This window comes from Lentzea sp. NPDC054927 (assembly GCF_053610285.1).
The window spans coordinates 1-49,482 of sequence record NZ_JBSGXZ010000055.1 but is presented as its reverse complement, the minus strand read 5'-3'; the positions used below and the strand labels follow the sequence as shown (position 1 = coordinate 49,482).

Annotated in this window: 45 protein-coding genes; 31 read left to right on the top strand and 14 right to left on the bottom strand. The window is 68.0% G+C overall.

From position 1 onward, the window contains the following. Positions 1-149: 149 nt before the first annotated feature. Positions 150-1,724: a penicillin-binding transpeptidase domain-containing protein gene (locus ACWGE0_RS41330; protein ID WP_452266338.1), complete on the bottom strand. Its 1,575-nt coding sequence runs from the start codon at positions 1,722-1,724 to the stop codon at positions 150-152. 77 nt (positions 1,725-1,801) lie between these two features. Continuing rightward, positions 1,802-2,542 carry an SIS domain-containing protein gene (locus ACWGE0_RS41325; protein ID WP_452266337.1) on the bottom strand — a complete coding sequence of 247 codons (741 nt, stop codon included), beginning with the start codon at positions 2,540-2,542 and terminating at the stop codon, positions 1,802-1,804. Between the two features lie 112 nt (positions 2,543-2,654). Between ACWGE0_RS41325 and ACWGE0_RS41320 the strand changes: the two genes are divergently transcribed. Continuing rightward, a complete protein-coding gene (locus tag ACWGE0_RS41320; RefSeq protein WP_452266336.1) occupies positions 2,655-2,837 on the top strand; it encodes a hypothetical protein in 183 nt (60 codons plus the stop codon). A 227-nt stretch (positions 2,838-3,064) separates the two neighbouring features. On the opposite strand, the gene ACWGE0_RS41315 is transcribed toward ACWGE0_RS41320, so the two are convergent. Next, entirely contained in the window at positions 3,065-4,015 is a 951-nt protein-coding gene (locus tag ACWGE0_RS41315; protein ID WP_452266335.1) for a MarR family transcriptional regulator, read from the bottom strand. Between the two features lie 224 nt (positions 4,016-4,239). Between ACWGE0_RS41315 and ACWGE0_RS41310 the strand changes: the two genes are divergently transcribed. Continuing rightward, a complete protein-coding gene (locus ACWGE0_RS41310; protein WP_452266334.1) occupies positions 4,240-4,848 on the top strand; it encodes a C39 family peptidase in 609 nt (202 codons plus the stop codon). Here the strand turns inward: ACWGE0_RS41310 and ACWGE0_RS41305 are convergent. From ACWGE0_RS41305 to ACWGE0_RS41295, 3 genes are read right to left on the bottom strand one after another with little or no spacing between them, the layout of a single operon-like run. After that, a complete protein-coding gene (locus tag ACWGE0_RS41305) occupies positions 4,823-5,407 on the bottom strand; it encodes a nucleotidyltransferase family protein (RefSeq protein WP_452266333.1) in 585 nt (194 codons plus the stop codon). The two genes, ACWGE0_RS41310 and ACWGE0_RS41305, sit on opposite strands and share 26 nt — an antisense overlap. 10 nt (positions 5,408-5,417) lie before the next feature. Next, a complete protein-coding gene (locus ACWGE0_RS41300) occupies positions 5,418-6,242 on the bottom strand; it encodes an alpha/beta fold hydrolase (RefSeq protein ID WP_452266332.1) in 825 nt (274 codons plus the stop codon). An 11-nt stretch (positions 6,243-6,253) separates the two neighbouring features. Continuing rightward, positions 6,254-6,631 (bottom strand): hypothetical protein, encoded by a 378-nt coding sequence (locus ACWGE0_RS41295; RefSeq protein ID WP_452266331.1) that lies wholly within the window; start codon positions 6,629-6,631, stop codon positions 6,254-6,256. Positions 6,632-6,755: 124 nt separating this feature from the next. Between ACWGE0_RS41295 and ACWGE0_RS41290 the strand changes: the two genes are divergently transcribed. The 5 genes from ACWGE0_RS41290 (at position 6,756) to shbA (ending at position 11,358) form a co-directional block, all read left to right on the top strand. Then, a complete protein-coding gene (locus ACWGE0_RS41290) occupies positions 6,756-7,394 on the top strand; it encodes an alpha/beta hydrolase (protein ID WP_452266330.1) in 639 nt (212 codons plus the stop codon). Beyond that, on the top strand, positions 7,387-8,625 hold the full coding sequence (locus ACWGE0_RS41285) for an NAD(P)/FAD-dependent oxidoreductase (RefSeq protein ID WP_452266329.1): 1,239 nt from the start codon (positions 7,387-7,389) through the stop codon (positions 8,623-8,625). Before ACWGE0_RS41290 ends, ACWGE0_RS41285 begins: the two co-directional genes overlap by 8 nt. After that, positions 8,622-9,302 (top strand): DUF1365 domain-containing protein, encoded by a 681-nt coding sequence (locus tag ACWGE0_RS41280; protein WP_452266328.1) that lies wholly within the window; start codon positions 8,622-8,624, stop codon positions 9,300-9,302. Before ACWGE0_RS41285 ends, ACWGE0_RS41280 begins: the two co-directional genes overlap by 4 nt. Then, on the top strand, positions 9,299-10,525 hold the full coding sequence (locus ACWGE0_RS41275; RefSeq protein WP_452266327.1) for a class I SAM-dependent methyltransferase: 1,227 nt from the start codon (positions 9,299-9,301) through the stop codon (positions 10,523-10,525). The genes ACWGE0_RS41280 and ACWGE0_RS41275 overlap by 4 nt, the downstream gene beginning before the upstream one ends. 146 nt (positions 10,526-10,671) lie before the next feature. After that, positions 10,672-11,358, top strand: a complete 687-nt coding sequence (gene shbA, locus ACWGE0_RS41270) for an RNA polymerase sigma factor ShbA (RefSeq protein ID WP_452266326.1) — start codon at positions 10,672-10,674, stop codon at positions 11,356-11,358. On the opposite strand, the gene ACWGE0_RS41265 is transcribed toward shbA, so the two are convergent. After that, complete coding sequence (locus ACWGE0_RS41265; RefSeq protein WP_452266325.1) at positions 11,321-12,022, bottom strand: alpha/beta hydrolase; 702 nt, start codon at positions 12,020-12,022, stop codon at positions 11,321-11,323. The genes shbA and ACWGE0_RS41265 overlap by 38 nt on opposite strands. A gap of 4 nt (positions 12,023-12,026) precedes the next feature. Further along, on the bottom strand, positions 12,027-13,256 hold the full coding sequence (locus tag ACWGE0_RS41260; RefSeq protein WP_452266324.1) for an MFS transporter: 1,230 nt from the start codon (positions 13,254-13,256) through the stop codon (positions 12,027-12,029). Positions 13,257-13,307: 51 nt separating this feature from the next. Here ACWGE0_RS41260 and ACWGE0_RS41255 point away from each other — a divergent pair, with 51 nt between their 5' ends. Further along, positions 13,308-14,348, top strand: a complete 1,041-nt coding sequence (locus ACWGE0_RS41255; RefSeq protein ID WP_452266323.1) for a carbohydrate kinase family protein — start codon at positions 13,308-13,310, stop codon at positions 14,346-14,348. Positions 14,349-14,461: 113 nt separating this feature from the next. Here ACWGE0_RS41255 and ACWGE0_RS41250 read toward each other — a convergent pair whose 3' ends face one another. Next, a complete protein-coding gene (locus tag ACWGE0_RS41250) occupies positions 14,462-15,055 on the bottom strand; it encodes a zinc ribbon domain-containing protein (protein WP_452266322.1) in 594 nt (197 codons plus the stop codon). A gap of 418 nt (positions 15,056-15,473) precedes the next feature. On the opposite strand from ACWGE0_RS41250, the gene ACWGE0_RS41245 reads away from it, so the two are divergent. The 10 genes from ACWGE0_RS41245 to ACWGE0_RS41200 all read left to right on the top strand — a co-directional run bounded on the left by ACWGE0_RS41245 (position 15,474) and on the right by ACWGE0_RS41200 (position 27,371). Continuing rightward, on the top strand, positions 15,474-17,555 hold the full coding sequence (locus ACWGE0_RS41245; protein WP_452266321.1) for a transglycosylase domain-containing protein: 2,082 nt from the start codon (positions 15,474-15,476) through the stop codon (positions 17,553-17,555). A 555-nt stretch (positions 17,556-18,110) separates the two neighbouring features. Further along, a complete protein-coding gene (locus ACWGE0_RS41240; RefSeq protein ID WP_452266320.1) occupies positions 18,111-18,905 on the top strand; it encodes a M23 family metallopeptidase in 795 nt (264 codons plus the stop codon). Positions 18,906-19,177: 272 nt separating this feature from the next. Further along, positions 19,178-20,596, top strand: coding sequence for an AMP-binding protein (locus tag ACWGE0_RS41235; RefSeq protein WP_452266319.1), 1,419 nt, complete (start codon positions 19,178-19,180; stop codon positions 20,594-20,596). Continuing rightward, positions 20,596-21,321 (top strand): SDR family NAD(P)-dependent oxidoreductase, encoded by a 726-nt coding sequence (locus ACWGE0_RS41230; protein WP_452266318.1) that lies wholly within the window; start codon positions 20,596-20,598, stop codon positions 21,319-21,321. Before ACWGE0_RS41235 ends, ACWGE0_RS41230 begins: the two co-directional genes overlap by 1 nt. Positions 21,322-21,471: 150 nt before the next feature. After that, positions 21,472-22,983 (top strand): HAL/PAL/TAL family ammonia-lyase, encoded by a 1,512-nt coding sequence (locus tag ACWGE0_RS41225; protein WP_452266317.1) that lies wholly within the window; start codon positions 21,472-21,474, stop codon positions 22,981-22,983. Continuing rightward, positions 22,980-23,750, top strand: a complete 771-nt coding sequence (locus ACWGE0_RS41220) for an L-tyrosine 3-hydroxylase (RefSeq protein ID WP_452266316.1) — start codon at positions 22,980-22,982, stop codon at positions 23,748-23,750. The genes ACWGE0_RS41225 and ACWGE0_RS41220 overlap by 4 nt, the downstream gene beginning before the upstream one ends. Positions 23,751-23,763: 13 nt before the next feature. Beyond that, positions 23,764-24,420 carry an O-methyltransferase gene (locus ACWGE0_RS41215; RefSeq protein WP_452266315.1) on the top strand — a complete coding sequence of 219 codons (657 nt, stop codon included), beginning with the start codon at positions 23,764-23,766 and terminating at the stop codon, positions 24,418-24,420. A 116-nt stretch (positions 24,421-24,536) separates the two neighbouring features. After that, entirely contained in the window at positions 24,537-25,487 is a 951-nt protein-coding gene (locus tag ACWGE0_RS41210) for an LLM class F420-dependent oxidoreductase (RefSeq protein WP_452266314.1), read from the top strand. Positions 25,488-25,489: 2 nt separating this feature from the next. After that, positions 25,490-26,059, top strand: coding sequence for a TetR/AcrR family transcriptional regulator (locus ACWGE0_RS41205; protein ID WP_452266313.1), 570 nt, complete (start codon positions 25,490-25,492; stop codon positions 26,057-26,059). Between the two features lie 40 nt (positions 26,060-26,099). Further along, positions 26,100-27,371 (top strand): glycosyltransferase, encoded by a 1,272-nt coding sequence (locus tag ACWGE0_RS41200; protein ID WP_452266312.1) that lies wholly within the window; start codon positions 26,100-26,102, stop codon positions 27,369-27,371. Positions 27,372-27,663: 292 nt separating this feature from the next. Here ACWGE0_RS41200 and ACWGE0_RS41195 read toward each other — a convergent pair whose 3' ends face one another. Continuing rightward, the gene (locus ACWGE0_RS41195; protein ID WP_452266311.1) at positions 27,664-28,113 is read right to left on the bottom strand and encodes a peroxiredoxin; all 450 of its coding nucleotides are present in this window, start codon (positions 28,111-28,113) and stop codon (positions 27,664-27,666) included. A gap of 31 nt (positions 28,114-28,144) precedes the next feature. On the opposite strand from ACWGE0_RS41195, the gene ACWGE0_RS41190 reads away from it, so the two are divergent. After that, entirely contained in the window at positions 28,145-29,056 is a 912-nt protein-coding gene (locus ACWGE0_RS41190; protein ID WP_452266339.1) for a LacI family DNA-binding transcriptional regulator, read from the top strand. Here ACWGE0_RS41190 and ACWGE0_RS41185 read toward each other — a convergent pair. Beyond that, entirely contained in the window at positions 29,049-29,396 is a 348-nt protein-coding gene (locus ACWGE0_RS41185; protein ID WP_452266310.1) for a hypothetical protein, read from the bottom strand. The two genes, ACWGE0_RS41190 and ACWGE0_RS41185, sit on opposite strands and share 8 nt — an antisense overlap. Before the next feature lie 67 nt (positions 29,397-29,463). Between ACWGE0_RS41185 and ACWGE0_RS41180 the strand changes: the two genes are divergently transcribed. The 6 genes from ACWGE0_RS41180 to treZ all read left to right on the top strand — a co-directional run bounded on the left by ACWGE0_RS41180 (position 29,464) and on the right by treZ (position 38,562). Then, complete coding sequence (locus tag ACWGE0_RS41180; protein ID WP_452266309.1) at positions 29,464-29,889, top strand: RidA family protein; 426 nt, start codon at positions 29,464-29,466, stop codon at positions 29,887-29,889. A gap of 105 nt (positions 29,890-29,994) precedes the next feature. Further along, a complete protein-coding gene (locus tag ACWGE0_RS41175; protein WP_452266308.1) occupies positions 29,995-31,809 on the top strand; it encodes a 4-alpha-glucanotransferase in 1,815 nt (604 codons plus the stop codon). Positions 31,810-31,902: 93 nt separating this feature from the next. Next, positions 31,903-32,205, top strand: coding sequence for a hypothetical protein (locus ACWGE0_RS41170; RefSeq protein ID WP_319971405.1), 303 nt, complete (start codon positions 31,903-31,905; stop codon positions 32,203-32,205). 494 nt (positions 32,206-32,699) lie between these two features. Next, the gene (gene glgX, locus ACWGE0_RS41165; RefSeq protein ID WP_452266307.1) at positions 32,700-34,805 is read left to right on the top strand and encodes a glycogen debranching protein GlgX; all 2,106 of its coding nucleotides are present in this window, start codon (positions 32,700-32,702) and stop codon (positions 34,803-34,805) included. Further along, positions 34,805-36,883, top strand: coding sequence for a malto-oligosyltrehalose synthase (gene treY, locus ACWGE0_RS41160; RefSeq protein WP_452266306.1), 2,079 nt, complete (start codon positions 34,805-34,807; stop codon positions 36,881-36,883). Before glgX ends, treY begins: the two co-directional genes overlap by 1 nt. Next, positions 36,880-38,562: a malto-oligosyltrehalose trehalohydrolase gene (gene treZ, locus ACWGE0_RS41155; protein WP_452266305.1), complete on the top strand. Its 1,683-nt coding sequence runs from the start codon at positions 36,880-36,882 to the stop codon at positions 38,560-38,562. Before treY ends, treZ begins: the two co-directional genes overlap by 4 nt. Here treZ and ACWGE0_RS41150 read toward each other — a convergent pair. Next, positions 38,481-38,825: an ANTAR domain-containing protein gene (locus ACWGE0_RS41150; RefSeq protein ID WP_452266304.1), complete on the bottom strand. Its 345-nt coding sequence runs from the start codon at positions 38,823-38,825 to the stop codon at positions 38,481-38,483. The two genes, treZ and ACWGE0_RS41150, sit on opposite strands and share 82 nt — an antisense overlap. A gap of 216 nt (positions 38,826-39,041) precedes the next feature. On the opposite strand from ACWGE0_RS41150, the gene ACWGE0_RS41145 reads away from it, so the two are divergent. The 4 genes from ACWGE0_RS41145 (at position 39,042) to ACWGE0_RS41130 (ending at position 41,065) form a co-directional block, all read left to right on the top strand. Then, on the top strand, positions 39,042-39,221 hold the full coding sequence (locus ACWGE0_RS41145) for a CsbD family protein (protein ID WP_319971400.1): 180 nt from the start codon (positions 39,042-39,044) through the stop codon (positions 39,219-39,221). After that, a complete protein-coding gene (locus ACWGE0_RS41140) occupies positions 39,199-39,834 on the top strand; it encodes a UdgX family uracil-DNA binding protein (protein WP_452266303.1) in 636 nt (211 codons plus the stop codon). Before ACWGE0_RS41145 ends, ACWGE0_RS41140 begins: the two co-directional genes overlap by 23 nt. Before the next feature lie 296 nt (positions 39,835-40,130). After that, positions 40,131-40,388, top strand: a complete 258-nt coding sequence (locus ACWGE0_RS41135; RefSeq protein ID WP_452266302.1) for a helix-turn-helix domain-containing protein — start codon at positions 40,131-40,133, stop codon at positions 40,386-40,388. Between the two features lie 206 nt (positions 40,389-40,594). Further along, a complete protein-coding gene (locus ACWGE0_RS41130) occupies positions 40,595-41,065 on the top strand; it encodes a hypothetical protein (protein ID WP_452266301.1) in 471 nt (156 codons plus the stop codon). Positions 41,066-41,069: 4 nt separating this feature from the next. Here ACWGE0_RS41130 and ACWGE0_RS41125 read toward each other — a convergent pair whose 3' ends face one another. Then, entirely contained in the window at positions 41,070-42,248 is a 1,179-nt protein-coding gene (locus ACWGE0_RS41125) for a cytochrome P450 (protein ID WP_452266300.1), read from the bottom strand. Positions 42,249-42,409: 161 nt separating this feature from the next. Here ACWGE0_RS41125 and ACWGE0_RS41120 point away from each other — a divergent pair, with 161 nt between their 5' ends. Together ACWGE0_RS41120 and ACWGE0_RS41115 are read left to right on the top strand one after the other, a co-directional pair. Next, positions 42,410-45,217: a glycosyl hydrolase family 95 catalytic domain-containing protein gene (locus ACWGE0_RS41120; RefSeq protein WP_452266299.1), complete on the top strand. Its 2,808-nt coding sequence runs from the start codon at positions 42,410-42,412 to the stop codon at positions 45,215-45,217. Further along, on the top strand, positions 45,214-47,211 hold the full coding sequence (locus ACWGE0_RS41115) for an NPCBM/NEW2 domain-containing protein (protein ID WP_452266298.1): 1,998 nt from the start codon (positions 45,214-45,216) through the stop codon (positions 47,209-47,211). Before ACWGE0_RS41120 ends, ACWGE0_RS41115 begins: the two co-directional genes overlap by 4 nt. Here the strand turns inward: ACWGE0_RS41115 and ACWGE0_RS41110 are convergent. Then, a complete protein-coding gene (locus tag ACWGE0_RS41110) occupies positions 47,165-48,490 on the bottom strand; it encodes an amino acid permease (RefSeq protein WP_452266297.1) in 1,326 nt (441 codons plus the stop codon). The two genes, ACWGE0_RS41115 and ACWGE0_RS41110, sit on opposite strands and share 47 nt — an antisense overlap. Positions 48,491-49,482 lie beyond the last annotated feature (992 nt).

Below are 49,482 nucleotides of genomic sequence, written 5' to 3'. Positions count from 1 at the left end.
AAAAGCGTGTCCGTTTGACATCCCTCCCTGGTTGCAGCAAGAGCTGAGGCACGACTCGTGACGGGGACCCCCACCGGAACCACACGAGAAAAGCCAAAGACGCCTCGGCTTCGCCTTTGGGTCGCCTCGCCTGCGGCTTCGGCTTGGGGTTAGCCCTTCAGGAATGCGGCTGTTGCCGTTAGGGCGCTTTGGGATGAGCCTGCGTTTTCTACGAAAACTGCGAAGGCCACGTTGCCCTGGTAGCCCACGAACCAGCCGTGGGCGGTGCCGCCGCCTGCTTCTGCTGTGCCGGTTTTGCCTGCTAGGCCTGGGATGCCTGCTAGTTGCTTTGCCGTTCCGCTGGTGACTACCTCGCGCATCATCGCGCGCAGAGGTTGGAGTACGGCGGCTGGTGGGGCGGCTGCCGCGTCGTTGGCGGTTGAGGGCTTGCCGCGCATCAGGGTTGGGGTGGGTTGCTTGCCGGAGACGACGGTGGCGGCTACTAGGGCCATGCCGAAGGGGCTTGCCACTACGTTGCCTTGGCCGAAAGAGTTTTCTACCTGTTGGTCGCCTGAGGCTGGTGGGACTTTGCCGGTGTTGGTGTCGGCGCCTGCGATGGTCCAGTCGGCGCCCAGGCCGAAGCGTTTTGCCATGTCTGGGAGGGCGTTTGGCGGGAGTTTGGAGCCCAGGGAGCCGAAGGTGGTGTTGCAGCTGACGGCGAATGCGGTGTGGAAGGGGAGGCTGTCGTGGCCGAAGTCGGCGTTTTTGATGGTGCGGGTGCCGATGGTGGCGGTGGCGGGGCAGGGTAAGGGGGTGTTGGGGGAGGTCAGGCCTGCGTTCAGGGCGGCGGCGGCCGTCACGATTTTCATCGTTGAGCCTGGGGCGTAGCGGCCTACGAAGGGGTTGGTGCCTGACAGGGTTTTGTTTTGGGCCACGGCCAGGATTTCGGTGGTGGAGGCCTCGATGGCGACGATTGCCGCGCCTTGGGGGAGGGCGTCCACTGCGGCTTGGGCTGCTGCTTGGCGGGCCGGGTCGATGGTGACGGTGAGTTTTTGGCCCTGCTCTGGGGTTTTGCCGTCCAGGCGGGTGAAGGCCGCGCCCTTGGTGATGCCTACTTCCCAGCCGTCTGTGCCTTTGACGTCGCCTGCTTGGCCGGTGATGGTTTTGTACAGGCCGTCGGGGATGGTGCCTTGGACCAGCGGTTTGCCGTCGCGGCCCAGCAGGGCGCCGTCGGCCAGGGCTGGTCGGTAGGTGAGGGCGGTGTCCTCGGTCAGTTGTGGGTGGATGACGGTGGGGGTCCAGTGGACTTTCCACTCGTCTCCGGTGCGTCGCAGGGTGAGTTTGACGTCGTACTTCAGGGTGGCCTGGTTGGGCAGGGTCCACGTCACGGAGGCCGGGATGTCGGCTGTGGTGGCGTCGAGGGTGGTTTCTGGTGCGAGGGTGGCCTTGTAAGTGGAGGCGCCCATTGCCTTCTTGGTGGCGATCAGGGCGTTCACGGCCGGGTTCGGTGCGTCGGTGTGCGGGGCTGCCGTTGTTGGTTCGACGAACATGTTGTTGACGAACCGGCTGGCCACGTCGCTGGGGCCCAGGACCTTCTGCTGTTCTTGTGTTGGTTGTCGTCTTGGTTGTTCGGTTGAGGCGGCTGGGTCGTCGCTGCTGAAGAGCAGGGCGCTCGCCACGCCCAGCGTGGTGGCGGTGGCGAGCGCGCCGCCGATCAGGATCCATCTGCGAGTCTTTTGTTCCACGTCAAGTCCCCCCAAGGTAAGTGCTTCCCCGGTGGGAGATTAACGCTGAGGGGCTGCGAGATCTTGAGTATTGCTACCTAGCCGAGCTGGGGGATGCGGGTTTGGTAGTGCCTGAGCAGGTCGGCGTTGGCCGCGTCGCCGCCTTCCACGTTGGCGCTGCGCCAGAGGGGCAGTTGCACGCCGGTTTCGGCGGCCTTGTCGACCAGGCGGACCATCAGCAGGTTCCAGAGGAAGGCGGTGGCCACGGTCGAGATCGCGGCGGTCACCGGGGCTTCTACCGGGTAGGTGCTGTCGCCGGGTGGGACGAGGTTGTCCAGGACGACGGTGGCCACCTCGGCGAGAGTGACGCCGGCGCGGCGGGGGGCTTGGGCGCTGGAGGCCACGGAGGTGACTGCTACTACCGGGCAGCCGGCGTTGGCGGCTTCCTGGGCCAGTTCGACCGGGTAGTAGTTGACGCCCGAGGTGGAGAAGACGAACAGGACGTCGTGCGGGGCGAGGCCGGCTTCGCGCAGGACCTCGCCGGCCAGGCCGGAGCGGCGTTCGGCTGAGGTGCTGCTGATGGCGCCGTGCATCGGGAGCAGTTCCGGGTGGTAGACCGGGCGGACGCAGGCCAGGCCGCCTGCCCGGTAGAAGGTCTCGGCGACCGCCGCGAGTGAGTGGCCCGCGCCTGCGGTGAGGATGGTTCCGTCTGCCTGCACTGCGGCGAGCACGAGTTCGGCCACGTCGTCGAGTGCGGCGGCGTTCTGCTGCTCGACGCGCGTCAGGTGCGTGCGCACGAGGTTGCCGTAGTCGGAGCCGGTCACGGTGTCGGTCGTCATGCGGCTCAGTAGTACCGGATCGCAGGTGACCTCACCAGTAACCCGAGCACCACAAACCTCGATACGCGCGATGACGGGTGTTGTGACACCGGGCGGCTCTTGGCGGATGGGGGTGGGTTGGATCAGGCGGTACTTCTTCTTCTGGGTCGCGCTGGCGGCGGTCTTCACGGCTGCGGGGGCCACGAACATAGCGCTGGCGATCACCTACTCCGAGCTCTGGCCGGTGTGGGTGGCGTCCGCGTTGCTGGTCGTTGCCGGTGGGTGTGCCCGTGCGGCGGTGCACGCGCGGCCTTAGTGTCCTGAGCCGCTGGTTCGCGGTCAGCTTCTGGCGTGTGCAAGTACCACCAACCCAAGATCATCGAGCCTGTAACTACACCCAACCGACCTGTCTGCTCCGGCGGCCACAGACCGCGGAGCTGCTTGTTGGGTGTAGTTGCAGGCCGTTTGATCAAGAGTTGGCGGTACTTGCACACGCCACCCAGCCGAACGGGATGACTGGCTGTGGAGTTGCGACCAAGGACACTAGGCGAGCAGCTCTACGCCTAGGGCTGAGGCGGTGTGCAGGACGGAGTTGCGGTGTCGTTGGGCCACGGCCAGGCCCGCGTCGCGCAGGACGGTGGCGTGGGCGCTGGCCGAGGCGGCGGAGATGCCGAGCCTGCGGGCCAGTTCGGTGGTGGTGCAGCCGCCCGCGATGACGACCAGGGCAGCGGCGCGGGTGCGGCCCAGGAGTGCTTCCAGCGAACGTTTGCCGGCGCTCGTGACGTGCAGGTCGCGGGCCACCGGGTAGACGAGAACGGGTGAGCGGCTCTGGTCGCGGAGCATGATCGGGCGTTCCCAGCAGAAGTACGACGGCACCAGGACCAGGCCTTGGCCGTGCAGGTGCACGTCGCGTTGGGGGAAGCGGGACTCGATCGACAGCACGGGTGGCGTCCACGAGATGGTCGGGTGCAGGGCCGCGAGCATGCCCTCGCAGCCGCTGTCCAGGAAGGAACGGGCCCGCACCGCGCGTTCCGCCTCGACCACGGCCCTGATGTCGTCCCAGATCGGGGCGAGCGCGCGCCGGTGGTAGGTGCGCAACGCCTCGCCGAGCGAGTCCAACGTGGCCACGTCGCCGCTGGCCAGCAGGTGCGTGCGCGGGTCGAGGCGGTGCTGGTGGTCCAGCTGGGCCAGGTCCGCGCGCAACGACGCCACCGGCGTCGACAGCACCGCGTCGATGCCCGCGTCCAGCGCGCACGAGCCCGCGGTGGGGGTCAGGAAGTCCGGGGAGTAGCCGACGGGCGGTGCCAGCTGCATGAGCCAGCGGGCGTCGTCGGGCAACGTCGTCCGCACGGTCGCCCGCCACGAGCCGAACACCGGCGTCGCCGAGCGCTGCCGCAGCACGTGCAGGCTCAGCAGGATCTCCCACATCGGGTCGGGACCAGGGGCGACACGCACCCTCGCCAGATCCTCCGCCGTGAAGTGGACACGCAACACGACCAGCAGAGTGGCACAGCGATCCGGGACCTGTACCGGATTCGAGACTACTCAGCCGAAAGGTGCATTACGCCCACCCCGCGTGGGTCCTGGCGCGGCCGTGAGTACTTCTACCTGGGTTTTTAGGTCTTGGCCGAATGTGGTGGCGACCGTTCCGCATCTCCCACCAAGCTTCGTTCAGCGCCGCTCCAGGGGACGGCGCCACCACTGAGGGGATCTGGAAGATGAAGCTTGCGAAGATCACGGGGGCGATCGCCGCCGCCGGCGTCGCGATGACCATCCTCACCGCGCCGGTCGCGCTGGCGTCGCCCGGCGAGACCGTCATCCCGGCCGCCGCCGAGCTCGGCATCCAGGGCGAAGGCGTTCTCCCGCACCAATTCCAGGTGCAGAAGACCGGCTACTGGTGCTCCGCGGCCGCCGCCCGCATCGCCCTGACCGCGCGCGGCAAGTACGTCGAGCAGTCCACGCTGGCCAGCTTCATGAAGGTCACGACCAACGGCCTGCCGAACATCAAGAACCTCGAGAACGCCCTCGACCACTACACCGGCTCGACCTACTACCAGGTCAAGCAGTGGTCGACGGACGCGCAGCTGCTGACCAAGCTCAAGGCTGACGTCGTCTACAACGCCAACCGCGGCCACGCCGTCGTGATCAACGTGATCCGCCTGAACGGCCGCAACTACTCCGGCGGCCACTACGCCACGATCGTCGGCTACCGCGCCGGCGGCAACGAGTTCGCCGTGTCCGACCCGGCCTACGCGGGCGGTGGCCTGCACTGGCTGAGCGCGTCCAACGTGTCGTCGGGCATCAAGCTCCGCCGCTACGTGGCCTGACCTCCGGCAGGTCGCTCGGGTGATCCACATCGGCACCGTCCGCCACGTCGGCGCATTCGACGTGGCGGACGGTGTTCGCCTTGAGGTAGTCGCGCGCGCCCTGGTCACCCGCCGCTGAGGCCATCACGCCCGCGAAGTGGTCGGATCCGATCAGGACCGGGTGCCCGATCTCGCCGTGGTAGACCGCTCGTGCCAGCGTTCGCGGCTCGGCGAGGTCCATCAGGCGGTGCAGGGCGGCGACCGTGACGCCGGGTGTGTCCACGGGGAGCACCACGACCGCGTCCGCGCTGCCGACGGCGTGCAGGCCGGTCCGCAGCGACGATCCCATGCCGGTGTCCCAGTGCGGGTTGTCGACGACGGTGACGCCGTCCAAAGAGGCCTTGGCCCGCACCTCGTCCGCCTGGGCGCCGAGGACGACGACGACCGGATCGCAGCCGGCGGCCTTGAGTAGTTCGGCGGCGCTTTCGACGAAGAGCCTGCCGTCGAACGGAACGAGAGCCTTGGGGGTGCCGAACCGGCGGCCGGCCCCCGCGGCTAGCAGAAGACCGGCCACGCGCATGGCCCCGAATCTAGTTCAGATGTTCCAGGAGCATCGAGGACACGGCCTCCGGGATCTCCTCGGGGATCCAGTGACTGACGTCCTCGACCATCTCGAACCGATACCCGCCCGTGCACCACTTCTCGGTCTCGAACGCGGCCATCGACCCGAACGCGACGTCCTCGGTGCTCCAGACGTACATCGTCTTGACGCTGACCTTGTCCGCCGCCCCCGACGGCTTGCCGGCGCGGTACCAGTTCAACGCCGCCGTCAGCGCGCCTTCTTCGCTCAGCCGCTGGATGTACTCGTCGACGTGCGACTGCCGCACCCGCCACTCGAACATCGACCTGAGCGCGTGCGCGTTGTTGTCCAGCATCCGCCGCTCGGTGCTGCGTTCGCGCCAGTCGAGCATGTACTGCGAGCGCATGTGCTGGTCTTCGTCGGTCTGCAGCGCGGTCTTCAGTGCGCCGGGGTGCGGCGTGGAGAACACGGAGAGCGTGCGGAGGCGGTCCGGGTGGTCGATCGCGGTCCACCACGCGACAGCGCCGCCCCAGTCGTGGCCGACCAGGTCGAACGTGCCCCAGCCCAGCGCGTCCGCCATCGCGATCACGTCGCCGACCAGGTGCGTCACGGTGTACTCGGAGGCCTGCTCCGGCCGGACGCCGGGGGAGTAGCCGCGCTGGTCGGGGGCGATCGCGCGGAAGCCGTTCACGCCGAGCACCGCGACCTGGTGTTCCCACTCGATGGCGGCTTCGGGGAATCCGTGCAGCAGCAGCACCTGGCGGCCGTCCTCCGGGCCGGACGCGATGGCGTCGAAGGTGCCTGCCTCGGTCTCGATGCTGAGGTGTTCGATCACGGGTTCGAACACTACTCGGCGCGCAGGCGGCCGAGCGTCCGGTCGTCGGCGAGCCATTCGCCCTGCTCGTGGTGGGTGACCAGCGTGGTCAGCCGCTCGCGTGTGGCGGGTTCCAACCGGCCTAAAGCGACGTTGAAGGCGTGGAGTTCCTCCTCGCTCAACATGGCGGCCACGAGCAGGAGCACCTCACCGCTGTTCTCCGGCGGGATCTCCAGCAACTCGGGGACGGCGTCGATCGTGCCCTGGCTGAGCACGGCGGGCGGGAACAGTTCCAGGGCGCCGTAGACCGCCAGGTGGGCGGCGTAGTCGTCGGAACGCAGTGAGCTGATCAACGCACGGACCGCTGCCGGGCCTTCTGTGCCGTCGATCGCGTCGAAGTCCTTGATCATCCCATCGGACATTACAGGTGTGACCTGGCTCTCAACGGCCGAGCCGCAGAGCGTGGCCTCACGAACATCGAGTGTGCATCCGCATGTAGACGTGCTGAAACCGCCGGGCGGTACCAATGCCGTCGTGCTCGTACTGCACGGCGGACGGGAACACGGCACCGAACCCGTTCGGCGCCACAACCTCGCGTACCTGCGGATGATCCCGCTCGCCCGCGCACTGCGCGCACCCGGTGTCGAGGTCTGGAACCTGCGCTACCGGGTCCGCGGCTGGAACGCGCCGAGCCTCGACCCGGTCAAGGACGCGCGGTGGGCGCTCGACAAGATCGCCGAACTCCATCCCGGCAGGCCGGTCGTGCTCGTCGGGCACTCGATGGGCGGCCGGACGGCGCTGCGCGTTGCCGGGCATCCGAGCGTGGTGGCGGTGTGCGCGCTCGCACCGTGGCTCGTGCCCGGCGAGCCGTTCGAGCAGTTGAGGGGCAAGGCGCTGCTCATCGCGCACGGCGACCAGGAGCGGATGACCGATCCGGCGAAGTCGCTGTGGTTCGCGAAGCAGGCCAAGACCGTGACGGACCGGGTCGCGCGGTTCAACGTCGAAGGCGACGGTCACGCGATGCTGAAACGAGCACGCGACTGGACGAAGCTCGTCGTCGACTTCGTGCACGGTGAGCTCGGGCTCGAACCGGTGGCACCGGACATCTCGAATGCCATGCGGGAGGCCTCGCCGCGTGGCCTCGACGTGCCGTTGGGAGGCTCGCGTGGCTGAGGTCGCCGTCATCGGAGCAGGGGTCGCCGGGCTCACCGCCGCCTATGTGTTGCAACGCAAGCACGACGTCACGCTGTTCGAGGCCGACGACCGGCTCGGCGGCCACGCGCACACCCACGACCTGGACGGCGTGGCGGTCGACAGCGGGTTCATCGTCCACAACGAACGGACGTACCCCAACCTGATCCGGCTGTTCCGCGAACTCGGCGTGTCCACTCAGGACTCCGAGATGTCGCTGAGCGTCCGGTGCGACGGCTGCGGGCTCGAGTACGCCGGCGCGCGGAAGCTGCCCGGTCTGTTCGCGCACCCGAAGAACGCGGCCAACGGCCGGTACCTGCGGATGCTCGCCGAGATCACGCGGTTCTACCGGCACGCGCAGCGCGTTCTCGACCACGAGGAGGCGCACGACGTCACGCTCGGTGCGTTCCTCGCGATCGGCGGGTACAGCGGGTACTTCGTCGACCACTTCATCATTCCGCTGGTCAGCGCGGTGTGGTCGTCCGGAGCGGCGCTGAGCATGAAGTACCCGGCCTGGTACCTGTTCGAGTTCCTCGCCAACCACGGGATGCTCTCGATCGGCGGCACCCCGCAGTGGAAGACCGTCGTCGGCGGCTCACGCACGTACGTCGACCGCGCGGTCAGGGGGCTCAAAGCGGTCCACGTCGGCACTCCGGTTCGCGCGGTCACCCGTACGGGATCGAGCGTCGAGATCCGCGACGACGACAACGTCCTGCACACCGCGGACCACGTCGTCATCGCCACGCACCCGGACCAGGCGCTCGGGCTGCTCGCCGACCCGACGCGCCAGGAGAAGGAGGTGCTCGGCGCGTTCCAGTACTCGCGCAACGAGACCTGGCTGCACACCGACGCGTCGATCCTGCCGCGCGCGAACGCCGCGAAGGCGTCGTGGAACCTCTACAAGCGTGCGTGCCGTGAGGCCGACGACCAGGTGCTCGTCAGCTATCACATGAACCGCCTGATGCGGCTCGACGAACCACGCGAGTTCGTCGTCACGCTCAACCCGCACGACGTGAACCCGGACAAGGTGCTCGCGCGGATGGTGTACGAGCACCCGATCTACACGCCGGAATCCGTTGCCGCGCAACGACGTCTGCCGGAGATCAACACCGGCACCACCGCCTTCGCCGGCGCGTACCACGGCTGGGGCTTCCACGAGGACGGCTGTGCATCGGGTGTGCGCGCGGCCCAGCACTTCGGGGTCGACTGGTGATTTACGACGTCGTCATCACCCACACCCGCCGCGAGCTGATCGATCGGACGTTCAGCAACCGCGCGTACATGTGGCTCGTCGACCTGGACGAGTTACCTCGCCTGCCCTGGTGGGTGAAGCCGTTCGCCCGGTTCGAGGCGCGCGATCACGTCGGTTCGCCGGACAGGAGCATCCGGGCGAACCTGGACGCGTGGCTGGCCGAGCGCGGGATCGAGCTCGGCGGCGGGCAGATCCTCATGCTCGCCAACGCCCGCGTGCTCGGGTACGTCTTCAACCCGCTGTCCGTGTACTGGTGCCACGACGCTTCCGGAGAGCTCGTGTGTGTGGTCGCGGAGGTGCACAACACCTACGGGGGACGGCACTGCTATCTGCTGCGCACCGACGACCACGGCAGGGCGTCGGTGGACAAGGAGTTCTACGTCTCCCCGTTTCTCGAGGTCGACGGCCACTACGTGATGAGGCTGCCGAAGCCGGGAGACCAGCTGTCCGTGACCATCGCGTTGCGGCAGAACGGGAAGACGACCTTCAGCGCCACGATGAAGGGCGAACGCAGCACGGGGCTGCGGATGCTCTTCAGACGGCCGCTGATGCCTCAGCGCGTGTCCGCGCTGATCCGCCGCCATGGCATCGCCCTCTACCTGAGGCGCATACCGATCATCCCCAGGAGTGATGGATGAGCACGCTGACCTTGCCGCGTCCCGGCCAGGGCATTTGGCCGGGATTGTTCGACGCGCCGCGGTCGCCGCTGCGCGCCCGGATCGCCGAGTCGTTGTTCCGCAACGCCGTGGGCACGCTGCCGGTGACCGTCCAGCTGCCCGACGGTCGCACGTGGGGCGCCGGGGGTCCGGTGATGCGCCTGATCCGTCCCGCCGAGTTCTTCCACCGCCTCGGCGCCGACGCCAAGATCGGCTTCGGCGAGGCGTACATGGTGGGGGACTGGGTGTCCGACGAGCTCGCGGACGTCCTCTCGGCGTTCGCGGCACGGCTCTCGACGCTGATCCCGCCCGGCCTGCAGCGGTTGCGGCGGATCGCGGAACGGCGCCAGGACGAGGTCAACGACGTCGCCGGGTCGCGGCAGAACATCCACCGGCACTACGACCTGTCGAACGAGCTGTTCGCGACCTTCCTCGACGAGACGATGACGTACTCGTCGGCGTTGTTCGAGAACCAGGACCTCGACCTGCGCACGGCCCAGCTGCGCAAGATCGACGGCGTGCTCGACTACGCCGGTGTGCGGGCCGGTTCGCGGGTGCTGGAGATCGGCACGGGCTGGGGCGCGCTGGCCATCCGGGCGGCCGAGCGGGGCGCCACCGTCACGTCGCTGACCATCTCAGCGGAACAGCGCAAGCTGGCGCTGGAGCGGGTGAGGGACGCGGGCTTCCACGATCGGGTGACGGTCGAGCTGCGTGACTACCGAGAGGAACACGGTCAGTACGACGCCGTCGTCAGCGTCGAGATGGTCGAGGCCGTCGGCGCGGAATACTGGCCCGCGTACTTCTCGGTGCTCGACCGGGTGCTCGCGCCGGGCGGCCGGGTGGGGCTGCAGGCGATCACCATGCCGCACGACCGCATGATCGCCAGCAAGGCCAGCTACACCTGGATCCACAAGTACATCTTCCCCGGTGGGCTGATCCCGTCGGTCCGCGCGATCGAGGAGTCGGTGCGCGACCACACGCGGCTGCGGATCGTCGAGACGCGCTCGTTCGGCCACGACTACGCCGAGACTTTGAGGCGGTGGCGCGAAACGTTCCTCACCCGTTGGGACGAGGTCCGCGAGCTCGGCTTCGACGACACGTTCCGCCGGATGTGGGAGTTCTACCTGGCCTACTCGGAGGCCGGGTTCCGGGTCGGCTACCTCGGGGTCCAGCAATTCGGCATGGCCGAAAGACTGGGCCATTAGGACCACGTTCTACCCCAAAAGGGTGCTGCTTCCCCCACCCGTGCGGACTTCGTGGTCCTCTTTGAAGCAGGCGGTATCAACCGGCTCGCTGCGTTCTCTATCTCAGTGAAGCCCCCAGTGTCGCTGTAGTGGAGGAGGTCGCCGGGATGGTTCAACCCACAGCCGTGCGGACCGGTGGCGGTGTCGGCGTCCTCTCACCAGAGGACACTTGGAACCAGCCAACGGTGCCCATGCGCCGTCGGGTGCGCCAGGCACCGGTCTCCAGTCAGTGGCTCGCCGAAGCCGAGTTCACCGACCTCGTCGATGCCGCGCTCGATGGAGACAGACGGGCGGTCGAGCACCTGCTCGGCCGCATCCAGCCGCTGATCGTGCGCTACTGCCGCGCCCGTGTCGGCGGCCGCGAGCGCACGCTCGTCTCGGCGGAGGACATCGCGCAGGAGGTCTGCGTGGCGGTGCTGGGCGCGTTGTCCAAGTACCGCTACGAGCCGGGCTCGTTCCTCGCGTTCGTCTACGGCATCGCCGCGCACAAGGTCGCGGACGCCCGCCGCAAGGCTGTGCGCAACCGCGCGGAGGTAGTGCCGGAGCTGCCGGACTGCCCATCGCTCGAACTCGGCCCGGAACAGCACGCCGTCAACGGCGAGATGATGGCCCAGGTCACGCGGTTGCTGCACAAGCTGCCGCCCCGCCAGCGCGAGATCCTCGTGCTGCGGGTGGCTGTGGGGCTGTCCGCCGAGGAGGTCGCGCTGGCCGTGCAGTCGACGCCGGGTGCGGTGCGGGTGGCACAGCACCGGGCGCTCAGCCGGATGCGGGAGATGATCGCGGAAGAGGGCTAGCCGCTGTTGATGCTGTGGCGATGATCGCCGCGAGGTCTCGCGGGCAGGACAGGAACGGGGAGTGTCCTGCATCGAGGCGTTCGGTCGCGGTCGCTCGTTGCGCCATTGCTTCTTGCGCGAACACCGGGATCGCGTTGTCGTTGTTCGCGATCACGTAGGTGCTGGTCGTGTCGTGCCAGGCCGCTTGGGTGAGCCGGTCGGTGAAGGCCCGGTAGCTCTGGGCCTGGATCTTGTCGACCGGCGGCTCGTCGACGTCGTTGAAGAAGATCGTCTCCGGGGTCAGCGCGTGGACCACTTCACCGTCCTGCCGCCACCACGGCGGTGGGGTGCCACCGACCATGCCGAGCAGCGAGTCGCCGACGTCCGGCAGGAACGCGGCGACGTAGACGAGGTGCCGGACGTTCGGCTGACCGGCGGCGGCCTGCGTGGCGGGGATGCCGCCGTAGGAGTGCGCGACGACGATGGCCGGGCCGTTGATGGCTTTGATCGCCTCGCTGACGACCTCGGCGTCGTCGTGCATGCCATGTGCGGGTGATCCCACGCTGGGCAGGTCGACGGTGTCGACTCGCCAGCCGTCGTTCGTGAGCAGTGTGCGCAGCGGTTCCCAGCACCAGGAGCCGTGCCAGGCGCCGTGCACGAGCAGCAGAGCGGGGCGTTCGGGCATGTCCTCAGTGGACGTCGTGGTCGGCGTCACTGGAAAGTGCTGGCTTCCGTTCAGCGGAAACTCTCAGGTCCGTGACCATCGCGACCCCGGCCGTCACCAGGATCAGCGCGCCGAACGCGAGCAGGGCCGGGCCGCCACCCACCGCGCCCGCCAGGAACCCGCCGAGCATCGGCGCCAGCGGGGTCAGCACGCGGCTGACCAACGTCGTGATGCCGTCGAGGCGGCCCATCATGTCCTCGGGCACCAGTTCGGTGTAGAGCGCGCCGACCGCCACGTTGATCAACGGTGTGGCGACCGCGGTGATCGCCAGTGGCACGAACGGCCAGAAAGCGCCGAACGGCAGTGCCATCGCCAGGTTGCACAGGCCGAAGACCGCCAGCACCACCACGATGAGCTTGCCGGGAGCGAGCGTGACCCTGGGCGAGACCAGCGAACCCAGGATCCCGCCCACGCCGATGCCGGCGAACACCACACCGGTGTCGAGCGCCGTGCCGCCGCGTTCACCGACCAGCACGATCACCGGCAGCAGCGACGCGCCGCCCAGCAGGTTCAGCACCAGGAACACGAACGTCAGGTTGCGCAGGCCCCGCTGGTGCCAGAGCCACGTGCCGGCTTCCTTGATGTCGTGGTGCATCTTCTGCCGTGGCTTCTGCTCGGCCCGTGCGGGGATCTTGGCGAACCACGCGCAGACCGCGGCCACGGCGAACGTGACGGCGTCGACGACGAACGGGACCGCCCGGCCCACGGCCATCAGCAGCGCGCCCAGCGGTGGTCCGGCCACCCGCGCCGCGTGACCGCGCGCCTCCTCCTGCGCGAAGGCGGTCCTGAGCTGGTCCTTCGGCACCACGGCCTGGATCGCGGCGGTCCGTGCCGGCGTGGCGAACGCCGTGCACACGCCGTCGACGACCGCGAGCACGAGGAAGACCGCGACGTGGGTGTGATCGGTGAGGATCGCGGCGGCCAGCGCGGCCGCGGCACCAGCCTGGACGGTCTGGCTCCACACCAGCGTCGTCCTGCGGTCCCAGCGGTCGACCCACACGCCCGCCGGCATCAGCGTGATGATCAGCGCGGCCGCCCTCGCGCCACCGACCGCTCCTGCCCAGAACGGCGAGCCGGTGAGCGCGATGATCAGCAGCGGCGCCGCCAGCGCGGTCATCGTGGTGCCGAGCTGTGAGACGGCGCCGCCGAGCCAGAGCAGCTGGAACTGGACGTTTTTCCTGAGTGGAACCCCCATGACCGACGTTTCTACTGCATGACTGTCGGGGGTGGGTGGCAAGGTTTACGCATGGCTGATCGCACGGCTGATCCGGACTTCGACGTGCTGCTGACCGGCACGGTGTTCCTCGACATCATCTTCACCGGCCTGCCCCGCCCACCGGCGGCGGGCACCGAGGTGTGGGCCGAGGGGCTCGGGTCGTGTCCCGGCGGGATCGCGAACCTCGCGGTGGCGTTGCGCAGGCTGGAGCTGAGGACCGCGCTGGCGGCGGCGTTCGGTGAGGACGCGTACGGCGACTTCTGCTGGGACGTGCTGGCCGACCAGGAGGGCGTCGACCTTTCTTACTGCCGTCGCTTCTACGGGTGGCACTCGCCCGTGACTGTATCTATGGCGATGGAGCGTGACCGTTCGATGGTCACGCACGGCCACAAGGCGCCCGTTGTCGCGGACGATCTCTTCTGCCCGCCACCGTCGACCAGGGCCTGCTTCGTGCACATCCAGGCCGAGGACGAGCAGTGGGTGCGCACGGCCAAGGAGAACGGCGCGAAGCTCTTCGCCGACATCGGCTGGGACCGCACCGGCGTGTGGTCGCCGGAGCTGCTGCGCCGGCTCGACGGATACGACGTGTTCCTGCCCAACCACGTGGAGGCCCAGGGCTACACCCGCACCGACACCCCGGAGGCAGCGGCCCGCAAACTCGCCGAGCACGTGCCTGTGGTCGTCGTCACCCGCGGCGGCGGGGGAGCGGTCGCGGTGGACGGCACCACCGGCGAGTGTGTGGACGTGCCGGGGCTGAACGTCGCGCAACTCGACGCGACAGGTGCCGGTGACGTGTTTGGCGCCGGGTTCGTGATGGGCACTCTGGCCGGGTGGCCGCTGGAGCACAAGGTGCGGTTCGCCAACCTGTGCGCCGCGCTGTCCGTGCAACATTTCGGCGGTTCGCTGTCGTCTCCCGGCTGGGGGGACATCGCGGTCTGGTGGCGAACGGTCAGCAGGCGGCCGGACGAGGAGCTCTCGCGCTACGGGTTCCTCGACGACCTGCTGCCCGACCACGCCGGCGTGGAGGTGCGGAGGGCTAGTCCGACGATCGGGTTGCGGCTGCTCCGGTAGGGCCACCTTCTCAGTCGTGAACGGGCAGGCTTGGCAGCTCGACCTGTTCGCACCGAGTCGCGTTCGAGGTGTACCGCTGGCTGCGGCATCCGCGACGCATCCACCAGTCTGGTTCAGACTGGTGCGGGCATGGTGACGAATGCCCACGCTGACCGTGCTCGTGTTCTCACGTTGACGGCAGCGACGACATCGGCGGATCCAGCGAGACCGCACCGACGACAGCAGAAGGCGTCCCTGGTGGGACGGTTGTTTCTCGCGGTGTGCCCGCATCGCGGACACATCTGCGACGTGTAGCGAGCATCCACCTCCTGGAACGGGACGCCGGCTTCGATGGCGACACCTCGGCCGGTGCGTTCGGCAACAGCCACAACCTGTTTGCTGATCTTGTGGTTCACGCAGGTGGCGTGCCGGGCCTCTTTCCTCGCCCGGCGTTTCAGCCGTCGCGCCGCGGACTTCGTCTTCCTGGCCTGCAACTCGGCGCGTTTACGGGCGTGCCAGCGTCGGTAGCGAGACAACCGGCGGCCCTGGTAGTTGTCGCCGTCGCTGGTGGTGGCCAGGTTGACGATGCCGCGGTCCACGCCGATCCAGTCGACGGGCTCGAACTGCTCCCGCTCGGGGATCTCACAGGTGGCGGGTAGTCCAGATCGACACTGTCCGCGCGTCGTGCTGCCACGACAGGCACCGGTCGTCGAACGGCTGCGCCGCATCCGGCCTGAAGCTGATCGGTTTCGACTCCGCCTTGGCTTTGCGTTTCCCCGTCAGATTCCCAGCGCGGATGTTCGCGCGCCTCGTTGCACGCAGCCAGAGTCGCCGTCAGCGCGATCGCCTGGCGGGTGTGGGCGACAGCTTCACCCGCACGACGAGCTTCACGACCCCAGGGTAGAACACTCGTTCGAGAAGGAGGCCGCCGCCTGGGTGACACAACCAGGCACCCGTCCCTGGCCTCGCCTTCTCCGCCCAATCCGTGAACGGCTGGCATCCCTGCGACAATGGGTTGAAATCAGTCGATCAGGGGACGCAACCTCACGGGCCTCCCGCGCGACTTATACGTAGGGAATCTCTGGGGTTTTGTTCGGAAGGAGTTGCGGTTTGTTCGCCGCACGCGCGTCAGGCTTGGTCAAATTGATGGGGTTGTGCCTGACGGCGGGCGTGCTCCTCGCTGCGATGGTGTTCCCGTTCGTCGGAGGTCTCGGGCTCGCGTCCAACCGCGCTGCCGACACGGTCGACCAGACCTCGGGTGACCTCGCGAAGGGCGAGCTGCCGCTCGTCACCACCATCCAGGACATGAACGGCGAGACGATCGCCTACCTGTACGACCAGTACCGGGTGCCGCTCGAGTCCGCGCAGATCTCGGACACCATGAAGGCCGCGATTCTGGCGATCGAGGACAAGCGGTTCTTCGACCACCACGGCGTCGACTGGCAGGGCATCGCCCGTGCCGCCGCCAAGGCCGGTGTGGACGGTGGCGCGACGCAGGGCGCGTCCACGCTCACCCAGCAGTACGTGAAGAACTACATGGCTTTCGTGCTCGGCGCCGACAACGAGCAGGAGGCCTGGGAGAAGGCCACCGAGGCGACGATCGGCCGCAAGATGCGCGAGGCGCGGGTCGCCTTGCAGCTCGAGCAGCAGATGTCGAAGGAAGAGATCCTCACCGGCTACCTGAACATCGTGCCGCTGGGCAACCAGACCTACGGCGTCGGTGCGGCGGCCAAGGCGTACTTCAACACGACCGCGGACAAGCTGACCGTGCCGCAGGCCGCGCTGCTGGCCGCGATCGCGAACCGCCCGTCGTCGCTGAACCCCGGCGCCTCCCCGGAGAAGGCGCTGGAGCGCCGCAACCTCGTCATCGACAAGATGCGCGAGAACAACGCGTTCGGCACCGACCAGGGCGAGGCCGAGAAGAAGGCAGGCGAGTACAAGGCCGCGCCGCTGGGCATCGTCGAGGACCTGCAGATCCTGCCGAAGGGCTGCGTCGGTGCCGGTGACGGCCCGATCTACGGCTTCTTCTGCTCCTACCTGCTCGACTACCTGCGCGAGTCGGGCATCACGGACAAGCAGCTGCAGCGCGGTGGCCTCACCATCAAGACGACGCTGGACCCGAAGGCCACCAAGGCCGCGAAGGCATCGGCCGAGCAGCAGGTCCCGAAGACCCAGAACGGCATCTCGAACGTCATGTCCGTCGTCCAGCCGGGCACCGACAAGCACCGCGTGCGCGCCCTCGTCGCCTCCCGCGACTTCGGCAACAAGGCCGAGCTCGGCCAGGTCGCCCGTCCGGTGCCCGCCGAGGTCCTCCCGTTCGGCCCCGGCTCGGTGAACAAGGTCTTCACCGCCGCCGCGGCGCTGGAGAAGAGGATCACCGGCATCGACAAGACGATCGACGTACCCGCGACCTACGCCTCGAAGGTCTACCCGAACGGCAACAAGCCGTGGGTCGTGGAGAACTCGGGCAAGTACAACGACAAGATGTCGCTGACCCAGGCCCTCGCGACCTCCCCGAACACCGGCTTCGTCATCCTGCAGGAGAAGACCGGCCTCGACAGCGTCGTGGACATGGCCTACCGCCTGGGCATGCGCGAGACCCTGCAGGGCGTGAACCGCTCCGGCGAGCCCATCAAGGCGGACAAGTCGAACGGCCCGACCCAGGGCGACTGGACGAAGCAGAACAACGCGGGCTCCTACACCCTCGGCCCTGGCGCCACGAGCGTCCTGGAACTGGCGAACGTGGCCGCCACCATCGTCTCCAGCGGCACCTGGTGCCCGCCCACCCCGGTGGAGAAGGTCGTCGACCGCTACGGCAAGGACATCCCGCTCAAGGAAAAGCCCTGCGAGCAGGCCGTCGAACCCGACCTGGCCAACTCGCTGGCCCAGGGCATGTCCCACGACACCAACGGCTCCGGCACCGCCGCGGCCGCCGCCGCCGGCTCCGGCTGGAACCGCCCGGCCATCGGCAAGACGGGCACGACCGAAGAGCACAAGTCGGTGGCCTTCCTCGCCGCCACCCCGCAGTACGCGGGCGCCGTGATGACCTACGCCGACGGCAACTCGCCCCAGGTGATCTGCGCCAACCCGATCCGCTTCTGCCCCGGCAGCTCGCAGGGCGTGTTCGGTGGCCAGGTCGCGGCGCCGACGTGGTTCAACGCGATGAAGGCGATCCACGAGGGCCTGCCGGTGGTGCCGCTGCCGGCCGCCGCCGCCAAGTACAAGTAGGAGCGGGTCCCAGCCCGGGACTCGCTCGGCCGAAGGGGCCGTCGGACGCCAGCCGCGTCCGGCGGCCCTTTGCTTTGGGCTGATGCCGTGACGGGTGGTTCGTAGCGATGCGGACCTCGTCAAGGTCTGCGCAACCACGCTGGAACGTGACCGGCGCCGCACCGCGGTCCTCAAATCCCGCGCGCACACGCCTCGTGACCATCCCCAGGCGAGCGCGACTCAAAACCCGGCCGTGACCCTTTCACGATAAAGCGACTGACCAGTACAAACACCAAGACCGGGATTGGTACAAAGCGCGTTGACCAAGCAACCTGCCGCATGACTACGGTGGGTGACTGCTAGTGGGCCTTGTCACCCAAAGGCCCACATGGCTTGCTCGGGCCGGTGACGCGAGGTTACGTTCTGCGCCGCATGTCACGGTTCGATAACCGCAAGGACACGGATCCGCCCCCGAAGCGGTCCAGTCCACCACCGGGCCCCCGAAGCCCGCAGCCAGGCCCCCCGACGCCAGGCGAAGCGCGGTTGCCGAACTCCCCCGAGTGCATGGAGGCTGGTTTGGCACGGCATCGAGCGAAGGGCCCGCTGGTCGACTTCGTCGGCAGAGTGGACCTGGACCGCAAGAAGGCCGTTGCGGCGGTTGTCGCCGCGGGCGCCCTTGCCGGCGCCGGCTTCACCCAGGCGATGGCCACGGTCACGCCGGTCGACCGCATCGTCCCCGTTGCGGCCACCAAGGATCTCGCGGCGGCCATGACAGGCCAGCCGCAGGCGCAGGTGCAGGACATCCAGACGATCCACTCGCTGGACACCAGTGCCGAGACGCGCAAGCTGCTTCAGGCCGAGCAGATTCAGGCGCAGTTCCACGTTCGTGAGGCGCTCAAGTCCGCTGAGGGTGCTTACGCGCAGCGGCAGGCGGCCATCAAGGCCGAGCAGGCTCGCATCGCCGCCGAGGAAGAGGCGAAGCGGCCCAAGGTCGTCAGGCCGGCTCAGGGGACGTTCACGTCCGGGTTCGGTGCTCGCTGGGGCACCAGCCACAACGGTGTCGACATCGCGAACGCCATCGGCACGCCCATCGTGGCGGCGATGGAGGGCACCGTGATCGAAGCCGGGCCCGCGTCCGGGTTCGGGCTGTGGGTGCGGATCCAGCACGCCGACGGCACCATCACCGTCTACGGGCACATGAACACCATCGACGTGCCGCAGGGTGCGAAGGTCAAGGCCGGCCAGCAGATCGCGACGATCGGCAACCGCGGCCAGTCGACCGGGCCGCACCTGCACTTCGAGGTCTGGGTCGGTGGCGGGCAGAAGATCAACCCCGTCGGCTGGCTCGCCGAGCGCGGCGTGACCCTCTAGTGGCGTGGCCCGAAACGTTGCCGTGGGAATTCGCGGTCAGACGGGCGCATCGTGGTGCCGCCCCCGCGTCCTCATACTGGATCGTATGGGGGCGTGGGGGTGGCGCCGCGAGGCGTCCTGCTGAGCGTGAATTCACCGCCAACGTTTCGGGTCACGCCACTACCGTCTCAACAGGGTCCTTTCAGTAGTCGCAGCACCACGAACAGTGCGGATAGTCTCCGACCACGCTGCTGGGTATCAGGCCCGGCAGCGTGGACAACGGAGTCGAGCAAGTGATCTACCGCAGCCCCCTGCCGGCGGTGGTCGTTCCCGAAGCCACCGTGCCCGCGCACGTCCTCGCGCCCAGCTACGACAAGCTGGCGCTGCTGGACGCCGTCACGGGCGAGAGGCTCACCTACGCCGAACTCCGGCAGCAGGTCGAAACAACCGCGAAGGGCCTGGTCAGGACGGGCACGAAGCCCGGTGACACGGTCGCGATCGCGAGCATGAACCGGCCGAGGTACGCGGTCGGGCTGCACGCGATCATGGCGGCCGGTGCGACGGCGGCGTTGATCAACCCGATGCTCACGCCGCAAGAGGTCGCACGGCACAAGGACCTCGCGAACGTCACCCGGACGCTCGACCTCGACGACCTTCCCGAGGGCGACACCGAAACGCTCCCGCCAGGCGACCCCGGCGGGATCGCGGCGATCCTGTTTTCCAGTGGCACCACCGGACTCACCAAGGCCGTGAAGCTGAGCCACCGGGCGCTGACGGCCAATCTGGAGCAGCACCGCCCCGGCTGGCGCATCGACGAGACCGACGTGCTCGCGGCGAACCTGCCGTTCTTCCACATCTACGGCTTCGCGATCATCCTCAACTCCGGCCTGCTCGGCGGTGCCACGCTGGTGACCCTGCCCCGCAGCGACGCCGGCACCTACTTGCGACGCCTCGCCGAACATCGCGTCACACGGGCGTTCCTCGTGCCACCCCTCGCCGCCGCGATCGCGGACCACGAGGGCGAAATTCCGAGCCTCAACCTCAAACTCGTCCTCTGCGGCGCCGCCCCGCTCGACGAAGACGTCCGCCAAGCCGCCGAACGCAAGATGCGTGCCCCGATCCGGCAGGGTTACGGCCTGACCGAGGCGGGCGGCACGCACCAGACATTCGACGACGACCTGGAATCCGATCCCACCAGCGTCGGCGTGCTCTGTCCCGGTACCGAGGCGCGGATCGTCGAACCGGGAACGGGCGACGACGCGACCGAGGGCGAGATGCTCCTGCGCGGGCCTCAGGTGATGGACGGCTACCTGAACGACGACGAGGCCACGCGACAGGCCTTCGTGGACGGATGGTTGCGGACCGGGGATCTCGTGCGCGTCCACAACGGCCGGTTCCACGTCGTCGACCGGATCAAGGAAATGATCAAGTACAAGGGCTACCAGGTCGCGCCCGCCGAGCTGGAGGCCTTGTTGCGGCGCCATCCCGCGGTGAGGGACGCCGCGGTGATCGGTGCGCCCGATCGGGTTAACGGCGAAGTGCCCAAGGCCTTTGTGGTGACTCAAGGCGACGTCACCGCGGAGGAGTTGATGGCGTTCGTGGCGGGGGAGGTGGCGCCCTTCAAGAAGGTGCGCCAGGTTGAGTTCGTGGAAGAGATACCGAAGTCCGTCTCGGGCAAGATCCTGCGCCGGCTGCTGAAAGAGACCGAGTAGTGCGTGTTCTGATCACCGGTGGCGCCAAGGAACTCGGCAGGGCGTTCAGCGAAGCACTTGGCGCGCAAGGACATCAGCTCGTCATCACCGGGCGCGACGAGAAGGCGCTCGACGCGGCGGAAGCCGAGCTGAAGGCCAGGGGAGTGGACGTCTCAGCGCACGTCGCGGACCTCGGTGACCCCGACGCGACACCGAAGCTGATCGAGAGCCTCGGCGGAATCGACGTGCTGGTCAACAACGGCGCGCTCGGCGGACCGGTCGGACCGACCTGGCAGGTCGACGAAAACGAGTGGTGGCACACGTTCGAGGTGAACCTGCGCGGCACCGCGTTCGCCGCGAACGCCGCGATCCGCACCATGACGAGCGGGCGGATCATCAACGTGGTCAGCAACGCCGGTGTGCACCGATGGCCTTACGTCACGGCGTATTCGGTGTCCAAAGCGGCCGTGATCAAGCTGACCGAGAACCTCGCGATCGAGCTCAAGCGCCGGCCGATCGCCGTGCTGAGCTACGACCCCGGCATGGTCGACGTCGGCCTGATGCACCGCGGCGCCACCATGGAGTCCGATGATCCCGGCCAGCGGCGGATCTCCCAGTGGGCAAGGTCTCAGCGCGACGCGGGCAGGTTCACTCCCCTGGAGCAGTCGGTCGATCTTTTGGCCCGAATCGTGAGCGGAGAGTTCGATCATCGCTCGGGCGGGCTCATCACGCCCCAGGACGGCTGAACGCCTTTGCTGTCAACGGACAACGAGTTTCTACCACGCACTGGAACGAAGAAAAGAAATTTCTTCGTGTAGTGCGTTTAGACCCTTCCTCGCGGACAGATCAACCGGGATCGTCGCGAGTGGCTCCCCATGTCGTCCACAGGAGGCATCGTGCCTGTCGGAACTTCAGCCGCCGCCATCACCCTGGCCGCGGCTCTCGAACCTGCCCACCTCGAACGCGCGCGCGACCCGCTGCACGTCGAACTCCCAGGCGACGTGCGGGCGCGGATCGCGCGCTGCCGTGAATTCGTGCTCGAAGCCAGTGGCTCCGGACGCGCGATCTACGGCGTCACAACGGGTTTCGGCCCGCTCGTGGAATTCCAGGGCCGCGCGGACGGCGCCGGTCAAAGCGACAACACCATCATTCACCACATCGTCGGCCACGGCGAACTGTTACCTCCCGCGGTCGCCCGCGCGGCCGTGCTGGCCCGGTTGTTCTCGTTGGCACACGGGCGATCCGGAGTATCGGAGCAGGTCGTGGACTCGCTGATCCGCATGCTGGACACCGAGTTCGCCCCCGCGGTGCCCAGACTCGGCTCCGTCGGCGCGAGCGGTGATCTCCAGCCGCTCGCGTACGTCGCACATGCGTTGCGTGGTAACGGGAACGCTTTGTTCCAAGGGCAGCTCATGCCCGCGGGGGAAGCACTCGCTCGCGCCGGGCTCCCGGCACTGGAGCTGGACGGCCGGGACGCGCTCGCGTTGGTCAACGGCATTTCGGTGACCGCCGCAGCACTCGGACTCGCTGTCGCACAGGCCATCCGCGCGCGCAGGATCGCGGAGTTGTTGTCCGCCTTGATGACTGACGTCCTCGGCTGCGGCACCGAGTTCACGTCGGGTGGACTACTGGCGGCGTTCGGCCATCCGGACGTCGCCGACACCGGAGCGTCGATCAGAACCTGGCTGGAGGGCAGCACTCCGTCCGGCGAGCGCCCGCTGCAGGAGGCCTACAGCATCCGTTGCACGCCACAGCTGATCGGTGCGGTCGGCACGAGCGTGCGGCACGCGGAGGAGGTGGTGCGCCGCGACCTCAACGGGGTGAGCGACAACCCGTTGTTCTTCCCGGAGACCAACGAGATCGTGCACGGCGGCAACTTCTTCGGTCAGCCCAGCGCTTTCGCGGCCGACCAGCTCAACGTCGCCCTGGTGCAGCTGGGCAATCTGGCCGAACGGCAGCTGGACCTGTTGCTGGATCCCCATCGCACCAGCGGTTTGCCGCCGATGCTCAGCCCCGAGCCCGGCCGGCAACATGCGCTGCAGGGCGTGCAGATCTCCGCGACGGCGACCGTGGCCGCGATGCGCCGCGCCGCCGCGCCCGCCTCGGTGCAGAGCCTGCCGACGAACCTGCACAACCAGGACGTCGTCCCGTTCGGCACCCAGGCCGCGTTCACCGCGCTCGACCAGGCGAACCTGCTGCGGTACCTGCACGCGGGGCTCGCGATCGCGTTGCGCCAGGCCGTGCACGTCGGCGCGCGTCGCCCACATGCGTCACGGCTCGCGGCGGCGTTCGACCGGATAGCCGCAGAGGTGCCGCCGATCGTGGAGGATCGGCCACTTGACACCGCGCTCAGCCGGGTGGCGGACCTCCTGGACGACCTCGTGTCCGAAGTGGAGGGTGTGCGATGAGCGCTCCCGCCTGCCTTCCCACGTGGGGCCACACGTGGGTCGACCTGCCTGTTCTGCGCATGCCGATGCCGGATGCGGAATTGATTCCGTGCGCGCGCGGCTGCTATCAGATTCCCATCGTGATCAGCACCCCCGAAGATCCGGTCGAACGCGCCGTGCACCGCTGGTTTCTCGGCCATCACGGTGCATTTCTGGTCTGGAGGTTTCTTTCGGATTCACTCGATCGGTTGATACGCGAGCCTGATTCGCAACTAGTCCCCCTCGCTGCGCTTGGATATGACGCGTACTCGGTGATGCTTGCCTATTCGGGCAGTTGTTCCCGTGAGGTGTACGAGGACGTCATCCGGCCGATGATGGTGACGTTCGACCCGGCGTTCAGCGGGCGGTGGGCACGTGACTACGAGCCCGTGCCCGGCCTGTTGCGCCGGGCCCGTACCGCACTGGGGCCCGTGGCAGCCGCGCCACTTTCCACCGCGAGCAAGGCGAACCTGTTGGCACACATGGAGGTCATGCGCAGACTCGTACCCGACGGCAACTCGCTGCTGCGCGAGTCGGGGCGTACACGCGTGTCCACCACCGATGCCGAGAGAGCGCGGTTCGACGAGTTCTTCCTCGTCAGCCGGGAGAACGTGTGCGTGAGCCGCTATCGCGCGCACCGCGCCGCCATCTTGTCCGCTATCGGTCTTGACCTCGCGAAACACCCCCTGCCGCCCGAGTGCGGAGCCACACTCGGGGACACACTCAGGACGTTCGTCACCCGACTATGAGAGAAGGCCGCGCGTGAACGACTTCAAGGCCGTGGTCATGACCCCGCAGATCTACCGCTACGTGCGTGAACAGGCAGGCCAGCCCAGCGCGGTGCAGGAGAAGCTGATCGCGCGGACGCTGGAGCTCGGCGACTCGGCGGAGATGCAGATCCCGCACGAGCAGGCGGTGCTGCTGTCCCTGCTGGTCAAGCTCACCGGCGCGCAGACCGTGGTCGAGGTCGGCACCTACACCGGGTACTCCACGCTGGCGTTCGCGCAGGCACTTCCGCCGTCCGGCAAGGTCATCACCTGCGACATCTCGAGCGAGTGGACCGCGATCGCCGAGGAGGCGTGGCAGGCGGCCGGCGTGCGCGACCGGATCGAACTGCGCCTCGGCGCCGCCGCCCAGACGCTGGCCGAACTGCCGGAGGAGCCGGTCATCGACCTCGTGTTCATCGACGCGGACAAGGTCGGTTACGCGCATTACTGGGACCTGCTGGTGCCGCGGGTCCGGCAGGGCGGCCTGCTGCTCGCGGACAACACCCTCTACTACGGCGAGGCGGCCGCGGAGCAGCCGGAGGGCAACGCCGCCGCGATCGACGCGTTCAACAGGTTCGTGCGCGCCGACACGCGCGTCGAGTCGGTGCTGGTGCCGATCGCGGACGGTCTGACGATGGCGCGGAAGAAGTAGGTCGCGGAAGAAGCAGGTCTCCGAACATGCTTCGAGGCGTCGGTACGCACGTGCGGTTGTGAGCATACCGACCGGTCGGTAGGGTGGCCTCCAAGTGGCTGACTTGGAGGCTGTTCATGGCTCGTTGGGGAATCACGCTGCCGCTGATCGGCGTGCCGGTGCTGGAGCACCGCGCGCTGGTGTCCGAGCTCGCCGGACTCGGCTACACGGACGTGTGGTCGGCCGAGACGACCGGCACGGACGCGTTCACGCCACTGGCGCTGGCCGCGCAGTGGTCCTCCGACCTGCGCTTCGGCCCGGCGATCGCACCCGTCTACACGCGTGGACCGGCGACGCTGGCGATGACCGCGGCGACCATGGCCGAGGTGACCGGTGGCCGGTTCGTGCTGGGCATCGGGTCGTCGTCGCCGGTGATCGTGCAGCGCTGGAACGCGATCCCGTTCGAGGAGCCGTTCAAGCGGACCCGTGACACGCTGCGCTTCCTCAAGGCCGCGCTGGCCGGTGAGAAGGTCACCGCCGAGTACGACACGTTCTCGGTGTCGGGCTTCAAGCTGGAGCGCCCGCCCGCCGAGAAGGTGCCGATCATGCTGGCCGCGCTGCGGCCGAACATGCTGCGCCTGGCCGGTCGCGAGGCCGACGGCGCCATCACCAACTGGCTGGCCGCCACGGACGTCGCGCAGGTCCGCGAGGAACTCGGCGACTCGGAGCTGGCCGCACGCATCTTCGTGTGCCCGACCGAGGACGCCGACGCCGCACGGGCGTTGGGTCGCATGCTGATCAGCACCTACCTGACCGTGCCGGCGTACGCGGCGTTCCACGACTGGCTGGGCCGCGGCGAGGTGCTGCGCCCGATGCACGAGGCGTGGGCGGCGGGCGACCGCAAGGCGGCCTCGAAGTCGATCCCGGACGAGGTCGTGGACGCGCTGGTCGTGCACGGCTCGGTGGACGAGTGCCGTGCCCGCGTGGCCGAGTACCAGACCGCCGGCGTCGACACGCCGATCATCGCCCTGCTCCCGACCGGCGGCGACCAGGTGGAGCAGGTACGCGCATTGGCTCCAGGGGCTTAGCGATGCCCAGCGCGACCGAGCAGAAGATCATCGACGCGGCCGTCCGCCTGTTCGCGGCGCAGGGCTACGACGCGACCTCGGTGCAGGAGATCGTGGCGGCCGCCGAGGTGACCAAAGGCGCGCTGTACCACTACTTCCGCTCGAAGGACGACCTGCTCTTCGAGATCTACCGGCTGCTGATCACCGCCCAGTCCGCCGACATGGACCGGATCATCGGCCTCGGCCTGCCGGTCGAAGACACGGTCAGGGAGATCCTCGCTTCGCTCGTCGTCTCGACGGCCGAACGGGTCGACGAGACCGCGGTGTTCGTCCGCGAGCTGCACCGGCTCGGCGAGGACCGGATGACCGACTTCCGCGCCGAGCGCCGCCGCTACCACGAGACGTTCCTCGCGGTGATCGAGAAGGGCCAGGCGGACGGGTCGTTCAGCTCGGCCGTGCCCGCGGACACCGTGGTGCGGATCGCGCTGGGCGTCGTGAACCAGCTGCCGATGTGGTACCGGCCGGACGGGCCGAAACCGCCGCCGGCCCTCGCGGCGGAGATCGCGGACTTCGTGCTGGCGGGGCTGCGGTAGCGGTTAGCCTCCGTACAGGACGGTCTGATCGACTGCGCGCATGGATCTGTTGTTCGCGACCATGCCGGTGCCGGGCCACGTCGCGCCGCTGCTGCCGATCGCCCGCGCGCTGACGTCGCGCGGCCACCGCGTGCGCTGGTGCACCGGCCGGGTGTTCGAGGACCGCGTCACCGCCACCGGCGCGGAGTTCATCGCGATGGATCCGGCGATCGACCACTTCGGGCGCAACGTCGACGAGCTGTTCCCGGTTCGCACCAAGCTCAAGGGCGTCGCGAAGCTGCGCTACGACATGCGCTCGGTGTTCCTCGATCCCATCCCGGCCCAGGTCGACGACCTCCGGCGCGCGCTCACCGCACGATCGGCCGACGTGGTGCTGCACGACGCCGCTTACGTCGGCGCGACGGTGCTGGAACAGCTCGGTGGCCCTCGCGCGGTCAGCGTCGGCGTCATGCCGATGATGCTGCCCGCACCGGACGTGCCACCGTTCGGACCGGGTCTGAAGTACCGCGGCGGCCCGCTCGGCCGGCTGCGCAACTCGCTGGTGCGGGGGCTGCTGGACAACGTGGTGTTCAAGCCCGTGCTCGAGCACCGCGACCAGATCCTCGAGGCGCTGGGCCTGCCCGCGGGAGAACGCTGGCTGGCGACCGTGTCGCCGCACCTGCACCTGCAGAACGGTATCGCGGGCCTGGAGCACCCGCGGGCCTTCCTGCCGCCGCAGGTCAAGTTCGTCGGCGCGCTGGTCGATGAGGCACCGGCCGCGGAACTGCCGGAGTGGTGGGACCGGATGCTGAGCTCCGGCCGGCCGATCGTGCACGTCACGCAGGGCACGGTCGCCGACATGGACCTCGGCCAGCTGGTCCTGCCGACCGTTCGCGCCCTCGCTTCCGAGAACGTCACCGTCGTCGCGAGCGTCGGCGTGCACGACGTGGGGCCGTTGCCCGCCAACGCTTTCGCCGCGCCGTTCCTGCTCTACGACCAGCTGTTGCCCAAGGTCTCCGCCGTGGTCACCAACGGCGGGTTCGGCGGAGTGCAGCTCGCGCTGGCCCAGGGCGTGCCGCTGGTCGTGGCCGGTGCGACGGAGGACAAGCCCGAGGTCGCGGCGCGGGTCGAACGGTCCGGTGCCGGGCTGAACCTGCGCACCTCCACGCCGTCGGAGAAGGCGATCAAAGCCGCTGTGGGCCGGGTGTTGCGTGGTGGAGCGTTCCGGGAGCAGGCGCAGGTGCTGGCGGCGGAGTACCGGCGGCACGACGCGGGCGAGCTGAGCGCTGACCACGTCGAACGGCTCGGCCGGACCAGCGCCGCCGTCCGGTGACGGCGGGCTGCAGGAGATCGACTTCCCCGGCTGAGGGGGCACATGTCGCAGCAACCGCACGAGTACGGGGTCGCTCCGCCGTTGCACGAGGTGCGCACCCAGCCGCTACACGGAGCCACCGCCGCCCGTCCCGGTCACGTGGGTGGACCAGGACCGCCGAGGTGCCGGCCGATCCCGCCTCCGAGTCCGTGATGCTCGTGGTGGTGGCGGGGCCGGACGGCGCCGAGGTACACGATCAACGGCGTGACTGTCCGCGAGGGCAAGGCTTCCGGGCCCTACGGCGTGCTGACGGTCACCGACTCCTGAGGGCCGCCAGCGCCTTGTCCGCGTGCGCGTTCATGCTGAACTCGCTCTTGATCACCTCGATGATCTCGCGGTCGGCGCCGATGACGAAGGTGTGCCGCTTGACCGGGATCGGCCCGAACCGGCGCCGCACGTCGTACTGCTCCGCGACGTCACCACCGACGTCGGCGAGCAGCGGGTAGTCGAAGTTGTTCAGCTCGGCGAACTGCTTCTGCTTCGCCACGTCGTCCATCGAGATCCCGACGCGCTGGGCTCCCGCCTCCTCGAACTCCTTGCCGAGGTCGCGGAAGTGGCAGCTCTGCGCGGTGCAGCCGGACGTCATCGCGGCGGGGTAGAAGAAGAGCACGACCGGGCCGTCGTTGAGGAGATCGGACAGCTTGCGCTCGGTGCCGTCCTGGTCGGGCAGGGTGAAGTCGGGGGCGAGGTCGCCGGGCTTCATGGATCTCCAATACGCTCGGGCCGTGACCAGCATGTCCGATGTGGCCAAAGCCGCAGGGGTGTCGGCTGCGACCGTATCGCGGGCCCTGCGCGGCGAACCGGGCGTGTCCGAGGCCACGAGGCAGCACGTGAGCGAAGTCGCGCGGCGCATGAAGTACGCCATCGCGCGCGACGCCTCCTCGCTCGCCGGAGGGCGCCGGTACGCGATCGCGGTGCTGACGTCCGAGGTCAGCCCGGTGCTGGCCGGTGCGGAGGGTGCTCTCCGGCAGGCTGGTTACGACGTGCTGCTGTACGTGCTCGGGTCTGCGGATGCCCGGGAGAAGTTCTTCGACGAGCTGCCGCTGGGGCGCCGTGTGGACGGTGTGCTTCTGCTCTCCATCTCCATGACGGACGCCGAACGGTCCGCGTTGGAGTCTCTCGAGGTTCCGCACATCACCGTGGACGACGCCGATCTCCGGCACGCGTTGCGCACGGCCGTCGCGCACCTGCAGACGCTCGGGCATCGGGACGTGGCACTGGTGCTGTCCGACGGCGAGGACGAGTCGTACGACGAGATCCTGATCTCGGCCGGCCTCGAGGTGCGTCCGGAGTGGACGGTCTGGTGCTCGCCGACCGTCGACGGCGGCGAGCAGGTGGTCGACGTGCTGCTGGACGGCGAACGTCTGCCGACCGCGGTGATCAGCTCGAACGGCGCCGCGGCGCTGGGCATCTACCTGCGGATGCAGCGGGACGGGCGGGCGGTGCCGGACGAGGTGTCGATCGTGTCGCTGGACGGGCAGGAGCTCACCCGCGTCGTCGGGCTGACCGCGGTCGAGGGCGCGGCGAAGGAGCAGGGGGAGCGGGCGGTCGCGGACCTGTTCACGTTGATCCGCGGCGGGGAGATCGAGCCGGCCGAGCACCACGTGCGGCTGGTCGTGCGCAACTCCAGCGGACCGGTCAGCTGACGTGGCGCAGCTTGCCGGGCTCGGTGCCGGTGGGTAGCGCGATCAGTTCGTAGGTGAGCACTTCGCGGCCGGCCGGCGTGGGTCTGCTGATCGTGATGCGTGCCCCGACCTCGCCCTGAACGTAGGGGTTGGTCCGGCCTTTGAGCGGGCCGTCCAGGTACGTGGCGGTGAAGACGACGATTTCCGGAACCACCACGACGCGGTCCAGGTCGTACTGAGCGGCGATCATGCCGTGCGACCACCTGGATTCGACGAGGACGAACTCGTCGTTCGGCAACAGCAGACGCAACTCGCCGGACGGGCCGTACGGTCGCCTGCCGAGCACACCGATGCGTTCCACCCGTTGAAGATACTGGTCAGCTCGTGCGCAACTCCAGCGGACCGGTCGCCTGAGTAGTGTTCGGCCCATGCCCGCCGAAGAGCGTCTGACCGAGCTGCCCGCGCTGCCGACCACGCCCGGCTACGCCCACGCGGTGGCGGTCACGGGGAAGCTCGCGTTCATCTCCGGGCAGGTCGCCGTCGATGCCAAGGGTTGTGTGGTCGGGGTGGACGACCTGGCGGCTCAGACGCGGCAGGCGTTGAGCAATCTTCATCACGTCATTCTGAGGTTTGGCGCGGACTGGTCGGATGTCGTCAAGTTCACCTGGTTCGTGCTCGATGCGTCGGAGGTTCAGACCATTCGTGACGTGCGGGACGAGATTCTGCGGCCCGCGCTTGGCGACGTGCCCAACCCGGCCAGCACGTTGGTTCAGGTGGCGGCGTTGTTCGGACGTGATTTCCTGGTCGAGGTCGAAGCCGTTGTGGCGATTCCAAGTGAAGCATCCGATGTTTAAGTAAATGCACCTCTGGGTGTGCGTCCCAACCGGCCTGCACCCTTCGGGTGACCAGGGACCATTTGCTCTGGTAATAACCATCGAGCTGTGACATAGCTTGTATCTGTGGAGGAGTTGGTGGCGCGGCTGGCGGACGCTTGGGGCGTTGCCACTCGGTACGAGAACGCGGACCAGCAAGAGGTCACCGTCGACCTGGACGTCGTGGTCGCGGTGCTCGCCCAGTTCGGCGTGGATGCGTCCACTGAGGACTCCGTCGCCCGCGAGCTCGCCGCGATCGAGCAACGCCGTGCGGAACAGGCCCTGCCGCCCACGATCGTCATCCGCGAGTACGAGACGTACGACCTGCGCGGCCCCGCGACCGTCGAGCTCGAGGACGGCACCAGCTTCGAGACCGAGCGCCACCTGCCGGACTCGCTGCCGCTCGGCTGGCACCGCGTCGTCACCGCCACGCAGACCATCACGCTGGCCGTCGCGCCCAGGACGTTGCCGGACGTTCCGCACACCTGGGGCTGGATGCTCCAGCTCTACGCCGCGCGCTCGAAGGAGTCGTGGGGGATGGGCGACTTCGCCGACCTCGCCACGATCGCCCGCCGTTCGTCGCTGGAGCTCGACGCCGGTGTCGTGCTGGTCAATCCGGTGCAGGCGCCGTCGCCGACCCACCCCGTCGAGCGCTCGCCGTACTCGCCGACCAGCCGCCGGTTCGCGAACCCGCTGTACCTGCGCGTCACCGACACCGCCGAGTTCCTGCAGGCCTGCCCGCGCACCCGGCAGCTCATCCGCGACCTGCGGCCCGAGAACCAGGACCTGATCGACTACGACGCGATCTGGGACGCCAAGAAGCAGGCCCTCGAGCTGCTCTTCCCCGGCGGCGACGTCGAGATGGACGAGGAGCTGGCGAAGTTCGCCACGTACTGCGCCCTCGCCGAGGTCCACGGCAAGGACTGGCGCAGGTGGCCCGCCGGACACGAGGCGCCGCCTGCCGAGCGGGTCGCGTTCTACGCGTGGCTCCAGCACCTCTGCACGCGCCAGCTCCAGGACGTGCGGCTGGCCGCGCACGAGGCCGGCATGGCCATCGGCGTCATCCACGACCTCCCGGTGGGCGTCGACCCCGGCGGCGCGGACACGTTCGCCGACCCCGAGGCGTTCGCCATCGACGTGACGGTCGGCGCGCCACCCGACGCGTTCAGCGCGGACGGCCAGGGCTGGGGCCTGCCGCCGTGGCGTCCCGACAAGCTCGCCGAGTCCGGCTACCGCCCGTTCCGCCAGGTGCTGCGCAGCGTCCTGAAGCACGCGGACGGCATCCGCATCGACCACGTCGCCGGGCTCTGGAGGCTGTGGTGGATCCCGCCGGGCGAACCACCGTCGCGCGGCACCTACGTCCACTACGACGCCGACGCCATGCTCGGCGTGCTCGCGCTGGAGGCCTACCGGGCCGGCGCGGTCGTGGTCGGCGAGGACCTCGGCACGGTCGAGCCGGTCGTCACCAAGACGTTGCAGGAGAACGGCATGCTGACCAGCGCCGTCCTCTACTTCCAGCGCGACTACTACGCCGACGGCCACCCGCTGATCCCGCCGTCGCAGTGGAACCCGAAGGCGATGGCCAGCATCTCCACGCACGACCTGCCGACGGCCGCGACCTTCTTCGCGGGTTCCGACGGCCCCGATTTCGACGAGTTGATGCGCCAGGAAGGCATCGACCCGCGCGATCGCGTCGCGGGCGCCCACGAACTGCTCGCGCAGGCACCCTGCGCGTTGGTCCTGACTTCACCTCAGGACGCTCTGCGGGAAACCCGGCAGCCCAACGTGCCGGGCACGATCGACGAGCACCCGAACTGGAGAATTCCCCTGCCGGTGGCATTGGATGATTTCTTCCCACGCGTCCGGGAGATCACCCGGCCACTCCGCAGCCGCGGAAGATGAAACTTTTGCGTAACGGCAGGTCATGTACCTGCGGAGTACTGTAAGGCCGTCACCCGACGGCGGACGACGAACGTTTTGGAGGTGGCGTACCAGATGAGCTCAGCCGTGAGCACCCGGACACCAACCGGGGTGCTTGAACTGGCCGTCGAGCAGGTCCTCGCTTCGGTGAGACCCGCTGCACTCGGCGACCCGGTGGTCGGGGCACGGCGCGCGGAGGAATCACTGCGTGACGCGCTGCGGGACGCAGGTCCCGTTGAGGACAACCTGGCCTTGCAGCACGCCCTGGCGTGCGCGGAGGCCGCTTGTGAACACCTGAAGTACTGCGAGATCCAGGAAGCACGAACGTTGCTCATGGCCGCACGTGGGCAACTGGTTCTGGCACACGAAGGAGTGTGACTGCATTCCGTAGTTGCCGGTCGGTGACGATCACACGATCGAATTAAGCCGCTCCCACTCTCGTGAGAACCTCGCTGTAGCGGGCCCGGAATTGTCGGTGCTCGCTCGTAGGGTTCGGAGTGTGATCGTCCACCAGGCCTGTCTGTTCGCTTTGGATCCAAATCCGGCACAGGCGCGGGCTCCGTCCGCGCACTGCGGTGTCCGCTGCCCGCACTCCGGAGGATCTGGAACCAGGCCGAGGATCAAGTCGCGAGACGGTGGGTTCGTGTCCAGCCCGAAACACCTGATCGCCGACACCGGGTTCGCCGAGGTCCGGCGGCACCTGGAGTACAAGACGCGGTGGCGGGGTAGTTGTCTGGTCGTGGAGGCCGGTGACCTGGAGCCTCAGGGCTCGACGGACGTGGAGCCGGCCATCCCTCACAACAGAGTCATGCCACGACGTTGTGACCCGGATATGGTCTGTTAGTAGCTACCTTCTTGTGACGAGGAGCATTGTGCGACCCTGGCCCGGAAGGCCCTACCCGCTGGGCGCTGGATATGACGGCGTTGGTACGAATTTCGCCCTGTTCTCCGAGGTCGCGGAGTACGTGGAGCTCTGCCTGTTCGACGAGGACGGCACCGAGACGCGCGTGAGGCTGCCGGAGGTGGACGGGTTCGTCCACCACGGCTACCTGCTGGGCGTCGGCCCAGGGCAGAAGTACGGGTACCGCGTGCACGGCCCGTACGACCCGGCGCGAGGTCTGCGCTGCAATCCCAACAAGTTGCTCATCGACCCGTACGCCAAGGCCATCTCGAACGGCCTGACGTGGGACGAGGCGTTGTACGGGTACAAGTTCGGTTCGCCGGACGAGCGCAACGACACCGACTCGGCGCCGCACGTGCCGAAGTCCGTGGTGGTGAACCCGTTCTTCGACTGGACGAACGACAGGCTGCCCAGGACGCCGTACAACGAGAGCGTCATTTACGAGGCGCACGTTCGCGGTCTGACCATCGACCACCCCGAGATTCCGCCGCGCCTGCGAGGCACTTACGCGGGGCTGGCGCATCCGGTGATGATCGATCATCTGATCAAGCTCGGGGTCACCGCGGTCGAGCTGATGCCGGTGCACCAGTTCATCAGCGATCACACGCTGGCGGAGCGGCGGCTCAGCAACTACTGGGGTTACAACACGATCGGGTTCTTCGCGCCGCACGACGGTTACTCGGCGCTGCCGTTGAACCAGGTGCAGGAGTTCAAGGGCATGGTCAGGGCCCTGCACCAGGCGGGGATCGAGGTCATCCTCGACGTCGTCTACAACCACACCGCGGAGGGCAACCACCTCGGGCCGACGATGTCGATGCGCGGTATCGACAACGAGGCGTACTACCGGCTGGTGGAGGACGACCCGAAGTTCTACATGGACTACACGGGCACCGGTAACTCGCTGAACGTGCGGTCGCCGCACACGTTGCAGCTCATCATGGACTCGCTGCGGTACTGGGTCACCGAGATGCACGTCGACGGGTTCCGGTTCGACCTCGCGTCGGCGCTGGCCCGCGAGTTCTACGACGTCGACCGGCTGGCCACGTTCTTCGAGGTCGTGCAGCAGGACCCGGTGGTGTCGCAGGTCAAGCTGATCGCGGAGCCGTGGGACGTCGGGCCCGGCGGGTACCAGGTCGGCAACTTCCCTCCACTGTGGACGGAGTGGAACGGCAAGTTCCGCGACACGGTCCGCGACTTCTGGCGCGGTGAGCAGGCGACGCTGGGTGAGTTCGCGTCGCGCATCACCGGCAGCAGCGACCTCTACCAGGACGACGGGCGCCGGCCGTACGCGTCGATCAACTTCGTGACGGCGCACGACGGCTTCACCCTCAACGACCTGGTGTCGTACAACGAGAAGCACAACGAGGCGAACGGCGAGGACAACCGCGACGGCGAGGATCACAACCGGTCGTGGAACTGCGGTGTCGAGGGGCCGACGGACGACGAGGAAGTCCTGAAGCTGCGGGCGCGGCAGCGGCGGAACCTGATGGCGACCACGTTGTTGTCGCAGGGTGTGCCGATGATCGTGAACGGCGACGAGTTCGGTCGCACGCAGAACGGCAACAACAACGCGTACTGCCAGGACAACGAGGTCTCCTGGGTCGACTGGTCGTTGCTGGAGAGCAACGCCGAGCTGGTCGACTTCACCTCGGCGGTCGCGGCGTTCCGCAAGGCGCACCCGGTGTTCCGGCGCAAGCGCTTCTTCGCGGGCCGGCCGATCCGCAAGGGCGAGGAGCTGCGCGACATCGCGTGGTTCACCCCGTCCGGCGAGGAGATGACAGAGCAGAACTGGGAGGACGACTTCGGCAAGTGCGTCGTCATCTTCCTCAACGGCGAGGGCATCCCGGACCTCGACTCGCGCGGCATGCGGGTGGTCGACGACTCGTTCCTGATGGCGTTCAACGGGCACTACGAGGACATCCAGGTGACGCTGCCGGAGCTCGAGTACGGTCCTGAGTGGACGGTCGTGGTCGACACGGCGACCGGGCAGGTCGGCAAGGGCGAGAAGGCGATCGCCGCGGGCGGGGAGCTGAACCTCATCGCGCGGTCGCTGGTCGTGCTGCAGAGGGTGGGCTGATGGGCGCGCCGTCCTCCACGTACCGCGTCCAGTTCACCCCGTCCGTCACCTTCGCCGACGCCGCCGGGATCGCGGACTACCTGGCGCGCCTTGGTATCGGCGCGCTGTACGGATCGCCGATGCTCGACGCGCGGGAAGGGTCCACGCACGGCTACGACGTCGTGGACCCGACCCGCGCACGGCCGGAGCTGGGTGGCGACGACGGACGCAAGGCGCTCCAGGAACGGCTCACCGCACTGGAACTCGGCCTGGTCGTCGACATCGTGCCGAACCACATGGTCGTGCCGAACCCGTGGTGGGAGGACGTGCTCGCGAACGGCCAGGAGTCAAAGTACGCCCGGTACTTCGACATCGACTGGTCGTCGGGCAAGGTGCTGCTGCCCGTGCTCGCGGAAGACGCTCCCGACGAACCTGGCGAGCACTTCGTCAGGGTGAACTGGCGGCGGGGCAACACCGAGCTGAACTACCGGCGGTTCTTCGACATCACCGAACTCGCGGCGGTGCGGGTCGAGGACCCCGAGGTGTTCGAGGCGACGCACCGCGAGGTGTTGTCGTGGGGCGTCACGGGCCTGCGCGTCGACCACCCGGACGGCCTGGCCGATCCCGGTGGGTACTTCCGGCGGCTGCGCGAGCACTTCGACGGCTGGCTGGTCGTGGAGAAGATCCTCGGGCCGGACGAGTCGCTGCCGCAGAGCTGGCCGGTCGACGGCACGACGGGCTACGACGCGTTGCGCGAGATCTGCGGTGTGTTCATCGCGCCCACCGACAGGTTCGACGGCGACTTCCACGAGGTCGAACACTCCTCACGGCAACAGGTCGCGGACTCGATCCTGGCCGCTGAGGTGCGCCGGATCGCGCGACTCGTGCAGGGCGTGCCGTTCGAGGACGCCTGCACGGCCGTCGCCGAGGTGATGGTCAACTTCCCGGTGTACCGGTCGTACCTGCCGGAAGGCATGCGGCACTGGGAGATCGCGGTGCAGCGGAGCAAGTCGTCGGCTGTGCGGGCGTTGGACGAGCAGGTGCGCGCCGATCCTCACGGCGAACTGGCGACCAGGATCCAGCAGACGTCCGGCATGGTCGTCGCGAAGGGCACCGAGGACACCGCGTTCTACCGGTACACGAACTTCGTGGCGCTCAACGAGGTCGGTGGCTCGCCGGACAGGTTCGGCCTGGCACCGCAGGACTTCCACCAGCGCGCGGCGAACCGCGAGGCCGGTGAGCCGAACGCCATGACCGCGCTGTCGACACACGACACCAAACGGTCGGAGGACGTGCGGGCGCGGCTCGCGGTGCTGGCGGAGATCCCGGACGAGTACCTGGCGTTCGAGTCCGCGATGAGCGAGCAGCACGGCATCTCCGAGCCATCGCTGAACAGGCTGGCGTGGCAGTCGCTCGTCGGTGCGTGGCCGATCACCGAGGACCGCCTGGGCCAGTACCTGGAGAAGGCGTCCCGCGAGGCCAAGATCAAGACGTCGTGGGTCGACCGGAACGCCGAGTTCGACGCCGAGGTGGCCGCGTGGCCGGCGAAGGCGGTGAACGAGCCGGAGGTCAGCGCGTTCGCCGAACGGATCAAGGCGCCCGGCTGGTCGAACTCGCTGGGGCAGAAGCTGGTCCAGCTCACCGCACCCGGCGTGCCGGACGTGTACCAGGGCACCGAGCTGTGGGACTTCTCGCTGGTCGACCCGGACAACCGCCGTCCGGTCGACTACCAGGTGCGCCGGGACCTGTTGGACCGCATCGAGTCCGGCTGGCTGCCGGAGGTCGACGACTCGGGCGCGGCGAAGCTTCTCGTGGTGCAGAAGGCTTTGCAGGTCCGCAAACGCGGCCTGCACGGCTATCGGCCGCTGCACGCCGAAGGGCCGGCCGCTGAGCACGTGCTGGCGTTCGAACGGTCCGGTGTGATCACGGTGGCGACGAGGCTGCCGGTCGCGTTGGAACGGAAGGGCTGGCAGGACACCGTTCTGCCGTTGCCGGGTGCGAAGTGGACGGACGTGCTCACCGGGCGTCCCGCGACCGAGGACCTGGCGTCGCTGCTCGACACCTATCCGGTGGCACTGCTGGTGCGGGGGGATCAGTGAGCTTCTCCGTCTGGGCGCCGACGCCCGAGTCGGTGCACGTGCGCGTCGACGGGTTCGACCACGAGATGAAGCGCGACGGCGACTGGTGGCTGTCCGATGCCGACTCGCCGGAGGGGACGGACTACGCGTTCGTCATCGAAGGCAAGGCGTATCCGGATCCGCGGTCGCTGTGGCAACCCAACGGCGTGCACGAGGCTTCTCGGGTCTACCGGCACACCTACGAGTGGAACGACAGCGCGTGGACGGGCCGTGCGTTGCCCGGTGGGGTGATCTACGAACTGCACATCGGCACGTTCACGCCGGAAGGCACGTTCGACGCGGCCATCGGGAAGCTCGACCACCTGGTGGACCTCGGCATCACGTTCGTCGAGGTCATGCCGGTCAACAGCTTCGACGGCGTCGAGGGCTGGGGCTACGACGGCGTCCTGTGGGGTGCCGTGCACGAGCCGTACGGCGGGCCGGACGGGTTCAAGCGGTTCGTGGACGCCTGTCACGGCAAGGGTCTCGCCGTGCTGCTCGACGTGGTCTACAACCACCTCGGGCCGTCCGGTGCGTACCTCGACAAGTTCGGGCCGTACTTCGCCGGGCGCAACGACTGGGGCCCTGGGCTGAACCTCGACGGACCGGGTTCCGACGAGGTCCGCCGGTACGTCATCGACAACGCGCTGCAGTGGCTCGGGGACTTCCACGTCGACGGGCTGCGGCTCGACGCCGTGCACGCGCTGGCGGACCGGCGCGCGGTGCACGTGCTCGAAGAGCTGGCGGTCGAGGTCGAGGCGCTCTCCACCAGGGTCGCGCGGCCGCTGACGCTGATCGCCGAGTCCGACCTCAACGACGCCAAGCTGGTCACCGCGCGCGAAGGTGGCGGGCACGGCCTGCAGGCGCAGTGGTCAGATGATCTGCACCACTGCCTGCACGTGGCGCTGACCGGCGAGACTTTCGGTTATTACGAGGACTTCGCGGCACCGGGTGCGCTCAAGAACACGCTGGAGAAGGTGTTCTTCCACGCCGGCACCTGGTCATCGTTCCGCGAGAAGCACCACGGCAAACCCGTCGACACCGCGCTGATCCCCGGCCACCGGTTCCTCGCGTACACCCAGAACCACGACCAGATCGGCAACCGCGCGACCGGTGACCGGCTGCCGGCGAGCGTGCCGACCGGGAAGTTGTTGTGCGCGGCGGCGATCGTGCTGTGTTCGCCCTACACGCCCATGATCTTCATGGGGGAGGAGTGGGCGGCGTCCACGCCCTGGCAGTTCTTCGCGTCGTTCCCGGACCCGCAGCTGGCGGAGGCCGTCCGGACGGGCCGGCGCCGCGAGTTCTCCCGGCACGGCTGGGGTGAGTCCGACGTGCCGGACCCGATGTCGCCTCAGACCGTGGAGAACTCACGGCTCAAGTGGGACGAACTGTCCACCGGCGACCACGCGCAGGTGCTGGAGACCTACAAAGCGCTGATCGCGTTGCGACGCTCCCGCCCGGAGCTGGCCGACCCGCGGTTGGACAGGTTCGTGGTGGAGCAGGACGGGGAGTGCTTCGTGCTGCACCGCGGAACGATCCGCGTCGTGGTGAACCTCGGCACGACCCCCGCCCCGCTGCCTCAGGGAGACGTGCTGCTGACCTCCTCCGCGAACCCGTCGTCACTGTCACCCGAGTCGTTCGCGGTGGTCGCGTCGACGTGATCCCACAGCACCTGGTCGGCCACGTTGACGGGCCGCCCGAGGTGCGCGTACACGAACGCGGTGACCAGCCGGTCGGCCGCGACGTGCAGCTTGATGTTGTGGTGCTGGGATATGTGCACCAGCAGCTGGAACGCCTGCTGGGGTGTGCAGGGTTTGCGTGCGGCGATCAGGCCCGTGGCCTGCCCGATGACGGTCCGGGACACCAGGGCTTTGCGCAGCCCTGCCACCTCGGCCTCGAGGGCGGTGATTCTCGCGGACGACACCGCCGGCTCCTTTCACGTCGTCATGGTCACAGCGGCATGCCGGTGCGACGACGGTGCTCGGGAGCTCTCGAAGGGGCGGGACACACCCAGAGCAAGCCGTCTCATCGGCTTGCGGCTGGGTTCTCAACCGCGAGTGATCACCTTATCAACTGTTTCGGACGGTGCTCGCCGGGTAACCAATCGACGTAGCTGACCTCTAGTGAAGGAGCCTTCTTCATGGGTGCCGACGACAAGTTCAGCAACAAGGCTGATGAGCTCAAGGGCCGCGCGAAGGAAGCCGTCGGCGACGCCACCGACAACGAGCAGTGGCAGGCTGAGGGCCGCGCCGAGCGCGCCAAGGCCGACATCAAGCAGGCCGGCGAGAAGGTCAAGGATGCCTTCCGCTCGGACAAGTAACGCGAAGCCCGACGCCGCCCAGTTCGTCCCCGAGGGGAAGAGCTGGGCGGCGTTGCGTTCAGCGGCTGAAGGCTGTCGCGGCTGCGACCTCTACAAGGACGCCACGCAGACCGTCTTCGGTGAGGGACCGGTACCGGCGAAGCTGATGATGGTCGGTGAGTGCCCCGGTGACCGCGAGGACACCGCGGGGCACGTGTTCGTGGGCCCGGCGGGACGATTGCTGGACAAGGCGTTGCCTGTGGCCGGGATCGATCGTGCTGAGACGTACCTGACGAACGCGGTGAAGCACTTCAGGTTCACCGAGCGGGGCAAGCGCAGGATCCACCAGCAGCCTCGGCGCTCCGAGGTCGTGGCTTGCTTCCCCTGGTTGCGCGAGGAGATCCGGGTGGTGAAGCCCCAGCTGGTGATCTGCCTGGGGGCGGTGGCGGCCAAGGCGGTGCTGGGGCCGTCGTTCAAGCTGACCGAGCACCGCGGTGAGGTGCTGGAGCACGAAGGGCTGCGGGTCGGGGTGACCGTGCACCCGTCGGCGGTGGTGCGGGAGACCGAGAACTACCGCGAGGCGTTCGACGCGTTCGTGGCCGATCTCAAGGCCCTGAAGAAGGCCCTGAAGTAGAGCCGCTGGGAAGCCCGGAAATGGGACAACCCCCGGACGACTCCTGCGCTAGCAGGCCGAGCGGGACCAACGCTCGAAGTCCGGGGGCCGGGTGGCTGCCTTGGTTTACGACTAGGCGTCACCGAGGGCGGTCCTAGCGGACAGCCACCTCACGAGTCCTGTAGCTATACAACTTGGGACCACCTCCTCTCTTGTGTACGACGAACCTATGACGGCATCGGCCGGGGTCGCAACGAGTTTTTACGGGGTGGCACTTGCGCCCGTTGACTTGTGTGTTTCGCGTAGAATCCGCACCCATGGTGCGCATTCCCCTGACCTCGACTGAGCGGGAACGCGGCAGGCGGCTCGGTCAGTTGCTGCGGGACGCCCGCGGCGAGGAGAGCATGGTCGAGATCGCGGCCCGCGCCGGGTTGTCGGCCGAGACCGTGCGCAAGATCGAGACCGGACGTGCCCCCACGCCGTCGTTCTTCACGATCGCCGCGCTCGCGGGCGCGCTCGGCATCTCGCTGGACTCGATCACCGAGTTGCTGGCGCCGCAGAGCCGTTCGGCCTAGCCCGCGATGAGCCCGACGATGGTGGTGAATTCGCTCGGGTGAGTTACCACTAAAGTCGGTGCTACCCGGCTGTTCTTCAAGTAAACCTTTGACTTCGTCTTGTGTGCCGTGTTCCGGTGGAGCTACGAGATTCGCTCTTCTCGGAAACGGGGGAAATGATGAAATTCATTTCAGCGGTACTCACGGCATTCTTGACGTTCGTGCTCGTGAGTGCTCCGGCATCGGCTGCACCGCAGGTCGGCAGGGGTGAGATGCTGCAGCGCGCGGCGTCGTGGCTGACCGCGAACAACGGCGGCAGGGTGCCGTACAGCATGGAGAAGTACTGGACGGACGGTTATCGGCAGGACTGCTCGGGATTTGTGTCGATGGCCGCGAATCTGGGGAACGGAAATCCCAAGGGAGGCCCGAACACCGAGGCGCTCGCGACGGACAAGTACACGACCGCGGTGAAGATCGCCGACATGCAGCCCGGTGACCTCTTCATCGACCCGGTGGACGAGCCCGGCGACGACTTCCGGCACGTCGTGATCTTCGAGAAGTGGACGAAGGGCGACAAGTCCGAGTACATGGCCTACGAGCAGCGCGGTGGCTTCGGCACCGACCACCGCACGCGGACGTACGGTCTCGAGCCGAACAGCAAGTACAAGCCCGTCCGGCTCAAGAGCGTCACCGGCTAGAACCTCACCAGGCGATCGGCATGGCCAGCGGACCCCGCATGGTCATGCCGATTCGCCATTGCACGTCGCCGGCCAGCCGCAGTGCGGGGAACCGTTCGAGGATCGCCGTCAGCGCGACCTGCACGTCCATCCGCGCGAGCTGTGCGCCGATGCAGTGGTGCGGCCCGTGCCCGAACGTGAGGTGCCCCTTGGCGTTGCGCGTCACGTCGAACCGGTCGGGGTCGGGGAACTGGCGTGGGTCCCGGTTGGCGGCGTGCTTGGCCAGCAGCACCGGTTCGCCCGCTTTCACGGTGCCACCGCTCAGTTCCACGTCCTCCAGGGTGTAGCGGGGCAGGATGTCGGAGATCTCCTGCGCGGGAATCCACCGCAGCAGCTCCTCGACGGCTCCTGGCATCAGCTCCGGGTTCGAGCGCAGCAGTTCGGCCTGATCCGGGAACCGCAACAGCGTGTGGACGGAGTTGGCGATCTCGGCGGCCGTGGAGTCGTAACCGGCGCCGAGCAACAGGACCAGCAGCTGCACGAGCTCGTCGCCGGTGAGCTGGTCGCCGTCCTCCTGTGCCACCACCAACGCGCTGATCAGGTCGTCTTCCTGGTGCGCGCGCCGCTGGTCGGCGAGGCCGGCGAGGTAGACCGCGAGCTCGCCGATCTTCGCCAGCTTCTCGTCCTGGGTCATCGCGGTGCTGGACATGAACGCGGCGGCCAGGTCCTGGAAGTGGTCGCGGTCGTCGTACGGCACGCCGAGCAGGTCGCAGACCATCAGTCCTGGCAACGGAACCGCGTAGGCGGTCCACAGCTCCGCGGGTGGACCGGCCTTCTCGATGTCGTCCAGCAGCTCGTCGGCCAGCCGTTCCGCGGTCGTGCGCAGTTTTTCGACGCGGCGCACAGTGAAGGCGTGTGCCAGCAGTCGCCTGAGCCGGGTGTGGTCCGGTGGGTCGAGGTCGGTGAGGATCGCACCGATCCGTTGTGGCCCAACCCGCGGTGTGTCCCGCACGGCGGCCTGCGCGAGGCTGAACCTCGGGTCGCTGAGTGCTAATCGCACGTCGTCGTATCTGGTGAGCAGCCACCCCTCTTCCCCGTGCGGGAGCTGGACGCGGGCGAGGGGTTCGTCGTCACGGAGCCGGCCGTACATCGGGTCGATCTCGAGTCCGTCCACCGGGCCGAACGGGTAGGAACGCGCGGTCATGAGCATCCTCCAGGGTTCGCGGCGCGGACATCATACGACCGGAAAACGCTTTCATCCGAGGCTTGGCTGGTCTTGACCGGCCCAGGGGGCAGTCCTAGGCTGCGTTCGTACGCACACCTCCGATCTTTGGTCGCTGCCGCCGCGGACCTGAAAGGTGTTCTGTGGATCTGTCGCGGCGCGGACTGCTCGGTGGGGTTGTGGCTGGGGCGGCGCTCACGGCGTTGCCGGTCGGGGCGGGTGCGGATCCGGGGAGCGCCGGATGCGCCACGAGGATCGACTGGGAGCGGTTCCTCGGCGAGCAGGACCTGGTGTGGCAGCGGATGCCTCGTGCTTGGTACGAGGGTCCGTTCCTGGGCAACGGTTTTCTCGCCACCGCCTGCTATCGCGAGCCCGGCGCGAACGCGGTGCGGTTCACCGTGGACCACGCGAAGGTGCAGGACCACCGGCCGCAGTTCGGCAACGAGTGGGGAGTGGCGCGGCTGCCGGTCGGGCGGCTGTTGCTCACGCCGGTCGGCAAGATCGCCGGGGTCGACCTCAGGCTCGGCCTGTGGAACGCCGAGCTGCGCGGCAAGATCATCACTGACCAGGGTGAGCTCGCGGTCAGGTTGTTCGTGCACGCCGAGAAGTCGTTGCTGCACCTGGAAGTGCGGCCGTCCAGCGGTGAGAGTGGCTTCAAGCTGGAGTTCGTGGCGCTCGACGCCCTGAGCCCGCGCACGATCCGCGAACCACCGCCTGCGACGTTCCCGCTCAACCCCAAGCCGGTCACCCGCGTCGAGAACGGGCTCACGCTCGTCACCCAGGAGATGGTCGCGGGCGGTCAGACGGCCACGGCGTATCGCGTCAAGAAGTTCCACGGCCGCACGGAGTTCCTGCTGTCCGTGGACCATTCGTTCCCCGAGCGCACCGCCGAGGCAACGGTCCGGGAGGCGGTCACCAGAGCGTCGATCCCGGAGATGCTGCGCCACCAGCACCAGAAGTGGTGGCACACCTTCTACCGCAAGAGTTTCGTGTCCGTTCCGGACGCGTTGATGCAGAGCTTCTACTGGATCCAGCTGTACAAGCTCGCGTCCGGGGCTCGGGCGCAGGCGCCGATCATGCCCACCACCGGGCCGTGGCTGGAGCCGACGCCGTGGCCGTCGGTGTGGTTCAACCTCAACGCCCAGCTCGAGTACTGGCCGGTGCACGCGTCGAACCACCTCGAGCTGGACCCGATCCCGCGCACGATCGCGCAGAATCAACAGATCCTGGTCGACGCGCTGAGACCCGAGTTCCGCGCCGACTCGATGGGGTTGCGGCGCAGCACCGATCCGACGTTTCAGGACGCCGGGTTCGTCGGCTCGCCGCTGCATCCGTCGCCGGACCCGGAGATCGGGAACCTGCCGTGGTTGCTGCACAACGCGTGGCTGAGCTACCGGCACACGATGGACGAGCGGGTCCTGCGCGACACGGTCTTCCCGGTGCTGCGCCGATCGACCAACTACTACCTGCACTTCCTGCGCAAGGGTAACGACGGCAGGCTGCACCTGTTGCCCACCTACTCGCCCGAGTACGGCGTCGCGCCGGACTGCAACTACGACCTCGCGCTGCTGCGGTGGTCGTGCCGGACGTTGATCGAGTCGGCGAAGGTCCTCAGGATCGCCGATCCGCTGGTGCCGAAGTGGCAGGAGGTGCTCGACCAGCTCGTCGAGTACCCGGCCGACCTGGGCGGGTTCATGATCGGCGCCGGCGTGCCGTTCGCGAAGTCGCACCGGCACTACTCGCACATGCTCGCGGTCTACCCGTTGCACGAGGTCAACTGGGAGCAGCCGGAACGCCGTGACCTGATCGAACGCTCGCTGAAGCACTGGCTGAGCTTCGAGGGGTCGTTGCGCGGCTTCACGTTCACCGGTGCCGCCTCGATCTCGGCCCAGATGACCCGCGGCGACGAGGCGTTGCGCTACCTGCGCGAGTTCGTCGCCAGGTTCGCCCAGCCGAACACGATGTACTTCGAGGCAGGACCGGTGATCGAGACGCCTCTCTCCGCGGCGAAGTCGTTGCAGGACATGCTGATCCAGAGCTGGGGCGGGCTGATCCGGATCTTCCCGGCCGTGCCCGCCGTCTGGCAGGACGTCACGATCCACGACACCCGGACCGAGGGCGCGTTCCTGGTCAGCGCGGTGCGCCGGGGTGGCAGGACGCGGTTCGTCCGGGTGCACAGCGAGGCCGGCCAGCCGTGCCGCGTCCGCACGGGCATCGAGGGGCCTCTCAGCGTCCGGGGCTGCTCGCGGTGGAGCGTGCGCGACGGCGTGGTCGAGCTGGAGCTGCGGCGTGGCCAGGAAGCGTTGATCCACGCGAAGGGCGAGCGCGACTTCACCATCGCGCCGGTCCGGATCACCGAGCCTGCCCGGCGCTGGGGCCTGCCCGCGTTGCCGCCCGGTGGCAGCGCGGTGCCGGTCGACATCAGCGCGGCGCTCGACAACGACGGGCTGTCCAACGAGTTCACCAGCCGTGACGGCGACTTCGACGGCCTGGGCAACACCTACCCGGCCGCCCAGCTGCCGCAGACCGGTTCGGTGACCGACGACAGCGTCCTGTTCGAGTTCCACAACGGCGACGAGGCGAGCAAGAACAACGTCATCGCGGCCGGACAGACGTTGGCACTACCCGCCGGGAAGTACGTGAAGCTGCACCTGCTCGCGGCCGCCGACACGGGCAACGTCGAGGCGGACGGCACGCTGGTGTACGCCGACGGCCCGGTGCCCGCCCGGTTCCGGGTCACGGCCTGGCAGCAGCGGCCGCAGTTCGGCGAGTCGGAACCCGTTGCCACCACGCTGATGCACACGCCGGCCGGTCCGGTGGCCAAGCAGGTGTCGATCTTCCACCAGACCGTCGAGCTGGACGCCACCAAGGAACTCTCCGCCGTCACCTTGCCCAAGACGGGCGGGCCACGCCTGCACGTCTTCGCGATCACCCTGGAGAAGCCGAAGTGAGAGCACTGCTCACCGCGTTGGCGCTCGTCGCAGCGTCCGTGGTCGTACCGTCCTTACCCGCCACCGCAGCTGACCCCGACCCGACGCTGGCGCTCACCCCGCCGATGGGGTTCAACAACTGGAACACCACCGGCTGCGACATCAACGAGCAGATGATCCGCGACATGGCGGACATCTTCGTGACCAAGGGGCTCAAGGACGCCGGCTACCAGTACGTCAACGTCGACGACTGCTGGGCCGACGCCACCCGCGACCCCGCCACCGGACGGCTGCGCAACCACCCCGTGCGGTTTCCCAGTGGCATGAAGGCGCTCGCGGACTACATCCACGCCCGCGGCCTCAAGTTCGGCATCTACACCAGCGCAGGTGTTATGACGTGCGCCAAGACGATGCCGGGAGCGTTGGACCACGAGGAGATCGACGCGCAGACGTTCGCGGACTGGGGCGTCGACTACCTCAAGTACGACAACTGCAACAACGAGGGCCGTCCCGCTCTCGAGCGCTACACCAAAATGCGGGACGCGCTGAAGAAGACCGGCCGCCCGATCGTCTACTCGATCTGCGAGTGGGGCCAGAACAAGCCGTGGGAGTGGGGCAAGGGCGTCGGTCACCTGTGGCGCACCACCGGTGACATCAACGACACCTGGTCCAAGACCGTCGAGATCCTCAAGCTCAACGCGCCGCTGGACGCCTATGCCGGGCCGGGGCACTGGAACGACCCGGACATGCTGGAGGTCGGCAACGGCAGGCAGACGACAACCGAGTACCAGAGCCACTTCGCGCTGTGGTCGATCATGGCGGCGCCGCTGCTGATCGGCGCGGACCTGCGCAAGGTGTCCGCCGAGCACTTCGACATCCTGCGCAACAAGGAGATCATCGCGATCAACCAGGACAAGCTCGGCGTCCAGGGCAAGGTGATCTCCCAGAAGGACGGGCAGTGGGTGTTCGTGAAGCCGCTGGCCAACGGCGACAAGGCGGTGGCGCTGTTCAACGAGTCCGAGGTGAACGCGACGATCTCCACGTCCGCGCGTGACCTCGGGTTGCCGCGCAGCGTCGGCTACACCGTGCGGGATCTGTGGCAGCACAAGAACTTCCAGTCCGCGGGCAAGATCTCGGCTTCGCTGCCGCCGCACGGCACCGCGATCTTCCGGGTGAAGGCGTCACAGGACTGGTACCGGTACGAGCCCGCGATCGACACGTCGCTGGACATCGCCGCGCAGATCGCCGGGATCCCGAGCACGATCACGCCGGCCGGTGAGCCGTTCGTGGCCACCGTGACGGCGACCAACCAGGCTCCTGTGCCGGTGCTGAACGCTGCTACCTCGTTCATGGCGCCTGCGGGGTGGAAGGTCGAGAAGCTGTCGTCTGAGCGTGCGCCGGTGTTGCTCACTTCGCAGTCGGTGCAAGGTAAGTGGCGGGTGACGCCGCCTGCTGGAGTGGTGCCTGGCGCGCATGTTCTGAACGGCTCGTTGGGCGTTACCTGGGTTGGGCACGGGAAGCTGACTCGTCCGGTCGACGCCGGTGTGCTGGTGCCTGGTGCGCCGCCGTCGGGTGGGTCGTTGTGGGCCAGTGACGTCAAGTTCACCACTGAGCGCAGTGGCTATGGGCCCGTGGAGCGCGACAAGTCCAACGGCGGTTATGTCGGTGGTGACGGCAAGACGTTGACCATCAACGGAAAGACCTACGAGAAGGGGCTCGGCGCGCATGCCAACGCCGAGCTCATTCTCTACGTAGGTGGTCGTTGCACGTCGTTCTCGTCCGACGTCGGTATCGACGACGAACGGGACGTGAACCAGCTGGGCTCGGCGATCTTCGAGGTCTGGGCGGACGGCACGAAGGTCGCGTCCAGCGGGCTGCGGACCTGGCGGGATGACGCTGTTGCCATCGCGGGTTCCTTGCAGGGCGCCAAGTTCCTGCGTCTGGTGGTCAACGACAGCGGGGACGGCGTCAGGTTCGATCGGGGAGACTTCGCCGGCGCAAAGCTGACCTGCTGAGGGCGATGGTCGCGATGACGGCGACGAGCACGCCCGTAGACAGGATCTGACCGCGGGCCTGCTCGTCGCTGAGCATCAGCACGATGATCGCGGCGATGCCGGCCAGCGCGAGCCAGGAGAGGTACGGGTAGCCCCACATCGGGACCGCGGGGTTCGGGATGTCGCGGCGCAGGCGGATCTGGGAGATGGCGATGAACGCCCAGACGACCAGCAACGCGGAACCCACGGCGTTGAGCAGCAACAGGAACACGGTGTCCGGCCAGAGGTAGTTCAGCACCACCGAGAAGAACCCGAACGCGACGGATGCCAGCACCGCGTTGCGCGGGACGCCGTTCTTCTTGTTCAGCAACGCTTTGGGGGCCTCGCCGCGTTCGGCGAGCGAACAGAGCATGCGGGCGGCGCCGTAGAGGGTGGCGTTGATGGCGCTCAGCAGGGCCGCGAAGATGACGACGTTCATGATCTGGCCTGCGGCGGGGATGCCCAGGCGGTTCAACACGGCGACGTACGGGCTGGCACCCACCTCGGAGTCGTTCCAGGGCAGGAGAGTGACGACCACGGCCATCGAGCCGAGGTAGAAGACGAGCAGGCGGGTCATGGAGCTTCTGACCGCTTTGCCGATGGCGCGTTTGGGATCCTCGGCGTCGGCGGCCGCGATCGTGACTACTTCCAGGCCGCCGAACGCGAAGACCACGGCCATGAAGCCGGCGATCACTCCGCTCCAGCCGTTGGGCATGAAGTCGGTGAGGTTGCTCAGGCCTGGGGAGTCGACGTTGGGGAGGAGGTTGAGGATCGCGGCGGCGCCTAGTGTGAGGAAGAGGACGATCGCGGCGATTTTCAGGCCGGCGAACCAGAACTCGAACTCGCCGAAGTTGCGGACGTTGGTGAGGTTCACCGCGGTGAGGGCTGACATGAAGATCAGCACCCAGGTCCATTGGGGGACGGCTGGGACCCAGCCTGAGGCGATCTTGGCGGCGCCGGTGGCCTCGACTGCCAGGACTACGCCGACCGTTGCCCAGTAGGCCCAGCCGACGGTGAAGCCCGCCCAGGGGCCCAGTGCTTTTTCGGCGTGTACTGAGAAGGCGCCGCCGCTCGGATGTTCGGCGGCCATTTCTCCGAGCATTCGCATGATGAGCAACGCCAGGAATCCGGCCAGACCAAATGAGATGAGGACGGCCGGGCCGGCCAGTGCGATGCCGGCGCCTGTGCCCACGAAGAGACCCGCACCGATCACACCTCCCAGCGCGATCATGGTGACGTGGCGTTGTTGCAGGTGAGTCACGCTCTCCAGCCCCGTTCAAGTGTGCCGATGGCGGCCCGATAGTGAGTTCATGGCGGCGGAGAGTCAAATCGTGTGATCGGAGTTACACCGTACCGAAAAGTTAGTGAGGGTGAGATCGATGAACTCGCCTGAGGGAGCTTTGCCGTCCGGAGTGGTGCAGCGCGGAGTCGTGCAGCGCGGAGAGTTGCGGGCCGGAGAAGTTCGGACCGGGGAAGTGCCGCGGCTTGACACGTTCTCCAGTGCGCTTGAGCGGTACTCGGACTGGGGGTGGTTGGTGCTGCGGTCGGAGAACCGGTTGCTGTTGACCACCGATCATCAGGTGTCCGCTGTGGAGCTCGGGGCTGGGATCGGTGGGGAGGTGCAGCACTACCTGTCTGTGCGGATGCTTGGAGGACCGGTGGTGGTGTTGCCTGGGGCTCCTGGGAGGTGGCTCATCTTGACTTCGTCTGCTGATGAGGCTTCGCAGGTGAATTTGATTCGGTTGCGGGCGCGGGGGGCGTTGACGCATCGGTTGGGGACGTTGGTGCCGTTGCCGCCGTCTCGGATTGATCGTGGGTTGGTCGGGTGGTTGGGGGAAGGGCCCGCTGGGCGACCTTTTCTGCCGCCGTTTTCGGCTGTGGTGGCGGCGTTGAGGGCGGTTACGGAGACTGCTGGGTTGAGGTGATTCGGGGGGCTTGAGGGTCGCCGGCTTTGAGGGTGGTGGCCTTTGCGGGTCGCGAGTTTTGAGGGTGGTCACCTTGCGGGCGGCGGGTTCGGCCTGCGTGCGTTTCCTGGGGGCGCTGCCCCCAGACCCCCGCCAATCTGATCTGGGGGTCCTCCGCCGTGCGTGGGTTGATGGCACGCCTGTTGCGTTGGGCGGAGGCGCGTTGCGTAGGTGGTGCGGTCCGGGCGGGTCCCCGTCACAAGTCGGGCCAGAGCGAGCCACCCACGAGGAGGGATGTCAAACGGACGAAAAGCGTGTCCGTTTGACATCCCTCCTCGTGCGCGGCAAG

Coding starts and splice junctions, on each gene's coding strand:
- ACWGE0_RS41325 (WP_452266337.1), bottom strand. CDS start 2,542: ATGACGACCGACACCGTGACCGGCTCCGACTACGGCAACCTCGTGCGC.
- ACWGE0_RS41310 (WP_452266334.1), top strand. CDS start 4,240: ATGAAGCTTGCGAAGATCACGGGGGCGATCGCCGCCGCCGGCGTCGCG.
- ACWGE0_RS41305 (WP_452266333.1), bottom strand. CDS start 5,407: ATGCGCGTGGCCGGTCTTCTGCTAGCCGCGGGGGCCGGCCGCCGGTTC.
- ACWGE0_RS41295 (WP_452266331.1), bottom strand. CDS start 6,631: ATGATCAAGGACTTCGACGCGATCGACGGCACAGAAGGCCCGGCAGCG.
- ACWGE0_RS41275 (WP_452266327.1), top strand. CDS start 9,299: ATGAGCACGCTGACCTTGCCGCGTCCCGGCCAGGGCATTTGGCCGGGA.
- shbA (WP_452266326.1), top strand. CDS start 10,672: ATGGTTCAACCCACAGCCGTGCGGACCGGTGGCGGTGTCGGCGTCCTC.
- ACWGE0_RS41265 (WP_452266325.1), bottom strand. CDS start 12,022: ATGCCCGAACGCCCCGCTCTGCTGCTCGTGCACGGCGCCTGGCACGGC.
- ACWGE0_RS41260 (WP_452266324.1), bottom strand. CDS start 13,256: ATGGGGGTTCCACTCAGGAAAAACGTCCAGTTCCAGCTGCTCTGGCTC.
- ACWGE0_RS41255 (WP_452266323.1), top strand. CDS start 13,308: ATGGCTGATCGCACGGCTGATCCGGACTTCGACGTGCTGCTGACCGGC.
- ACWGE0_RS41250 (WP_452266322.1), bottom strand. CDS start 15,055: ATGCGGCGCAGCCGTTCGACGACCGGTGCCTGTCGTGGCAGCACGACG.
- ACWGE0_RS41245 (WP_452266321.1), top strand. CDS start 15,474: ATGGGGTTGTGCCTGACGGCGGGCGTGCTCCTCGCTGCGATGGTGTTC.
- ACWGE0_RS41220 (WP_452266316.1), top strand. CDS start 22,980: ATGAGCGCTCCCGCCTGCCTTCCCACGTGGGGCCACACGTGGGTCGAC.
- ACWGE0_RS41210 (WP_452266314.1), top strand. CDS start 24,537: ATGGCTCGTTGGGGAATCACGCTGCCGCTGATCGGCGTGCCGGTGCTG.
- ACWGE0_RS41205 (WP_452266313.1), top strand. CDS start 25,490: ATGCCCAGCGCGACCGAGCAGAAGATCATCGACGCGGCCGTCCGCCTG.
- ACWGE0_RS41200 (WP_452266312.1), top strand. CDS start 26,100: ATGGATCTGTTGTTCGCGACCATGCCGGTGCCGGGCCACGTCGCGCCG.
- ACWGE0_RS41195 (WP_452266311.1), bottom strand. CDS start 28,113: ATGAAGCCCGGCGACCTCGCCCCCGACTTCACCCTGCCCGACCAGGAC.
- ACWGE0_RS41190 (WP_452266339.1), top strand. CDS start 28,145: ATGTCCGATGTGGCCAAAGCCGCAGGGGTGTCGGCTGCGACCGTATCG.
- ACWGE0_RS41180 (WP_452266309.1), top strand. CDS start 29,464: ATGCCCGCCGAAGAGCGTCTGACCGAGCTGCCCGCGCTGCCGACCACG.
- ACWGE0_RS41170 (WP_319971405.1), top strand. CDS start 31,903: ATGAGCTCAGCCGTGAGCACCCGGACACCAACCGGGGTGCTTGAACTG.
- treY (WP_452266306.1), top strand. CDS start 34,805: ATGGGCGCGCCGTCCTCCACGTACCGCGTCCAGTTCACCCCGTCCGTC.
- ACWGE0_RS41145 (WP_319971400.1), top strand. CDS start 39,042: ATGGGTGCCGACGACAAGTTCAGCAACAAGGCTGATGAGCTCAAGGGC.
- ACWGE0_RS41140 (WP_452266303.1), top strand. CDS start 39,199: ATGCCTTCCGCTCGGACAAGTAACGCGAAGCCCGACGCCGCCCAGTTC.
- ACWGE0_RS41135 (WP_452266302.1), top strand. CDS start 40,131: ATGGTGCGCATTCCCCTGACCTCGACTGAGCGGGAACGCGGCAGGCGG.
- ACWGE0_RS41125 (WP_452266300.1), bottom strand. CDS start 42,248: ATGACCGCGCGTTCCTACCCGTTCGGCCCGGTGGACGGACTCGAGATC.